Consider the following 57,671-nt stretch of genomic DNA (forward strand, 5'->3'; position numbering starts at 1 on the left):
GACTGTCGAGAACCACCTCGGGGTGGCTATGCTGGAAACGGTAGACGTCGGTCCCGGTCAGCACCACGACCACCGGGCAGGCGAAGGTCTCGCGACAGGCCCGAATGGCCGCATGGCTGCGCCAGGCATGCAGGGCGAACAGCAAATCCGGCGGCCGGCCCCCGGGGCACCAGGTGGACGGCGCGTCCTCCGGTACCGCCAGGTGCACCCGGCAGCCCAGTTCGCGCAAGCGTCGCGCCCAACGGGTCGCCGTGGTTCGGTTGCCGGCCCGCGACCCGCGCCCGGCCGGGGTTACCAGCGTCACCTTCAACATGTTCCTGCTCCCTGATGAGGCCGGCATGCCCTCCACATCATTCAGCACCCCGCCCACGCCACCTCGAAGCGCCGACGAGCTGGCGGCGATGCTCACCGAGTCCCGTGACCGTAGCCTGGCCCTGATGCGGGATCTTCTCGAGATCCGCGAGCTCGGTCCCTGCCTGGCCATCGTCAACCCGCCGCTGTGGGAGCTCGGGCACCTGGGCTTGTTCCATGACCATTTCGCCCTTCGCAGGCTCCATGGTCTGCCCGAGTACCAGCTCAGCGGGGCCGACCGGCTGTTCGACTCCAGCAGCATCGCCCACGACGACCGTTGGGCGCTACCCCTGCCCTCCCGCGAGGAAACGCTGGACTACCTGGCCCGCGTGCAACAGGCCATGCTCGACCGCCTGCCCGGCGGCCTGGCCGGTGCCGCCCAAAGCTATGTCTACCAGCTCACCACCCTGCACGAGGACATGCACGGCGAGGCCTTCATCTACACCCGCCAGACCTTGGGCGACCCACCGCCCGTGCTGGGCGCGCCTCCCCCGGGGCAGGCCCCGATCGACACGCCAGCCGGCGCGCTGCCCGGCGATGTGACGATTCCCGGCGGGCGGCACTGGCTCGGCTCCGACGCCAACGTACCCTTCCGCTTCGATAACGAGAAGCCGCCCCTGGAGGTCGAGGTCGCCCCCTTCGCCATCGCCCGGGCCCCGGTAACCAACGCCGAGTTCGCCGCCTTCGTCGCCGACGCTGGCTATACCCGACCCGCGCTGTGGAGCTCGGCCGGCTGGCAATGGTGCGAACAGCTGGGCCTCGAGGCTCCCCTGTACTGGCGCCGGGCCACCGCGGGTGGCTGGGAGGAGCGTGCCTTCGATCGCTGGCGACCGCTAGCGCCCCACCAGCCGGTGATGCATGTCAGCTACCACGAGGCCGAGGCCTGGTGTCGCTGGGCCGGACGACGCCTGCCCAGCGAGGCCGAGTGGGACGTCGCCGCCAGCCGAGCGCCGACCCCCGACGGGGCCTCGCTCGCCCCGGGCAAGCGCCGCTACCCCTGGGGCGAGGCGCCGCCCGACGGCCGGTACGCCAACCTAGACGCCTGGCAGCTGGGGCGCCTCGACGTGGCGGCGCTGCCCGAGGGCGACAGCGCCTTCGGCTGCCGCCAGATGCTGGGCAACATCTGGGAATGGACGGCCTCGCCCTTTGGCCCCTTCCCGGGCTTCACTCCCGACCTCTACCGCGACTACTCCGCGCCCTGGTTCGCCGAGGGTCGCCGAGTGCTGCGGGGCGGAGCCTGGGGCACCCGTTCGCGGCTGATCCACAACGGTTATCGCAACTTCTTCACACCCGACCGGCAGGATATCCTGGCCGGCTTTCGCACCTGCGCCCACTGAGGGCTTCCCACGGCAGGATCGGCAAGCTCACGCCTTTTTGGGTAACATGCCGGTCTGCCTATCCCTTCAGGAGAATCTGACCATGCTCGCACGCCTGACCCTCGCCCTACCTCTAGCTCTGACACTGGCTCTGGTGCCCCCCCTGGCCGGCGCCGCGGAGACCTTCGTGTTCACCGCCATCCCCGACGAGGACGAGACGCGTCTGCAGGCGCGCTTCCAGAAGGTCGCCGACTATCTCGAGGAAGAGCTCGAGGTCGAGGTACGCTTCGTGCCGGTGAAGTCCTATGCCGCCGCGGTCAGCGCCTTCCGCAACGACCAGGTGCAGCTGGCCTGGTTCGGCGGCCTCTCCGGCGTCCAGGCCCGCGAGCGGGTGCCGGGCTCCCGGGCGCTGGCCCAGGGCGTCGAGGACGCCGAGTTCCGGACCTACTTCATCGCCCACGAGAGCACCGGCCTGGAGGAAGGCGCGGGGCTCGTCGACGCCATGCGCGGCATGACCTTCACCTTCGGCTCCAAGGGCTCCACCTCCGGACGGCTGATGCCTGAGCACTACCTGCGCGAGGCCTTCGACGAGGCCCCGGAAGAGCTCTTCTCCCGGGTCGGCTTCAGCGGCAACCACAGCCGCACCGCCTCGCTGGTCGCCAGCGGTGCCTACCAGCTCGGGGCCCTCAACTACACCGTCTGGGAGAACGAGGTCGAGGCCGGCAACATCGATACCGACAGCGTCAACGTGGTCTGGAAGACCCCGACCTATCCCGACTACCAGTGGAGCATCCGCGGCGACGTCGACGAGCGCTTCGGCGAGGGCTTCGCCGATCGCGTCCAGGAGGCGCTGCTCGAGATGGACGACCCGGCACTGCTCGAGAGCTTCCCCCGCTCCGGCTTCATCCCCGTAAGTAACGACGACTACGAGGTCATCCGCGAGGTCGGCCGGCAGCTCGACATCCTCGACTGATGAACGCCCTGGCCCTCAACGAGATCGTCGCCGACTACGGCACGCAGCGCGTCCTCGGCCCGCTCAGCATCACCCTGGCCCGCGGCGAACGGGTGGCGCTGGTGGGCCGCAGCGGCACCGGCAAGTCGACGCTGCTCGGCGTCATGCACCAGCACTGGCACCGCCAGGGCGTCGCCCTGATGCCCCAGGAACTGGGCCTGGTGCCCTCGTTGAGCGTGTTCCACAACGTCTTCATGGGTCGGCTCGCCCGGCAGCCCACCTGGTACAACCTGGCGAGCCTGGTGCGGCCCTTTCGCCACGACGTGGCCGCGATCCGGCCGCTGCTGGAGCGGCTGGGCATCGACGACAAGTGCTGGACGGCCACCGGCGAGCTCTCCGGCGGCCAGCGTCAGCGGGTCGCCGCGGCCAGGGCGCTCTACCAGCAGGGCGACCTGCTGCTCGCCGACGAGCCCGTCTCGGCCCTCGACGGTCCGCTGTCGGAGGTGGTGATGACGGCGCTGACCCAGGCCTATCCCACCGCCGTGCTGGCCATGCACGACGTGGAGCTGGCCCTGCGCTTCACCGAGCGGGTGATCGGCATCGCCGACGGTGCCATCGTCATCGATGCTCCGAGCCGCACGCTTCGCGCCCAGGACCTGCTGGTACTCTATTGATGTGGCACTCGGCAACCGTTCGCACCAGCCTGGGCTTCGTGGTGCTCGCCGTCGCCTGTGCCTTCCTGGCCGACTTCCGGATCACCGCCCACGATCCCTGGGGGGAGCTGGGACGCCTCTTCCTGGGCCTGATTCAGCCGGACTTCACCGCCGTGGACTACCTCGGCGAGGCGATCCTGCGCACCCTGGCCTTCGCCTTCGTCGGCGTCAGCCTGGGGGCCCTGGTCGGCATGGGCCTGGCCCTGGTGTTCCACCATCGCACGGTGCGCACTGCCTGTGCCTTCGTGCGCGCCATCCACGAGCTGTTCTGGGCGCTGATCTTCTTGCAGTTCTTCGGGCTGCATCCGCTGACCGGCGTGCTGGCCATCGCCATTCCCTATGCCGGAGTCTTCGCCAAGGTCTACGCCGAGATCCTCGAGGAGAGCGACCCCGAGCCTTCCCGGGTCATCCCGCACGGCACCGGGGTGGTGTCGGCACTGGCCTATACGCGCATCAGCCTGGCCTGGCCCCACCTGGTCAGCTACACCAGCTACCGGCTGGAGTGCGGCCTGCGCTCCAGCGCCGTGCTGGGCTTCGTGGGCATGCCGACGCTGGGCTTCTATCTGGAATCGTCCTTCTCCCAAGGCCACTACGCCACGGTGGGGGCCCTGCTGCTGCTGTTCTACGTGATGATCGCCACGCTCGGGCTCTGGGTCCGCCCTCGCCTGCTGCCCCTCTACCTGATCGCCGCGCCCTTCCTGCTGGGCAGCGGACTGCCGATCCGCTGGCAGAACGTGTCGCGCTTCTTCACCGAGGACATCGTGCCCGCCCCGCTGCGCCAGGGCGAGGGCCTGACCGGGCTGATGACCTGGCTGGGCGAGCTGTTCGCCACCGAGGCGCTGCCGGGTATCTGGAACACCCTGCTGCTGACCCAGGTGGCTCTGGTGGTCACCGGCATTCTGGCCCTGGCGCTCTATCCGCTGATCTCGCGGCACTTCAAGGGCCGCGTGAGCGGCGCACTGGGCCACACGGTGTTGGTCATCCTGCGCTCGACCCCGGAATACCTGCTGGCTTTCATCCTGCTCCAGCTGTGGGGGCCCTCGATGTTGCCGGCGGTGGTGGCGCTGGCCATCCACAATGGCGGTATCATCGGCCACCTGATCGGTCGGCGCAGCAACGAGATCGCCCTGCGTCAGGACGCCCCGCGCGGCCTCGAACGCTATGCCTTCGAGCTTACCCCGCGGCTCTACGGCCCCTTCCTGGCCTTCCTGTTCTACCGCTGGGAGATCATCATGCGCGAGACGGCCATCCTCGGGATTCTCGGCATCGCCACCTTGGGCTTCTACGTCGACAGCGCCATCCAGGAGATCCGCTTCGACCGGGCGCTGGTCTTGATCGTCATCACCGCCTTGCTCAACATCGGCGTCGACATCCTCGCCCGCTGGCTGCGCAGCCGGCTACGGCTGAGACATACCGCCACCAGCGAACCGTGACGGCGCCGGCAGTTGCACTGCCGGTGTTACTCCTCGCGCTGCTCGTACTCCTCGGCGGCGCGGATCGCCTCGGCCTCGGTGTCGTGCTCGGAGACGACGATCTCGTTGCCGGGGTCGGTCTCGTCGATCACGTGCCAGCCGATCACCGGCAGGTTCATGTCCTCGGCCTCGTGGATGGGCTCGACACGGGCTTGCTTGGGTCCTGTCTTCGGCATCTTGCCTCCTGATAAAAAAACGCTCGAATGGAGCGGGTGATTTGTGAGCTCTTCGCGCACCTCCTCGGCGACCGGCGAGCGTTTGCGCTCGGTGCAGGGGTGGTCGGGATGGACATACTCCATGACCTCGCCCCCTCTCCTCCACGCCGAGAGCGACCATTCACCAGGCTAGTTCAAAGGCAACGTGAGTGCTTCCATGCCATCTGCCGCCCATCAGGTGACGGCAGATCGCATCGCTCACGTAGCCTGCCAGCACTCGTCTCCTGACATGGTGCGTCGCATGAAGTCATCGAACAGCGGGACCGTGAAGGCCGTCTGCCCGTGCCCGGGACTCCAGAGCATGCCATCTTCGATGAGCGCGGCACGAATCGGCGCCAGCGCCTGCACTCGCTTGTGCAGCACCGCGGCGATCTCGCCGGAACGATGAGGCCCCGGCCCCAGCTCGGCCATGGCACGCAGATAGCACCTGCCTGCCGGGGTGATGCGATCGAAGCGTACCATGAAGAAGTTGGCATCCAGCGCAGCAGTGACTTCCAGCGTAGCCAACGCGACATCCGCCCTGGTGATCGGACTTTGTGCCGCAATATCCCAGGTATGACTGGCCCACTCCTGCAGGAAATAGGGATAGCCCCGGGAGGCCGTGAGAATGGCCGTGATGGCCTCGGGCTCGAACTCGACGCTCTCTTCTCTGGCGGGATTCACCAGGGCCCGGGTGGCCGACTCATCATCCAACGGGCCAATCTCGGGATAGTCGAAGAGCCGCTCGGCGTAGGACTTCGCCTTTCCCGCCCTGCCCCTCAGCTGGGGCAAGCCGGCGCCCACCAGGCTGATCGGGAGAGCCAGCTGGGAGCATCGGTGCAGGGCACTGATTAGGGCGGCCAGCTGCTCTTCGGCCACGTACTGGAGCTCATCCACGAACATCACCAGGGCTGTGCCGGCTTCCCGCGCTGCCCGGCCCACCTCCTCCAGCAACATGGCCAGGTCCAGTTCGAGGTCGCCGTTGTCGGCCAGCCCGGGCTGCGGCTCGGCATCGAAGCCGACCTCGATATCACGGTACTTGACCTTCAGTGCCCGGGCGAATCCCGCCAAAGCACTCAAGCCGCGCCTGGCCAAGACCTGCGCCTGTTCCGTACGACTCAGCCGCAGCAGTGCCAGGCGCAGCTGAGGGGCCAGCAGCGCCGGCAGGGACCGATGCTCCGGTGCCTCGAGCCTGAGCGTATGGATACCCTCGGCTTCGGCATCCTGACGCATGCGCTCCAGCAGCACCGTCTTTCCCACTCCCCGTAGTCCGATCATCATCAGACTCTTGGCGGAACGGCCACGACGCAGGCGCTGAACGCTGATTCTGAGTCGATCACGCAGTGGATCTCGACCGGCGAGCTCCGGTGGTGGCGAGCCGGCACCCGGCGCATAGGGGTTAGTCACGGGGTCCATAGTATCAATCGAGTTTAGTAAAGTTATCCAATTTAGATAACTTAGCTAAACTCTATTGAAATGCAAAGTCGGTCTCACTCGCCCATGGCACCCACAAACCGGCCTGATGCACCATCGCTTCAAGAAGAGCTACCTCCAGCACGTGCTCGATCATGCCGAATACGACAAGGGACACTGAAAGGAGTCGAGATGACCAGTACCGCTCAACAGGCCGCCGCTCATTGGCGCTTCGTCGCCCCCTGCTCCAGGCCCCCGGGACCTAGGGCGATTACGAGGCCCTCGTCGAGGCCCTGGACGAGTTGCTGGCACTGATCGGCGCTGACCCAGCGCTTCGGCCTGCCTGCCGAGCTGCTCCTGGAGTAAGCCGGTAGCTCAGCGTCCTGCCTTGTCGGGTCTTGTCCACGCGACCAGCAGGCTGACCAAGGTCGAGGCCATCGATACGAAGCGCCGCACCCCGGCACCATAGCAGGCCTCGGCGAACTCGCCGATGCTGCGCCCCTCGGACAGGTGGCTGCACGCTGCAAAGACACCCCTTGTCGCTGGAGGGCAACGGGTCCGCGGCGAGTCGACCGACATGACAAGTTCGATCACCTGATGAAGCTGACGGCTCAGCCCTGCTCCCTCGGCACCCGCCCCATCAGGTAGAACTCCTCGTTGGGTGGGGTGCCGGCCAGGGTGACCAAGCGGTTGGACATGCCGAAGAAGGCGGCGATGGCGCCGATGTCCCAGATGTCATCATGGGTGAAGCCAACTTCGAACAAGCGGACCTGCCATGCCTCGGTGAGCTCGCCCACCTCCAGGCCGCAGTAGAGGGCGAAGTCAAGCATCACTCGATGGCGCTCGCTGAGCCCCGCCACCCGGTGATTGACGGCCACCTGATCGGCGAGCAGCGGGTCCTTGCTGTAGATCCGCACCAGGGCGCCATGCGCCACTACGCAGTAGAGGCAGTGGTTGCGGGCGCTGGTGGCCACCACGATCATCTCTTTCTCGGCCTTGGTCAGAGTATCGGCCTCCCGTTCCATCAGGGCATCGTGATAGGCGAAGAAGGCGCGGAACTCGTCGGGTCGGTGGGCCAGCATCAGGAAGACATTGGGCACGAAGCCGGCCTTCTCCTGCACCGCCAGCATGGCGTCGCGGATGTCGTCGGGCAGGTCGTGGATTGACTCGGGTACGGGGAAACGACTGATCGGCGCGGACATGGAGGCTCCAAGCATTGTGGTTGTTGTCGATGCCACCAATATAGCAGTTAACGTTAACGTCAATAGAGCTGCAAAAGTCGAATCTGTCACGGTCTTCCGCTTTGGCTACGCTGGCGCTATGCCGGCCTCGCCTCTTCGAAGAGTTCTGCGGGCATCGGATGCTCGAGCCCCCAGACCATGGCGATAGGACGATCTCCCTCATAGCGTTTCAGTGCCTTGGCTGGTCCCAAGAAGATGAAGGGTGCTGTCTCGCCCTCGATGCGTTTGGTCAAACGGGCGAAGAAGAGAATCGTATAGCCGCGTTCCTTAAACTCGAGGTAGTTCTGTCCCGTCGAGCTGGCCTGGGTGGTATTCGACTGGCTTTCCCAGTGCAGCAGGGTGCGGCTGATGGGATAGTCTTGATAGCGGGTAGTGGGCGAGAAGTCCCCCTCTTCTTTCTGGAAGGTCACTAGGTGGATGTAGGCACGGATGTCCTTGGCGTGGATGACGCCGAGCCCGGTTGGCCCCGGCTTCTCCAGACTGGCGAGACCCAAGGCCGACTTAATCTCCGCAGTGCCGTAGGCACCATGCAGCAGGAGATCGCAGGCGAACGGTAAGTCATTGAGTTTTTGCAGTGGCACCTGCTGGTGGGCACGACGCCAAGCGGCAATCTCGGCGGCATCGGCCGCCACGCAGGGATTGGCACGCCACTTCTGAAGCGACTGCGCGAGACTCTCGACACCCACCAGGCCGCCCTTTCGTCCCCATAGCAGATAGTGCAGCGCCGTTTGCTGCGCGGTGTCATAGCGCCCCATGGATTCCTGAACGCTGTTATCCTCACGACTAAGGGTTTCGACGGCCGAGAGGAGCGCTGGATCGCTACGCAGGGCAATACGCGGCAGCGCCTTGCGAGCCTGCTCGAGATCCGGGTCCGCAGGGGGCGAGCGACGCTCCGCCAGCGCCTTCCACTCCGACCAGCTGCGGCGTGCCAGCACCGGCACCGGAGATAGCCCCGTCACCTCCAGGAAGCGTCCGAAGGTCAGCGGCTTGCCGACCTCCTCCGGCCAGGTGCGCAGGATTTCGGGAATAAACTGATTCAGCTCGCTGAGCACCATCCGAATCTTGCTCAGCACTCTCTCCCGGGCGACCCGCTCGAGCTGAATACTGCAGCCAGGCGGCAGGCTCGGAAAATCGGCTTCGACTTCGCGGTCCAGGCGTTGCCGCTGCCCTGAGAGCAGCGCAGTGAACTTGGTATCCAGCCGATAGCGCCGGTGGGTCTGCCCCACGAAATCCAATACGGTCAGGCACTCCTTGCCCGGCGCGTGTCGCAGCCCGCGCCCCAGCTGCTGCAGGAAGACCGTCAGGCTCTCGGTGGGACGCAAGAACATCACCAGATTGATATCGGGAACATCCACGCCCTCACTCAGCACATCCACGGTGAACAGGAAGGGCAGCGTGCCTTCGCGAAACGCGCGCAGTCGTGCGGCCCTGAGCTCCGCCGGGGTATCGCCGACCAGCACGGCGGCCCGATAGTCGTCGCCCAGCTGATTAAAACAGTTAGCCATATACTCGGCATGGCGCACACCGGCGCAGAAGCCTACCGCCCGCACTCCATTAAGATCCGGCTGATAGCGCTCCAAGGCCTGCCGAACGGTGTCCACCCGCTGCTTGGCACGAAAGTCGTCACCGCTCAGCAGGTTCTCGAGCTGACGAATGTCGTAGCGGCCGTTCTGCCACAGACGATCGTCACTGAGATCGACACTATCGCTGACCCCGAAGTAATGGAAAGGGCAGAGGAGCTTCTCTTCCAGCGCCTCCGGAAGGCGGATTTCCGCGGCGAAGTCATCGTCGAAGTCCGGCAGGATGCTGCTGCCATCCATGCGCTCGGGTGTGGCCGTCAGCCCCAGCAACACAGCCGGCTTCAGGTCCTCGAGCAACGCCCGGTAGCTGTTAGCGGTTTCGTGGTGGGCCTCATCGATCACCACATAGTGAAAGTGTCCTGACCCGAGGGCTTCCCAAGGACGCTGCCGATTGAGGGTCTGCACCGAGGCAAACAGATGACGATGCTCGGTCGGCGTCTCGCCCGCGACCCAAAGCTCGCCGAAGTTCTGATTACGCAGCACGGTACGGTAACAGGCCTGGGCCTGCTCCAGGATCTCCTTGCGATGGGCGACGAACAGCAGCGGTACGCGACGCCCCTCCCGTTCACACACCCGCCGGTAATCCAGCGCCGAGATCACGGTCTTGCCGGTACCCGTCGCGGCCACCACGAGATTGCGATACGAGCCGCGCTGACGCGCGGCATCGATCGCCTCGAGGATCCTTAGCTGGAAGGGCCGTGGCGTAATCTCGGCAAAGAAGGTCGCCCCACCACGGGAACGCTCCTTGTGCGCGGCAATCGCTTTGCGGAACCGTGTGAAATCCTCCTGGGTGTAGCGCTCAAACTCGTCGCTTTCCCAATAGGCGGCGAACTCCGCCTCGAAGCGGCTCAAGATGTGCGGCATGTCCTGGGCAGTGACCTTGACCGTCCATTCGAGCCCTTGGGTCATTGCCGAGTGGGACATGTTAGCCGAGCCGATATAGGCGGTGGAATAGCCGCTCTCCCGCTGGAAGTGATAGGCCTTGGCATGTAGCCGGGTGCCGCCGGTGTCGTAGGAGACCCGCACGGTAACGTTAGGCTGCCGGGTCAGCCACTCCAACGCCGTGGGATCGCTGGCCCCCATATAACTGGTGGAGATGAGGCGCACCGGAATGCGCCGCTCGGCCAGACGCTCAAAGGCGGGCATCAGCAAACGCAGGCCTGACCACTTGATAAAAGAAACCAGGATATCCACGCCATCCGCCGTCGCCATCTCGGCACGCAGCTCATGCTCCAGCGGCGGATCATGCCCCAGCCCGGTGAGCAATGCGCTGGTGGCAAGCGGCGTATGCGGGCGGGGCAAGAACTCGCCGCCACGCCCAAGTTCGGTGAGTAACGGCTTCTCGGTGCTGAGCAGCCGCTTGCGCGTGAGATAGTCGAGTCCATCGGTGGCCGATACCAGCTCGATGATGCGGTTCAGCAGAGGGAGCCGCTGCTTGGCATCGATGATCCGTAAGGCGCGGTGCAGCAGCTGACCAACAAACTGAGAGTAGGCGTGGGGCGTCGTTTCATCATCGAGTGAGCGAAGCACGGGCTTCAACTCGGGGTGCGCCTCCAGTTGCGCCATCAGCTCTTCATCGAGCAGTCGCTCGTAAAGGCCTTCCGGTAGCCGATCCATGCCTTACTCCATCCCTACCCTTCCAGTGCCATCCAAAGTAACAGCAATCGGCTAACTTTGGGCGACTTCGTCGCCATTCGTCGAGGCGTCGAACCGGCAATAAATTGCGCTCCCACGACTGTCCAGCAGGCGCGCGCAGGCAAGAGCCATCGCGTCTCATTGGCCCGACGAGACGCCAGCAGTCTCGCCTCTCCCGAGACAGACCGCGTCGTGGCTCCCTGAGGCGAACCAGGTAGCGAGTTGGCGCAATCGGAGGATTCATGTCGAAAAAGACGCTCGTTGTGCCTCACCACAGCGCCAGCTAGTATTACGGTATTACCCCATGATGCAGAGGGAAATCACCATGCCCACGGCCACCAGCCGACTGACCAGTAAATACCAGGCCACCATCCCCGGCGCCGTGCGCAAGGCGCTGGACCTGCACGCCGGCGATGCGATCAGCTTCGAGATCGAGGATGGCGAGATTCGCCTGCGCAAGGCCCGTCCTCTCGACCTGGCCTTCACCCATGCCGTGGAGGGGACCCTGAGCGAGTGGGAGTCCGACGCCGACGAGGAAGCCTACCGTGAGCTTTGAAGCCTTCAATGTCGTCGTCGTCCCGTTCCCCTTCACCGACCGCTCGACGGCCAAGCGCCGGCCAGCGCTGGTGCTTTCCTCTATCGAGGCTTTCAACCAGCCAACTGGGCACGTCGTGCTGGCCATGATCACCAGCGCCAGGAATTCCGCCTGGCCACTGGACACCGAGATCCAGGACCTCGACAGCGCTGGCCTGCCCTCCACCTCCATCGTGCGCATGAAGCTGTTTACCCTCGACGAACGCCTGATCATTCGCCAGGCGGGCCACTTGGGGGGTGATGATCGGTCTCGTGTGACCCGGTCCCTGCAAGCTCTGATGCCATCCGAGATAACAACCATGGGCTGAGGCTGGACACCCATGGCGGCATTCGCGCAGCACAGCAGTTGCGCCCACAAGATCAGGAAGCGCTTGAAACAGGTGTCAACTACCTCTCCCTGAAGGGAGAGGCTTGTAAACGCAAGCCAGGTTGACCAGGGAAAGCGGTAAACAACCCGCTACGTTGGCAACAGGTCGCCAAGACCCACCCCACCGTGCTTCCTCAGCGGTGGGCTCTGGAAGGTCAGAATGAAGCTCTTCACCCTCGATGAGCGCCTGATCAGCCCGCTCGCTACAGGAAGCCCGGAGCGCACAGGCGTTGCTTTACGGGTTTTTACGGCTAGACTGATAAATTATCAAATTTTAGATAAACGATGATAAGGCCGTGCTCTACTTTCCCAGACATCAGCTTGCCGCCGACATGGCGGACGCCCTGAGCGGTAAGCTCCTCTTCAGTGACGCCCCCAACGGGCTCTTCCTCGCCGCACTTCGGAGGACCGGCAAGACCACCTTCCTGAAGAACGACCTACTCCCCACGCTGGAGAGGCAGGCCGTCCAGGTGGTCTATGTCGACCTCTGGTCGGATCAACGGCGCGACCCAGCCCAGCTGATCCAGGCCGCGATCCAGGAGGCCATGGCCCAGCACCGTCCCGCCATCGAGAAACTCGCGACACGGCTGGGCATCAGCAAGGTTGGGCTCGGGCAGTGGGTCCAGATTGACGCGAACCCTACTGACGAAGGGGCCGCCTCTCTCCCCGAAGCTCTGCGCCTGCTCATTGAGGCCGGCGGCAAGCCTGTTGCACTGGTCATTGATGAGGCCCAGCAAGCGGTGACCACGGAAGCCGGGAACACTCTCATGGCTGCGCTGAAGTCGGCACGGGACCAGCTCAACACGCCTGACCACATCCAGCTCATGGTCGTCATGTCAGGGTCCGATCGCGACAAGCTTCTCCGGCTGGTCAATGGCCATGCAGCACCCTTCTACGGGTCGCAAGTCCAGCAGATGCCGTTGCTCGGCAAGGCCTTTATCGAGCATATCGCCAACCTGATCGAGCACCAGCAGCCATTCCGTGCTCCCGTGAATACCGACATGCTGTTGGAGGCATTCACCGCCTATGGGCATCGCCCCCAGTTGTTCATAGAGGCTCTCGGCCAAGCTACGAGCCCCCTGGCGACAGAGGATGACCGTTTTGAGGTGCGACTGTTGGCCTACGCTCGGGCGCGACAGCGGGATGTCGAGCGGGACATGGCGAGTCACTATCTGGGTCTGGAACCTCTCCAGCAAGCGGTGCTGTGGCGGATGCTCGAGCTGGGCGAGGCGTTCCGACCGTACAATGCGGAGTCGCGGGCCTTCTATCAGCGCATCATCGGCAAGCCCGTTTCTGCTCAGCAAGCTCAACGGGCTCTGGAGAGTCTGCGGGAACGAACCCCTCCGCTGGCCTGGAAATCGAGCCGGGGCGAATATGCCGTGGAGGATGCGGCGATGACAAAGTGGTTCCGAGCCTTGGTCGACGCTGGCCGCTGGCCACCCGGTGACGACGAGTAATCGGTTTGCGCGAGACGCGGCAGTGAGTTCGACAGCCTTGAACGGGCGGCAGGCTTGCGCCGCCGCCATCACGACCTCCTGGCCCGCAACGCCAGCGGCCCCGCCTCTCTCGAGACGGGGCCGCCTTTATCACCGGATGCTGATCAGTGCAGCGAGATGGTGCTGTTGATGCCGCTGGAGACGTTCTCCGGTTCGAACCAGCGGGCGGTGACGGTCTTGGTCTGGGTCCAGAAGGCGATCGCCTGCTTGCCGTTGGGGCCCAGGTCGCCGAGCTTGGAGCCGCGCGAGCCGGTGAAGCTGAAGTAGGCCACCGGCACCGGGATCGGCACGTTGATGCCCACCTGGCCGACGTCGATGTCGGTCTCGAAGCGGCGCGCCACCCAGCCGGAGTTGGTGAAGATCGAGGTGCCGTTGCCGTTGGGATTGGCGTTGATGAACTCGATCGCCTCGTCCAGGGTGTCGACGCTGACCACGCAGAGCACCGGGCCGAAGACCTCCTCGCGATAGATGGTCATGTCGGCCGTGACGTCGGCGAACAGGGTCGGGCCGACGAAGTTGCCGTCCGGGTAGCCCTCCACCTGACAGCCACGACCGTCCACCACCAGCCTGGCGCCCTCCTTCTCACCGACGGCGATCAGGCGCTCCACGCGTTCCTTCGCCTGGGGCGAGACCAGCGGGCCGAGGTCGGCATCCTGCTGGGTGCCGGGCCCTACCGTCATGTTGCGGGCGCCCTCGGCGATGTCATCGAGCCACTCGCGGGCCTCGCCCACCAGCACCACCACGGAGTTGGCCATGCAGCGCTGGCCGGCGGCACCGAAGGCCGAGCCCAGCAGGTTGTTGATGGCCTGACTACGGTTGGCGTCGGGCATCACCACGCAGTGATTCTTGGCGCCCATCATCGCCTGCATGCGCTTGCCGGCCTCGGCGGCGCGGTTGTAGAGCAGCGAGCCCACGTGGGTGGAGCCGATGAAGGAGAGGGCCTTGATGTCGGTGTGGTCGGCGATCTGGTTGGCCACGTCCGGGCCACCGTGCACCACGTTAAGCACACCAGCGGGGATGCCCGCCTCGTGGGCCAGCTCAACCAGGCGGATGGTGGAGCTCGGGTCCTGCTCGGAGGGCTTGAGCACGAAGGTGTTGCCGGTGGCGATGGCCAGCGGGAACATGAAGCAGGGCAGCATGATCGGGAAATTGAAGGCCGTGATGCCGGCACCCACGCCTAGCGGCTGGTTGAGGGTGTAGACATCCACTTCGTTGGCGGCATTCTCGGCCAGCTCGCCCAGTTGCAGCGAGGTGATCGAGCAGGCGTGCTCCACCACCTCGAGGCCACGGCCCACCTCGCCGGCGGCATCGGGCAGGGTCTTGCCATGCTCCTCGGTGATCAGCGCGGCTAGTTCGTCGGTGTGCTCGCGGATCAGCGCCTGGAGCTTGAGCATGATGCGCTGTCGCTTGGCCAGCGGCACCTTGCGCCAGGTCTTGAAGGCTGCCTTGGCACTGGCCACGGCCGTCTCGACCTCCTCGGCGGTGCAGAACGGTACCCGGGCGACCACTTCCTGGGTGGCCGGGTTGATGACGTCGCGCCATTCCTGGCTCTTCGACTGGACGGCCTGGCCGTCGATGTACATGGGAATCTCGCGAACGGACATGGTGGCGTGCTCCTCTGTATGGGCTGCCTTACCCCTGGCGATAACCTGGCCTTGTGGTTGTGAATTACCGTCGTGAATCGCCGGGCATTAGACTTTATGTGTATCAATACACGAAGCGTATTGGCAACGAGTCTAGCCAGACGTCGGATGGCGTGACAACGGGCACTCGGGCACATTGTTTGTGCACTCATGCACAAAAACCCTGAAGGGAGACACCCATGCTGGACTGGCAGGACATCCAGATCTTTCTGGAGGTAGCGCGCAGCGAGCGACTCACCGATGCCGCCCGACGCCTGGGGCTCGACCATTCTACCCTCTCGCGGCGCACCCGGCGCTTCGAGCAGAGGCTCAACACCCAGCTCTTCGAGCGTAGCACGCATGGCTACCACCTCACCGAGGCGGGCCAGCAGCTGCTCGCTCATGCCGAGGAAATGGCCCGCCACGCCGTCGAGGCGAGCGAGAGCCTCAGCGACAAGAACCACCAGGTCAGCGGCCAGATCCGCCTGGGCGTCACCGAGGGCTTCGGTACCTGGGTGATCGCCCCGCTGCTCTCGGCCTTCTGCACGCGCCACCCGGGCGTGACCCTGGACCTGCTCGCCCTGCCCCGGGTGGTCAATCTGAGTCGCCACGAGGCGGATCTGGCCATCACCGTCGAGCGTCCGGTGAGCCCGGGGCTGGTCATCTCGCGGCTATGTGACTACCGGCTGCGCCTCTACGGCAGCCACGGGTATCTCACCCGCCATGGCACCCCGTCGCGGCTGGCCGGACTCGGCGAGCATCGACTGATCGGCTACGTGGACGACCTGATCTTCAGCGAGCAGCTCAGCTACCTGGAGCCGTTGCTCGACCCGGCGGTGGTCGGCCAGCCGGGGCCGCACTTCGCCATGCGCAGCACCAGCGTGACCACCCAGCACGCGGCCTGTCGGCACGGCGCGGGACTCGCCGTGCTGCCCTGCTTCATGGCGGAAGCCAGCGAGACACTCGAGAGCGTGCTGGAAGACGAGGTGGCGATCGTGCGCCAGTTCTGGATCACGGCCCGCCAGGAGCAGCGCCGCCTGGCCCGGGTACGGCTGCTGTGGGACTTTTTGCGCGAGGCCCTGGACGCCAACCGCGCCTTCCTGATGGGCGAGACCGGGGACATGGTGGTCCCCGAGGGCAGCTCTCCTTGACGGCACACCGGACGGGCGGCTTGCCCCGAGGCGAACCCGCCCGACCGGGACTATAGTGAGATAGCCGGTGGAGAACCTCCTGGCCGGCCGTCGACAGGCGCGCCCGGTGTAGGCTCCCCACGACGGCCACCCCGTAGCCGACTGCCACCCCGTGTGGAAGGAGGACAACATGTATCCACATCACGCTGCCATGGGCGCCGCCTCGGCCCTGGTCGCCGCCCTCGCGCTTCTGCCCCTGTCCGCCGCGGGCGAGACGACTCAGGTCCTGAAGTCGACGCTTCAGGGTCAGGAGGACATGGAGGCGAACATCGTGCGCTTCGATGTGGACGAAAACTGGGTCACCGACCGTCATATCCATCCGGGCCACGTCTTCGTCTACGTGACCGAGGGCAGCATCGAGGTCGATGTCGAGGGGGAAGACCCCAGAACCATATCGGCCGGTGAGGCCTTTTACGAACCCCCCGATCGCCCGATGGTCGCCCAGACCATAAGCAGCGACGGCGCCAGTTTCATCGTCTTCCAGGTGGGGACCCAAGGGCGAGCCCATCATGGTATCCCAGCCCGAATGAGCTGATGCCCTGAACACAGAGGGACCATCGGAGACATGGCATGCCCCGGTTGGTCCCTTTCCTCTGGCCGCCGTGCGCGTTTCATGGCAAACGACCGCCACCTCCTCGTCTCGCATCGCGCCGGCGCGGTCCTCGATAAATAATCGCTATCAAGCCAGTCATGAAAGGCATTTAGGGTCCTGGGGACAGCACGGTCTATGTTGAACAGGGAGAGGGAGAGCCCACGCGACCTGCCACCAGGCCGGAAAGCGCCCTTCCTGGAGGGCTTCTGTCGCGATTCATGGGCAACGACTCCATCATCACAGCATTGACCATTACAGCAATAACCGGAGAGAGACATGGGCGAACAGCAGAACCTCCAGGGGGCAGGCAAGTGCCCGGTAATGCACGGTGCAAATACCGCCAGCAGTCAGAGTGTCACCGGTTGGTGGCCAGAAACGCTCAACCTCGACATCCTTCACCAGCATGATCGCAAGACCAATCCGATGGATGAGGGCTTCGACTACCGGGAAGAGGTCCGCAAGCTCGATGTCGAGGCGCTCAAGAAGGACCTGCACGCCCTGATGACCGACAGCCAGGAGTGGTGGCCGGCTGACTGGGGCCACTACGGTGGCTTCATGATCCGCATGGCCTGGCACGCTGCCGGCACCTACCGCATCGCCGATGGCCGTGGCGGCGGTGGAAGCGGCAATCAGCGCTTCGCCCCAATTGCCTCCTGGCCAGACAACGCCAGCCTCGACAAGGCTCGCCGCCTGCTGTGGCCGGTCAAGAAGAAGTACGGCAACAAGCTCAGCTGGGCGGATCTGATCATCCTGGCCGGCAATGTGGCCTATGAGTCCATGGGGCTCAAGACCTTCGGCTTCTCATTCGGCCGGGAAGATATCTGGCATCCCGAGAAGGACATCTACTGGGGCGCCGAGAAGGAGTGGCTGGCACCGTCCGACGAGCGCTTCGAGGACGTAGGCAAGCCTGACACCATGGAAAACCCGCTGGCCGCGGTGCAGATGGGTCTGATCTACGTGAACCCGGAGGGCGTCAACGGCAAACCTGATCCGATGAAGACCGCCGCCCAGGTACGCGAAACCTTCGCCCGGATGGCCATGAACGATGAAGAAACTGCGGCCCTGACAGCCGGTGGTCATACCGTCGGCAAGTGTCACGGTAACGGTGACCCCGGCGCGCTCGGTGCGGAACCGGAAGGCTCTGATATCGTCGGCCAGGGCCTGGGCTGGGATAACCCCAACATGCAGGGCAGGGCGTCCAACGCCATCACGTCCGGCCTGGAGGGTGCCTGGACCACCCACCCCACCAAGTTCGACATGGGCTACTTCGACATGCTGCTGGACCATGAGTGGGAGCTCACCAAGAGCCCCGCCGGCGCGAACCAGTGGCAGCCCGTCGACATCAAGGAGGAAGACAAGCCGGTCGACGCCAGCGACCCCTCCCAGCGGCGCATGCCGATGATGACCGATGCCGACATGGGGATGAAGATGGACCCCATCTATCGGGAGTACATGGAGGCGTTCCGCAAGGACCCCGAGTACTTCCAGGATTGTTTCGCCCGCGCTTGGTTCAAGCTGATCCACCGCGATCTGGGGCCGAAATCCCGCTACATCGGGCCGGAAGTGCCTGAGGAAGATCTGATCTGGCAGGATCCGGTTCCCCAGGGCGAGACCCACTACGTCGAAGAGGTGGTCAAGGAGAAGATCGCCGAGGCCGGCCTGTCCATCAGCGACATGGTCAGCACCGCCTGGGACAGCGCCCGGACCTTCCGCGGCTCCGACCTGCGCGGCGGGGCCAACGGCGCGCGCATCCGCCTGGCTCCCCAGAAGGACTGGGCAGGCAACGAGCCGGAACGTCTGGCCAGGGTGCTGAAGGTCTATGAGCAGCTTTCTGCCGATACCGGCGCCAGCGTGGCCGATATCATCGTGCTGGGCGGCAGCGTGGGCATCGAGAAAGCCGCCAAGGCCGCCGGCTACGAAGTCCACGTGCCGTTCCTGAAAGGTCGCGGTGATGCCACCGACGAGATGACCGACGCCGAGTCTTTCGAGCCGATGGAGCCGACGGCCGATGGGTTCCGCAACTGGCAGAAGGAAAACTACGTGGTCAAGCCGGAGGAGCTGCTGCTGGATCGTGCCCAGCTGATGGGGCTGACCGCCGCGCAGATGACCGTGCTGATCGGTGGCATGCGGGTACTGAGTACCAACCACGGTGGCACCAAGCACGGTGTATTCACCGACCGGGAAGGCCAGCTGACGAATGACTTCTTCGTCAACCTGACCGACATGGCCTACAGCTGGAAGTCGGTGGGCGAGAATCTCTACGAGGTTCGCGACCGCAAGACAGACCAGAAGAAGTGGACCGCTACCCGGGTGGACCTGGTATTCGGCTCTCACTCCATCCTGCGCTCCTATGCCGAGGTGTACGCCCAGGACGACAACCAGGAGAAGTTCGTGAAGGACTTCGTCAAAGCGTGGGCCAAGGTGATGAACGCCGACCGCTTCGATGCGGAGAAGCTCCAGGCGTGACGGCGCCATAGGCTGGAACCCATGGCAGGAGTACCGGCCACGGCCAAAGCGAGACGCCCGGGTTATCACCCGGGCGTCTTTTTTTTATGGATCATCGCAATTTACCGTGAAACGGCCTATTCGTAGGGTGGATAAGCGATAGCGCATCCACCATGACATCGTCGAGGACGCCCCGTTGGATGCGCTCGCAGGCTCGCTTATCCAACCTACGCGGAATGTTTCACGCTGATCTGCGATGAACCTTTTTATCTATCTGCCGAGTGGTGCCGCTCAGGTCCCGCAGAAGGTCCGCAGCACCCGCTCCGTCGGCTCGGCCGGGCGGGCGTACGCCTCGCGGCCGGGCTGTTCGGTGAAGGGGTCGGCCAACACCTCGCGCAGCACCTCGAAGGGGGCGAAGTCGCCCTCGTTCGCCGCGCTGAGGGCCTCCTCCACCTTGTGGTTGCGGGGGATGTACAGCGGGTTCACCGCCCGCAGCCGATCGGCGATCTCCGCCATGGAGACGCCTTCCGCCTGCAGCCGCTCGCGCCAGCGAGGCAGCCAGGCCTCGATACCCTCGCGGTTCTCGAAGAGCGACAGCAGCGCCGTCTCGTCCTCCCCCGGCGCGACGGCCTCGGCCAGCCGGCGGAAGGTCAGGGTGAAGTCGGCACGCCCCCGCTGCATGGCCGCCAGCAAGTCATCGGCCAGGGCGGCATCGTCCTTTTGCTCCGTCGCCAGGCCCAGCTTGGCGCGGCGTATCGCCAGCCACGCGGTCTCGTGGCGCGCCTCGATGCCATCGATCACCGCGGTGGCGCGCTCGATGGCGCGATCCGTCTCGTCGTCGATCAGTGGCAGCAGCGTCTCGGCGAAGCGCGCCAGGTTCCACTGGACGAGGAGCGGCTGGTTGCCCCAGGCGTAACGCCCCCGCTCGTCGATGGAGCTGAACACGGTGCGCGGATCGTAGGCCTCCATGAAGGCGCAGGGGCCATAGTCGATCGTCTCGCCGGAGAGGGCACAGTTGTCGGTGTTCATCACCCCATGGATGAAGCCCACGCCCAGCCACTGCGCCACCAGCGACGCCTGACGACCCGCCACGGCCTCCAGCAACGCCAGGTAGCGCTCCCCTTCCGGCTGCGCGGCGAGCTCGGGCTCCAGCAGCTGTGGATAGTGGCGCTCGATGGCCTCGTCGGCCAGCAGGCGCACGGCCTCCACATCGCCGCGGGCAGCGAAGTACTGGAAGGTGCCCACCCGCAGATGGCTGGCGGCCACCCGAGTGAGCACGCCACCGGGTTCCATCCCCCGGCGGAACACCCGCTCGCCGGTGGTCACCGCCGCCAGCGCCCGGGTGGTGGGAATGCCCAGCACGTGCATCGCCTCGCTGACCAGATATTCGCGAAGTACCGGGCCCAGCGGCGCGCGACCATCGCCGCCCCGAGAAAAGGGGGTGCAACCGGCTCCCTTGAGCTGGATATCGCGCAGCTGCCCCCGACCATCGGTCACCTCGCCCAGCAGCACGGCGCGGCCGTCGCCCAGACGCGGCACGAAGATGCCGAACTGGTGACCGGCATAGGCCTGGGCCAGCGGCTCGGCTCCTGGCGGCACGGCATTGCCGGAAAACCACTCCGTGGTCTGCTGCTCATCGAAGGCCGACAGGTCGAAGCCGAGCTCCTCGGCCAGTGGTCGGTTGAAGGCCACCAGCCGCGGCGCTTCCACGGGCACCGGGTCGAAACGCTCAAAGAAGCGTGCCGGCAGGCGAGCATAGCGCAGGGTGAACTCGGGAAACATGGCGGCTCCGACTGGGGTCAGGGAACAGGAAACGACAAGCGCACCTACACCATGGTGAGACAGGCAAGGGCCGTCAACATTCGCCGCGACGACCAGGCTCTTCTTGTCCCCTGGCACCCGGCTTTGCGAAACCGTCGGTTCGATGCCATACCCAGAACAATCCGGTCTGTTCACAAGGAGCAGCATGTTGCCCCCACCCGGTCCGGCCCGCCTCGTCTTCGCCATCGCGCTTGTCGTGGCGGTCACCACCTTCGCCATTGCCGCCGGCCTGGCCCGGGTGGACCATAGTGCCCGCACGGAGACCACCCAGAACTGGCTGTCAGGCATCCGGGCGGAAGCCACGGTGGCCGCCGAGTCGCTGAGCGGCGACATGCGCCATCTCTCCGACCTGGCCGATGCGCTCGTCGCCGAGCTAGAGAGCGGGACCCTGCCGACCGACCGCATCGAGTCCCGGCTCCAGGCCATGGTAGGGGCCCATCCCTATGTGTTCGGTGTCGGAGTGATGTTCCGGCCCCATGCCTATGCCGCGGACCGACGGCTGTATGCGCCCTATATCGTCAAGCGCAATGGCCAGCACCGCCTGGTATGGGTCGATGAGGTCTACGACTATACCCACCCCGAGCACGCCTGGTATCACCAGGGAACCACCCACGCGGGCTGGCTCGAGCCCTTCTTCGGCCAGGCCAGCCAGGCGATGCTCGCCCTCTACTGCGCCCCCTTCCGGCTTCCGGAACCACAGCGGCGACGCCCCGAGCTCGAGACCGACGGCACCGTCTGCATCGACTACTCGATCGAGGATGTGTGGGCACTGGTCGGCGCCCTGGACCTGGGCGATACCGGCTATGCCATGGTCGTCACCGACCAGGGCACCTTCGTGTCACACCCGCGGCGAGACTACGTGCGCCAGGGGCTGACCCTCCTGGATCTGGCCGAGCGGCTGGACGACCCCAGCCTGCGGCAGCTGGCCGAGCAAGCCAGCGATGAGCAGCGCGGGACCATCGCCCACACCAGCGAGCTCACCGGCCAGGCGTCGTGGATCTTCCACGACCCCATCGCAGCATCGGACTGGACCCTGGCCGTGGTGGCCTTCATCGACGAGATCCCCCTCGATCGGGCCCGGCACAAGTATCGCCAGATCCTGATCACCATTGCCCTGGTCGTCGGGGCGAGCGGCCTGGTGGTCCTCCTCGTCGCCTATCGGCTGGGCTCCGAGCCCGTACTGTGGAGCGGGAGTCTCGCCATCGCCGTGTTGTTCCTGCTCGGCGTGGTGAATATCTGGGCGCTGGAGTTCGCCGAGGTGGGTCGCGATCCACCGGGGGCCGTCATGCTGGTGGACCGAGCTGGCATCGCGAGCTATCTGGATGACTATGTCGAAGAAAGCCGCCTGCAGCGACTGGGCGACCCGCTCCGCGTACCGACCGGGATCTACCTCGAGTCGATCCGCTTCGAGACGCCCCACGACTTCGTCGTTACCGGCTTCGCCTGGCAGCGCTATCGCCGGCCGGACCAGGATCACCTGACGCGCGGGATCTTCTTTCCGGATTCGGTCCCCGAGCAGGATGTCCGCGAGGAGCTTTACCGCTTCCGCGACGGCGATCACGAGGTGGTCGGCTGGTTCTTCAAGACCACCCTGCACCAACCCTCCGATCACTCGCGTTTTCCGATCGACGTCAAGACCCTGCGGCTACGAATCTGGCATCCGGACATGACCCGCAACGCCGTGCTGGTGCCGGAGCTTTCGGCCTACCGGCTGATCCATCCCACGGCACTGCCGGGGATGAAGCCCGGCTTCCGTCTGCCGGGGTGGCAGCTGGAGCGTAGCTTCTTCGCCTATCGCTTCCACGACTATCGCAGCGACTTCGGCATCCGCGGCAACGCCCTGATGGGCGGCTTTCCGGAGCTGACCTACCATCTCACCCTGCGGCGCAACATCACCGACGCCTTCATCTCCAACCAGATCCCGCTGTTCGTTGCCGCGATCATGCTGTTCGCGATGCTGATGATCGATACCCGAGAGCAGGCCCGGGCCTCCCTTCACGGCTTCAACACCGCCACGGTGCTGGCGACGGCCGCCGCCATCTTCTTCATCATCCTGCTCGCGCACATCGATATCCGCAGTCGTTACGCCACCGAGCAGATCATGTACCTGGAGTACTTCTACTTCATCACCTACTTCACCATCGTGGCCATTTCCATCAACGCCTTCATGCTGACGGCGAGCAACGATCTCCCCTTCTTCCACTACCGCGATAACCTCATCCCCAAGCTACTGTTCTGGCCCCTGCTGCACGGCGCCTTCTTCGTGGTGACGGTGTATGTCTTCCTGTGACGCCTGGTCGTGCTCGTTGGTGGCCCCGCCATCCGGCTAGCCGGTCGTCAGGCTGCGCCGGGCCGACTCGAGCGCCGGGGTCAGCTCTGCCACGGCCTGACGCAGCGCCTCGAGGACCGGACCGGCCCGGTCCAGCTCGCCGGCCTTGGCCAGGGTCTCGAGACGCTCAGCGGCCTTCCCCGCGGCCTGCCCGCCCACCACCCGGGCCGATCCCTTGAGGGTATGGGCGTGGCGGCGCAGCGCCTTGGCATCGCCCTTGTCCAGGGCGGTCTCCATCGCCTGCATCAGCTGGGGGCATTCCTCGAGGAAGATCTCGACCATCTCGACCAGCAGGGCCGTGTTGCCGTCGAGGTTGTCCAGGGCGGCCTGCCAGTCCAGCCGCTCCGGCGAGTCTTGCGGGGAGGATGGGGCGGCGCCGGGGAGCGCCTCGCCTGGCAGCGGGCTGTGGCGCTCATCGTCCTCGACAGCCGCATAGAGTTCGGCGGCGCGAAACGGCTTGGTCACGAAGCCATCCATGCCCGCGGCCAGGCAGCGCTCGCGGTCCTCCTTGGTGGCACTCGCCGTCATCGCCACGATCGGCACATGGCCCCTGCCGTCCCGTTCAAGCTCGCGGATCGCCCGAGAGGCCGCCAGGCCATCCATCACCGGCATGTGGATATCCATCAGCACCACGTCGAAGCCGTGGCGCTGGACGGCCTCGAGCGCCTCGCGACCGTTCTCGGCCAGCTCGACATGGTGGCCACGCTGGCACAGCAGGTCCATCGCCACCCGCTGGTTGGTGATCCCGTCCTCGACCAGCAGGACCCGACGCGCGTCCTGCACCGCCGGGCGTTCCTGGCGCTGCGGGACGGCCTCACGACCGCTGGTGCCGATCTCCAGCGCCTCACCGACCGCATCGAGCAGCGCCGACTGCTTGACCGGCTTGAATAGCAGGCGGGTGATGTGCAGCCGGCGGCGCAGCTCGGCATCGCCGGAACGCCCGCTCGAGGAGAGCATCAGGATCGGCATGCCGGCATGGGCCGGGTGCTCGCGGATGCGTTCGGCCAGCTCCAGACCACTCATCCTCGGCATCATGACGTCGAACAGCGCCAGCGGAAAGGTCTCGCCCTGGGCCTCCAGCGCCTCGAGGGCGGCAAGGGCCTCGGCGCCGCTCGCCACCACGGTAGGGCGCATGTGCCAGCTCAGCAGGATCTCCTCGAGGATGCGACGGTTGGTGGCATTGTCATCGACCACCAGCACCCGCCGTCCGTGCAACCCGGACGGATGCGTGGGCAGCTCCACCTGCCGGTCCGGCAGACCGAAGTCGATCGAGAACACGAAGCGGCTGCCCCGCCCCCCGGGGCCACTGTCGACCTCGATGTGTCCGCCCATCATGCTGACCAGCTGGGCGGCGATGGACAGGCCCAGTCCGGTACCGCCGCTTTGCCGGGTGGTGGAGGTGTCGGCCTGGCTGAAGGCCTCGAAGATCTGGCGACGCTTGGCCTCGGGGATCCCCACGCCGGTGTCGAGGATCTCGAAACCGAGGCGCAGCCGGCCGTCGTCCAGGGACTCGATGCCCAGGTCGACCACGATTTCGCCGGCCTCGGTGAACTTGATGGCATTGCCGACCAGGTTGACGATCACCTGGCGCAGGCGTATCGGGTCGCCGAGCACCCGGTCGGGCACCTCCGGGGGGATATGCACCGCCAGCTCCAGCCCCTTGTCGTCGGCCTGCAGGGACAGGGTCTGCAGGGTGTCGCTCAGGGTGTCACGCAGCGCGAAGTCGGTCGTTTCCAGCTCGAGACGGCCCGCCTCGATCTTGGAGAAGTCGAGGATGTTGTTGATCAGCCCCAGCAGGGTGTCGGCGGACTTCTGGATGATCGCCACGTAGCCGGCCTGCTGTTCGGTGAGCTCGGTGCGTTCCAGCAGCTCGGCGATGCCGATCACGCCGTTCATCGGCGTGCGGATCTCGTGGCTCATGTTGGCCAGGAACTCGCTCTTGGCCAGGCTGGCCTGCTCCGCCTGGTCCCGAGCGCGGCGCAGCTCGATCTGGGAAGCACGCAGCGCCTCCGCGGTCGCCTGCAGGGCCGCGGTGCGCTCGGCGACCCTCTCCTCCAGGCGCTGGCGATGATGCTCGAGCTCGGTGATATCCGAGTAGACGCCGACATGCTCGCCGTCCCGGGTGAGATGCTCGCTGATCTGGACGCAGATGCCGTCGCTGCGGGTGAATTGGTAGGGGCCGGCCGGGTGACGGTGCTGTTCGAGACGCTCGTCGATCCAATCCTGGCCGGAGACATAGCCCGGCGGCGTGTTACCCCGCTCGACCACCGCCCGCAGCAGATCCTCGAAGCGCAGGCCCAGCTCGACCACGTCGCCGGGGGTGACGAAATGCTCCTTGAAGCGGGTATTGAACAGCACCAGGCGATCCTCGGCATCGAACACCGCGAAGCCCTCGGCGATCGACTCCAGGGCTTCGGTGAGCTGATCGCGGGCCGCCTCGGCTCGCGCCTGCGCCTCCTCGGTCAGGCGGACCTGTGCCTCGAGATGGGCACGCTGCTCCTCCAGCTCGGTGATATCGGTGTAGATGGCCACCATGCCGCCATCGCGGGTGCGCCGCTCGCTGATCCGCAACTGCAGGCCGTCGGCCCGCTTGAGCTTGAAGGGGGGGCCGGGGTCACGGCGCCGGGCCAGCCGCCAGGCGACCCAGTCGTCCGTCGACATGGCGCCGGCCTGGATGACGTCCTGCTCGGCCACGGTGCGGATCAGGTCCTCGAAGCGCATCCCCACCTCGATCATCTCGGGCACGCCTGAATACTCGTCGCGGAAGTGGCTGTTGAACGCCACCAGACGGTCCTCAGCGTCGTAGAGGGTGAATCCTTCGGAGATCGCCTCGAGGGCCTCGGTCAGTTGATGATGCGCGGCCTCGGCGCGGACCCGCTCGGCCTGGGTCGCGGCGACCTGGGCACGCAACGCACGGTCGGCGCGCTCGCGTTCGACGACCCGTCCCAGCTGGGTGCCGGTCTGGGCCATCACCTCGAGCAGGGCGGCGTCGGGCTCCATGATCCGGTCGGCAAAGAACTCCAGTACCGCGACCACCTCGCGTCCCACCAGCACCGGGAAGGCGGCGCCGGCCCGTACGCCACTGGCGTCGGCCTCCCGCGAACGTTGGAAGTCGGGGTCGCGGCTGACGTCGCGGATCCACACCGGCTCGCCAGCGGCCTGGACCCGCTCGGGCAGGCCGCGGGTCGACTGCCACCGGCTAGATTCGGTGGCCCGCCGGAAACCCGCGAAGGCAGTCTCGTCGTCGAGGTGCCAGAACCGCGACGAGTACAGCTCGCCCGTCGCGTCGTCGGCCAGGCACCAGGCGTGGCCGACCTGCCAACCGGTGCGCGCGCAGACCTCGTCGAGGGCGATCTGCAGCGCCTCGTCGAGGCTGCGTGCCTCGTTAGCCGCGCGGGTGATCGCCTGGTTGAGGCGCAGGAAGTCGCCCGGCTCGCGAGGTTCGTGTGCCACGGGGGCGTCACGACCTACATCACCGCTCATGGCCTCTCCTCGGTCGTTCAGGGGGTCGTTCAGGGAAAGACGCCGCGCAGCAGCTTGGCCTCGGTGACCCGGGTGATGCCCTCGATCAGGGCGGCCGTGCGCATGTCGAGATGGCTCTCCTTGGCCCGCCTCAGGGTGCGCTCGAAGGCGTCCAGCAGGATCGCCTTTTGCTGGCGGTTGATCTCCTCGTGGGTCCACATCAGGTTCTGCATGCCCTGCACCCACTCGAAATAGGACACCGTCACCCCCCCGGCGTTGCCGAGGATATCGGGCAGCACGAAGACATCATTGTCGTGGAGGATATCGTCCGCCTCGAGGGTGGTGGGTCCGTTGGCCCCCTCGGCCAGCAGCCGGCAGTCGATGCGTGCGGCATTCTCGACCGTCACCTGGTGCTGCAGGGCGGCCAGCACCAGCACATCGCAGGGCAGCTCGAGCAGTTCGGCGTTGCTGATCGCCTCCGCCTCCGGGTACCCCGCCAGCACCCGGTGCTCGGCCACATGGTCGAGCAGCGCCTCCATCGACAGGCCATCGCGGGCATAGAGGCCGGTGGAGGCGTCACTGACGCCGATGATCCTGACCCCCAGCTCGGCAAGAAATCGCGCCGTGTAGCTCCCCACGTTGCCGAAGCCCTGCACCACCGCCGTGGCTCCGGAAAGCTCGACACCCAGGTGCGCCGCCGAGGCCTCGATCAGGTACACCAGGCCACGCCCGGTGGCCGCCTTGCGTCCCGGGGAGCCGCCCAGCACTACCGGCTTGCCGGTGACCACGGTCGGCACCGCATGGCCGACCTGCTGGCTGTAGGTGTCCATCAGCCAGGCCATGACCCGCTCGTCGGTACCCAGGTCCGGCGCCGGAATGTCCTTGTCGGGACCGATGATATCGATGATCTCGGTGGTGTAGCGGCGTGTCAGGCGCTGCAGCTCGGCATCGCTCAAGGTGGTGGGATCGATCCGCACGCCGCCCTTGGCGCCGCCGAAGGGCAGCCTCATCAGCGCACACTTCCAGGTCATCCACATCGCCAGGGCGGCGACCTCGCCCAGGTCCACGTCCTCGTGGTAGCGGATCCCGCCCTTGGTCGGGCCCATGGAGAGCAGGTGCTGCACTCGGTAGCCGAACACGATCTCCCCTTGGGAGCGATCATCGCGAAAGAAGGGGAAGCTGACCATCTGGGTGCGCTGGGGGAACAGCAGGCGCTGGCGAATGTTGTCGTCCAGGCCCATGTACTGGGCGGCCTTGAGGAACTGCTGCTGGGCGAGGCGAAACATCGGCGAGTCCCACTCGCTGCCCCGGGCTCGCGCCCGGGACAGGATGTAGCGGATCGCCCGGCCCAAGGCCACGCCCTTGAGGTGCGTCTTGACCAGATAATCGTAGGCGCCGGATTCCACCGCCCGGGCGGCCAGCTTGACGTCATCGAGGCTGGTCAGCACCACCACCGGCACCTGAGGCGCCACCAGGCGCACACGAAACAGGGTCTCCAACTCCTCGCTGTCGGGCAGCACAAGGTCCAACAGCACTAGATCCACGCCGCCCTTGACCAGCCGCGTGAGGCCGTCGGCCAGGTTGTCCACGGCCTCGACATCACAGTCGAGTTGGGTATCGGCCGCGAGCAGCCGCTGGATCAGCTTGCTGTGAAGCGGGTTATCTTCGACCAGCAAGAGATGAATAGGGGAATCCTGCATGGCGGCTGCCTCGCCCTCGTCGCTACGCGAAGGCGGTCTGCCCTCGCCGCCGGCCTCGCGGGCACCCTCCCGCCGGCCGGCTTCATCTCTCAGCGTAGGCCAAGCGCCCTGTCCGGAACATAGCCAACGATCGCCTCCGCGTGAGGACGCACACCGGCAGCCGACTCACGGCGCCATGGACGCCCCCTGTCGCTCCAGGGCCTTGACGCTGGACACGAAATCGCTAAAGCGCTCGCCCTGGATCAGCACATGCTCTCGCAGGATACGCTCGGCCTGTTCCGTCTGCCCCCCCTCGATGGCGGCCAGGATCTCGCGATGCTCAGCCAGCGAGCTGTGCATGCGGCGACGGACCTGCAGCTGCAGGCGACGGTAAGGATTGAGGCGCTGCTTGAGCTGGCGCGCCTCGTCGGCCAGGAAGCCATTGTGGCTGGCCATATAGATAGCGTCGTGGAAGGCCTCGTTCTCATAGTAGTACTCGTCGGTGTTACCGGCCTCGGCGGCCGCCTCACAGCGCGCCAGGGCCCCGCGCAGGACGGCCAGCTCCGCTTCGCTGATGCGACGCGCGGCGAGCCGGCCGCACATCCCCTCGAGTTCCGCCATCACCTCGAACATCTCGATCAGCTGGTCGAGGCCGACCCGGGCCACGAAGGTGCCCTTCTTCGGCATGACCGTCACCAGGCCGCTGGCCACTAGCTGCTGGATCGCCTCGCGCACCGGGGTACGCGATACCGCGAACTCCTCGCACAGGGCTTCCGGGTCGAGGCGCTCACCGGGAGGCCGGCGCCCATTGATGATGTCATCCTCCAAGGCATCGCGAAGCCGCTGCACATTGGACCGTTTCACGCTGTTCACTGACCACCTCCCTGACGACGACGCTGTCGCTCATGGCTGTCGACCTCATGCTGATCGCCACCATCGTCTAACCTTCGAAAATTGACAGTAACATGTCACAGCATCTATAGAAGTATACATCAGCTCGTCTGATACATGCTTTACAAGAACAATAGACCACAGGAGAGTCCAGATCATGCAATTCAAGCTCACTCCCATCGCCGCCTCGGCCGCCATGACGCTCGTCCTCGCTTCCTCCGCCAGCGCCGAGACCGTGCTGCGTGCCTCCCACCAGTTCCCTGGTGGCCAGGGCGACGTGCGCGACGAGATGGTGCAGATGATGGCCGACAAGGTCGCCGAGGCCGACGTCGGCCTGGAGATCCAGGTCTATCCCGGCCAGTCGCTGTTCAAGGCCGACGAGCAGTGGGGCGCCCTGGTTCGCGGACGCCTGGACATCACCGCGCTGCCACTGGACTACGCCAGCGGTCGACATCCCGAGTTCTCGTCCACGCTGATGCCGGGGCTGGTGCGCAACCACGAACACGCCCAGCGCCTCAACGACTCCGAGTTCATGGACATGATCAAGGCAGTCATCCAGGAAGGCGGCGCCCGGGTACTGGCCGATGCCTGGCTCTCGGGGGCCTTCGCGTCCAGCCAGAACTGCATCACCTCGCCAGAGACCGTGGAAGGCCAGAACTTTCGCGCCGCCGGGCCCGCCTTCGAGCAGATGCTGGAGGCCGCCGGGGCCTCGATCGCCTCGATGCCCTCCTCCGAGATCTACACCGCCATGCAGACCGGCGTGCTGGACGCCGCCAACACCTCCTCTATGTCCTTCATCTCCTACCGCCTCTACGAGCAGGTGGACTGCCTGACCGAACCCGGCGAGCACGCCCTGTGGTTCATGTACGAGCCGATCCTGATCTCCGAGCAGGTCTGGCAAGGGCTCGATGAGGCGCAGCAACAGGCCCTGATGTCGGCTAGCCAGGAGGCCGAGGAGTTCTTCGCTGCCGAAGCCGCCGCCATCGACCAGCAGATGGTCGAGGTGTTCGAGGAGAACGGCGTCGAGGTCGTCAGCATGAGCGAGGAGGACTACAACGCCTGGCTGGAGATCGCCAAGCAGAGCTCCTACAAGAACTTCGCCGATAATGTCGAGAACGGTCAGGCCCTGATCGACGCCGCCCTCGCGGTGGAATGACGCCGACGTTGCGATCCACTCGGACCCGACCGGCCGCCCTGTGAGGGCGGCCATCCCGTCATATCGGAGGGCCTCATGGAACACTCTCACACCGACGCCACGACGCCCAGCGGGCTCGTCGGCGGCTATATACGCCTGATGGACAGACTCTCTGGCGCCACCGCCTATCTCGCCGCGGCACTGTTCGTCGCCGGGGTGGTCGTCGTGTGCCAGATGGTGTTCGTGCGCTACATCCTTGGCCAGAGTACCAGTTGGCAGACCGAGTTCACGGTCTTTTCCGTGACCGCCGCGATGCTGATGGGCAGTCCCTATGTGCTGATGACCGGCGGCCATGTCGCCGTCACCGTGCTGCCCGACATGCTGTCCGGCTGGCCGCGCCGCCTCATGCGACTGGCGGCCTCCTTGGTCGGCCTTGGCTTCTGTGCCGCCCTGGCCTACGCCTCATGGATCTATGTCGCCGAGGCCTGGCACGGCAACTGGACCACCGGTTCCGTATGGAACCCGCCCCTGTGGCCGGCCCTGCTGCCCATGGCCGTCGGCATCACCTTGCTGACGCTGCAGTACGTCGCTGAAATCCTGCGTGGGGAGGAGTGAGCATGGATCCTGTAACTGCCGGCATTCTCGTCGCCATCGGCCTGATCGTGCTGATGGCCATCGGCACGCCGATCGCCTTCGCCCTGGGCGCCATTTCCTTGATCGCCCTGGTCGCCGACCGCGGCCTGGTCGAGCTGACCTATTTCGGCGAGACCTTCTTCGATCGCATTGCCGAATTCGGCTTCGTGGCCATCCCCATGTTCATCATGATGGGCGCGGCCGTGGCGTCATCGCCCACCGGACGCGACCTCTATCGCTCGCTGGACCTGTGGCTCGGCAAGCTGCCCGGCGGCCTGGCGATCTCCAACATTGGCGCCTGCACGATCTTCTCTGCACTCTCCGGCTCATCACCCGCCACCTGCGCGGCCATCGGCAAGATGGGCATCCCCGAGATGCGCAAGCGCGGCTATCCCGACGGCGTCGCCGCCGGCTGTATCGCCGCGGGCGGCACCCTGGGCATCCTGATCCCGCCCTCGGTGACCATGATCATCTACGGCATCTCCACCGAGACCTCGATCGGGCGCCTGTTCATCGCCGGCGTGATCCCCGGCTTCATGCTCGCCGGGCTGTTCATGATCTGGACGCTGATCGCCTGCAAGCTGGCTGGCGGCTACGGCAACCCCATGGCCATCGCCACCGAGAAGATCAAACAGACGGTCCGCGAGAATGTCGATGCCAACCTCAAGGCCCTGGTCAGGGTGCTGCCCTTCCTGGCCGTGGTGCTCGGCATCCTCTTTGCCCTCTACGGCGGCGTGGCCACGCCCTCGGAAGCCGCCGGGGTGGGCGCCTTCCTGTGCCTGGCGCTGGCCATCATCATCTACCGCATGTGGCAGGTGAAGCCCATCAAGCTGATCATGCGCGATTCGCTGCGCGAGAGCGTGATGATCATGCTGATCATCGCCGCCGCCGAGGTGTTCGCCTACGCGCTGTCGTCACTGTTCATCACCCAGACCGTGGCCGGTGCCATCGCCGACCTGGAGGTCAACCGCTGGGTACTGATGGGGATCATCAATGTCTTCCTGCTGGTGGCCGGCTTCTTCCTGCCCCCGGTGGCGGTGATCGTGATGACCGCACCGATCCTGCTGCCGATCATCCTGTCGGCCAACTTCGATCCCTACTGGTTCGCGGTGGTGCTGACCATCAACCTGGAGATCGGCCTGATCACCCCGCCGGTGGGGCTCAATCTCTTCATCATCAACAGCATTGCACCGGATATCTCGCTGCGTAACGTGCTGACGGGCAGCCTGCCCTATGCGCTGTGCATGGTGCTCGGGATCCTCTTGCTCTGCCTGTTCCCGGGACTGGCCCTGTGGCTGCCCGACCTGCTCATGGGCTGAAGGAGAAGACGACATCATGAACATGACTTTCCTGCAGGAGCTGTTCAACAACATCACCCAGCGTGATGCCCTGCTGAGGCGCCGCCAGGGCGATGGGTCGACCCCCGACCATGCCCAACTGATCCGCGCCTGCCGGACCCTGCTGGCCAGCGACGGCGAGGCCTCGAGCATCGCCATGGCCAGTCGCGCCCTGGCCATGTACGCCCGCCTGGGCGACGACGAGAAGCGCCGGTTCTTCGAGCGCCTGGCGGAGGAGTTCTCCGCCGACCCGACGGCGATCGATACCGCCTATGCCCGCTACCGGGAGGCTCGCGACAACCGCAGCCTGCAGACCCTGTTCGATACCTGCGAGCCGCGCCGCCAGGAGCTGCTGCGCCGCCTCAACCTGCCCAGCGACGGCACCCTGGCGCTGGTGCGCATGCGCGAGGACCTGCTGCGCATGCTTCGCGACAATCCCGGCTTCGCGGCCATCGATGCCGACTTCGCGCACCTCTTCGGCTCCTGGTTCAATCGGGGCTTCCTGGTCCTCAAGCGCATCGACTGGAACACCCCGGCCTCGATCCTGGAGAAGATCATCCGCTACGAGGCGGTCCACGAGATCCAGGACTGGGACGACCTGCGCCGCCGTCTGGATGCCCGCGACCGCCGCTGCTTCGCCTTCTTCCATCCGGCGATCGGCGACGAGCCGCTGATCTTTGTCGAGGTCGCGCTGCACAAGGGGCTCCCCGACCGCATCCAGCCGATCCTCAAGGGGGAGCGCCACGCGGTCGACGACCCCGACATGGCCGATGCCGCGGCCTTCTTCGGCATCAGCAACTGCCAGACCGGGCTGCGCGGCATCTCCTTCGGCAACTTCCTGATCAAGCAGGTGGTCCAGGAGCTCAAGCAGGAGCTTCCTCAGCTCAAGCACTTCGTGACGCTCTCGCCGGTGCCCGGTTTCGCCCAGTGGCTGGCCGAGCTTCGCAACGACGCGACCCTGCCGCCTGCGCTGCTCGAGTCCCTCGCCGAGCTCGACGCCCCCGACTGGCACCGCGACCCGGAGCGCAGCGAGCGGCTCAAGGCGGTGGTCAAGCCGCTGGCTGCCCGTTACCTGGTCGACGAGAAGAATGCCCGGGGCCTGCCCCTCAACCCGGTCGCGCGGTTCCACCTGGGCAACGGCGCCGAACTGCACCGTATCAACTGGCTGGGGGATGTCTCGCCCAAGGGACTCAAGCAGGCTCATGGCCTGATGGTCAACTACCTCTACGTGCTCGACGACATCGAGCGCAACCACGAGAACTACACCGCCAACGCCACCGTGGCCCGTTCGAGCGAGGTGCGTGACCTCGCCCGCAAGGCCAGGAAGCTGGCCAAGGGAGAGACTGCAAAATGAACCAGAACCTGTTCGCCACTTTCGCCACGCGCATGCAGGAGCGCGACGCTGCCGCCTTCATCACTACCCGGGAGGGACGTGGCTACTCCTACCGCGAGGCGCTGACCGCCACCGAACGCCTGGCCGGGGCCCTGACCGAGTTGGGGGTGACCCCGGGCGACCGGGTTGCGGTGCAGGTCGACAAGAGCCCCGAGGCGATCCTGCTCTACCTGGCCACCCTGCGCGTCGGCGGCGTCTATCTGCCGCTCAATACCGGCTATACCGGCGAGGAGATCCACTACTTCCTGAGCGACGCCGAGCCGGCCCTGTTCGTGTGTCGTCCCGTGAACCTCGACGATGCCCGCAGCCTCGCCGCGGACACCGGTTGTCCGCAGGTCGCCACCCTGGGCACGGCGGCCGACGGCAGCCTGATGGAGGCGGCGGCACAGGCCACGCCCCGCGACGACATCGTCGAGCGCGATGACAACGACCTGGCCGCTATCCTCTACACCTCGGGCACCACTGGGCGCTCCAAGGGGGCGATGCTCACCCACCTCAATCTGGGCTCCAACGCGGCCACCCTGGCCGAAGCCTGGCGCTTCACGGAGCACGACCGGCTGATCCACGCGCTGCCCATCTTCCATACCCATGGCCTCTTCGTGGCCTGCAACGTCAGCCTGCTGGCCGGCGCCAGCATGCTGTTTTTGCCCAAGTTCGACATCGACGTGATCCTCGAGGAGCTGCCCCGCGGCACGGTGATGATGGGGGTGCCGACCTTCTATACGCGGCTGGTGGCCGACGACCGCCTGACGCCGGAAGTCACCGCCAATATGCGCCTGTTCACCTCCGGCTCGGCACCGCTGACCGCCGAGACCCACCAGGCCTTCGAGGAGAAGACCGGCCACGCCATCCTCGAGCGCTACGGCATGACCGAGACCAACATGAACACCTCCAACCCCTACGACGGCGAGCGCATCGCCGGCACCGTGGGCCTGCCGCTACCCGGCGTGGAGATCCGTATCACCGACCGCGAGACCCACGAGCCGGTGCCGAGAGGCGAGATCGGCATGCTCGAGGTCTGTGGTCCCAACGTCTTCATCGGCTACTGGCGAATGCCCGAGAAGACCCGCGAGGAACTGCTGGATGACGGCTTCTTCGTCACCGGCGACCTGGCGATGCTCGACGAGCGCGGCTATGTGCATATCGTCGGCCGCGACAAGGACCTGGTGATCTCCGGCGGCTACAACGTCTATCCCAAGGAGGTCGAGCAGGTCATCGATGAGCTCGACGGCGTGGTCGAGTCGGCGGTGATCGGCCTGCCCCATCCCGACTTCGGCGAGGGCGTCACCGCCGTGGTCGTCCCGCAGCCGGACGCCGACCTGGACGAGGCCGGGGTGCTCGACTTCCTGCAGGGGCGGCTGGCGAAATACAAGCAGCCCAAGCGGGTGTTCTTCGTCGACAGCCTGCCGCGCAACACCATGGGCAAGGTGCAGAAGAATCAGCTACGTGAGCGGTTCCAGGACAGCTACCGCTGAGTCGCACGTCCCCGCTCGGCCTCGACGAAGGTGCGGTAGTCCTGGCCCACGCAGTCGGCATAGCTGACCGCCAGCGTGGTTATCATCGCCACACAGTGGTCGCGCCGGCCCTCGACACGTGCGCCGACGGCCCGGGCGAAGCGGGATGGGTCGTCGTGGTGCAGGGCCTGCGCGCCCCGCAGGTGCTCGCGGGCCAGGATCCTCCCCCACTGCCGGACCAGTTGGCGGTAAGGCTTGGCCCCGTCGAGCCTGTGGGTCGGGAAGTCCTCCTTGAAGGGCGAGCGTTCGCGCACCGAGAACACCGTCTCGCCGAGGTGCAGCCAGCCAAGGTAGAGATCCGGGTGCTCGGCGATGGCGGTGAAGGCGGCCGCATGCCGTGCGCCTTCATGGGGAAAGGCGGCTCGCCAGGCGCGCTTCTCGGCGGCGTCCATCAGCCGCCAGCCCTCCGGCGGGGTCTGCTGCTTGACGTCGAGGATGACGTCGTCGTGCTCGTGGTCGCGTCCGCCCTCGATCAATACATAGAAGCGATCAAGCCCTAGCGAGCCGGTACCCGCGCCGAGCCGCCGCGCCAGGTCCTTGACCCGGAAGTGCTCCGCCTCGGCCTCGACCCGACTACCCCTCAGGGTCTGGCGGTACTCCTCTTCGATGGCCTTGCGCAGCTGGCTGGCCAAGGGCGCCGGCAGGGCGGCCATCTTGTCGGGACGTTCGGCGAAGCGGCGCCCATCGTCATGCAGGGTGGTCCACTTCTCGAGCATCTTCGCCCGGCTCTTCTTCTTCGCCACCTTCTCCAGGAAGGGCGCCAGCGGTCCCTCGGCGGTCGCCAGCGTCACCGCCCCCGGCACCTCGCCCTCCCGATGGTCGGCCAGCTCGTCATGGTAGCTCGTCACCAGTGCCTTGAGCGCCTTGTGGATCCTCTTGCCCGAGAGCCCGACGTTCTCGCGGGCGTCCAGTACCAGACTGATGGCCAGGCGCCACAGGTCATACTGGTAGTCGCCGATCAGCGCATCGTCGAAGTCGTCCATGCCGTAGCGCACGGCATCGTCATGATGGCCATAGGCCCCGAAGTTGTAGGCGTGGGCATCGCCCTGCAGCCAGGTCTGAGTCTCGGGCAGTCCTCCGAACAGCGCGAAGCGCCAGTCGTGCCAAACATCCCCCCAGTAGAGGTGGTTGGTGCCGCGGAAGAAGCGATACGGCGACTCGGCCAGCTTGGCGTACTTGGCCGCCCGATCCTCGTCGGAGAGCCGGGCATTGACCGCGGCGATGGCGTCGAGCACCTGACGCGTGCGGTTGTGGCGGGTCAGCGGTTGGGGCATTCCATGGCTCCAGTGGGTGGCGGGACGATCTGCCAGTCAAGCAGGACACCGCGGGAGAGGCAAGCGGCAGGCCCGGACCCCTCGACGCTTTTCCGGGAACTGGGGGCAATTAGCTCCCGTGTCGTGACAGATTGGACATTTTCTTATCAGGCCAGTAGAGTGTCGCTCCCGGGAAAGAACCATCACAATACGTCTCGACGTCCCGACAGGCGCCCGCACGGGACGGCCTGGTTTTGCTGCCTCCATTCCGGTGGCGCCATCTTCGAAACTGTCTTCGTGTCTTCGAACCTACCGACGGGCTGCCGGAAAGCCATGCTTGCGGGGACGATGCGAGACTCGAGGGACAGGAGTTGACTCGCCACCACCAACGGCCCGCTCGGGGCCTCGTGGCGATCGCCTGATCAGTTGCCTCGAGCCATCATCGATATCGTCGATGAAGCAGGCCTCCTCTTCGTGTCAGGAAGAGGAGCCGTCAACGATAGAGAAGGAAGTCATGTCGCCTCATTACGCAGAACAGGGCCGCTGCATGCCGCGCCGCCCGCCACCAGATCGCCCTACCACGGGATAGCGTCGCCCCGCTGACGCCCCCGTCATCGCGGCCCCCAGGCCGACAACGTGCTGTTCGCTCTCGGCCCGCCCTGTCAGGCCGAGCGGCACGTTCGCGTCGTCTGCCTCCCATATACGGTCGCGCTGTATGTCACTGCGCCCGACACCCCGGCACGCGCCGGCGTGTACCGGCGTTTCCGATCAACCCACCGAGGGACTGCCCTTGAATAACGCATCGCTATATCAATTCTCGACTCTCACGGTCATCCTGCTGATGCTCGCCTTCTACGGCGGCACCTATCTGCTCACGCTCGGCATCCGCAAGAAAAAGGAAGACGCCGACGCCTTCATGGTCTCCAACCATCGCGTCGGCTTCGGCATCGGGGCCGCCAGCATGACCGCCACCTGGATCTGGGCCGCCTCCTTCTATGCCGCGGCCTCCTCCGGCTACACCTATGGCGTCTCGGGCCCCATCCACTATGGGCTGTGGGGCGCGTTGATGATCCTGTTCATCTATCCGTTCGGGCGCCGCTTCCGCAAGCTGGCCCCTAATGCCCATACCCTGGGGGAACTGATCCACGCCCGTCATGGCTCCTCCAGCCAGCTGATCCTGGCCATCTCCAACGTGCTCGGCAGCATCATCAGCCTGATGGTCAACTTCACCGCGGCCGGCGCGCTGGTCTCGGTGCTCTCGCCGCTCTCCTTCCAGGCCGGGGTGATCATCGCCGGCGTCGGTGTGCTGCTCTACACCCTGTGGTCGGGCTTTCGCGCCTCGGTAATGACCGACTTCGCCCAGCTGGTGGCGCTGATGGCCATCGCCGTGGTGATCATTCCCGCCGTGTTCTTCGCCATGGGCGGCCCGACTGAGCTGGTCGCCGGGCTCGACAACCTGACGCCTGAACAGGCCAACTTCTTCTCCGTCGATGCCATCCTCAACCAGGGCGCACCCTTCTTCGTCGCCGTGCTGGCCTATGCCATCGGCAACCAGACCATTTCCCAGCGCCTCTTCGCGGTCAACGAGGATCACATCAAGCCAACCTTCCTCACCGCCACGGTGGGCTACGGCGCCATCGTCATCGGCCTGGGCATGATCGGCCTGATGGCGCTGACGCTGGGCATCGAACCGATGAATGGCGACATGAACAACCTGATCCCGCAGATGGTGTCCGGCTACCTGCCGCCGCTGTTCATCGCCCTGTTCTTCATCCTGGTGATCGGCTCGCTCTCCTCTACCGCCGACTCCGACCTCTCGGCGCTGTCGGCGATCATGATGGCCGACGTCTATGGCAAGAACATCGCCCGCGGCAAGGCCGATCCGCAACGCATGCTGCTGGTGGGGCGCCTGACCATGATCACCGCCACCGCGATCGGTATCGTCTTCGCCAGCTTCTCGCTGGATATCCTGGTGATGCTGGTCTTCGTCGGTGCGCTGTGGGGCGCCATCGTCTTCCCGGTCATCGCCAGCTGCTTCTGGGATCGCATCACCAATGCGGCCTTCACCACCTCGGTGGTCGTGGCCATGGTGATGTTCTGCCTGGCCCGCTTCGAGTGGCTGCCGCTGGCCGGCGCGACCGGCCTGCTCTTCGAGGTTCTGGCCAGCATCGGCGGCGGCATCATCATCGGTCTGATGGTGTTCGGCTTCCTCGGCTGCACCGCCGGCTTCATCGCCGGGCTGCTGGCGCTGGTGGCGATGCTGGTCTTCGCCACCGGCTTCCTGCGCGACTACACGGTGCTGCTGGCCTCGTTGACCGCCTATGGCACCAGCACCCTGGTGTGTGTGGTGATGAGCCTGGCCAGCCGTCAGGAGCGCTTCGACTTCGACACCATCGGCGAGCGCGTGGGTAACTACCACGACGTGACCCCGGCCGACGATCGCAAGTCGACCAAACCCAAGACCGAGACGGGTGGCCTGGCCACCGGCACCCTTGCCGGCCAGCGCTGATCCGCCCTGTTTTCCACTCTATCCCCGCGGCGCCGGTCCCCGGCGCCGCCTAGAGGAAACCGATCATGACAACACTCTTTGGCTTCTATGTCCTCGTCTGGCCCGCCCTCACCCTGGGCGTGCTGATCCTGATCTGCCGCGCCGTGCTGCGTGACCGCCGCGACGCCAAGCGCGACAATCGCGAGCTGGTCTGACCTGACCTCCGCCCCCACGGGGGCGGAGCCTTCTCTCCTTTCTCTCCTTTCTCTTTCCTTCTATCCCTTCAGATGCCCGGCAGCGAGTCGTCCTGGTGGCCGTTTCAGTCCTCCCTGTCCAGACGCCGGATCAGCCTGTCCCGGTAATCGCCTCGTTCCAGCAGCAGGCTCGGCTCTCGTCCTCTAGACCGCAACCGGCTGTGCAAGAGGTTAAGCCGGGCGCAGGCCCGCTTGCGCTCCTCGCCATGGTCCAGTCGCGCGATCAAGCTTTCTACCTCGCGGATCTCGCGCACCAGCTCCAGCTCCGGCGGCAGGAAGCCGGCGTTCTTCAGCAGCCGATAGCCGGCCCGCAGCGCCTCCGGGACCATGCTGTCGTCATCCAGCTCCAGCGGCCGGCCGCGACCCGGCAAGCGATCCAGCTCGCCACTGTCTAGCGCCCGACGGATATGGGCTTCCGCCAGTCGATCGACCAGGGTCATGCCTTCCCTCCCCCACGGCTGGGCTCGAGGCCTTCTTCCCTGAGCCTAACACCATGACGGGGCATTGCGGCCGAGACGCGCAGGACCATCGCCATGGCCGTTCCTCCCCAGGGTGTCGAGGCCTCAGATCAGCGCCAGGGTCAGCCAGGGCTGCCAGGCCAGCAATACCAGCGCCAGCAGGCTCATCAGCAGGAAGGGCCAGAGCGCGCAGAAGATCTTGAGCGGCGGCACCCCGGTCATCGACGAGCCGATGAACAGTCCCGCCCCCACCGGTGGCGTGAGCAGCCCCAGCACCAGGGTCAGGCACACCACCACGCCGAACTGGTAGGCGGTAATATCGAACTGGTTCTGGGCGATGGGCAGCAGGATCGGCACCACCAGGATCAGGGCGGCGATGCCGTCGACGATCATGCCCACCAGCAGCAGGATGCCCACTACCAGCATCAGGAAGGTGAAGGGGTCCTCGGTCAGCCCGGCGATCCAGGCCGCGGCCATCTGCGGCAGCTCCTCGTAGACGATCACCCAACCGAAGACGCCGGCGGCGGCGATCAGCATGATCACCATCCCGGCATTGAAGGCGGTGCGCCTAAGGATTTCCGGCAGCCGGGCGAAGGTCAGATCGCGGTAGACGTAGCGGCCGATCAGCAGGGCGACGAGCGAGGCCAGGGCCGCGGACTCGGTGGGCGTCGCCAGGCCTGCCAGGATGCCGCCGATGATGATCAGCGGGATGGTCATCGCCGGCAGGCCCATCACCAAAAAGCGCTTGGCCTGGTCGCGGCTCGGCCACTGGCCGACCGGGTATTGCTGCACCAGGCCCACCGCGGCGATGGCCAGGAAGAAGAGCCCGCCCATCAAGAGCCCCGGCAGGATGCCGGCGATGAACATGTCGGCGATGGGCACCTGGGCCATCACCCCGTAGAGCACGAACAGCATCGACGGCGGGATGATCGGCGACAGCAGCCCGCCGGCGGCGGTGATGGCCGCGGCGAACGGCTTGTCGTAGCCGTCCTGTTCCATGGCCGGGACCATGGCCCGGGACATGATGGCGATCTGCGAGGCCGCCGAGCCGACGATGGCCGCCATCATCATGTTGGCCACCAGGTTGATATAGACCAGGCCGCCACGGAAGCCGCCGACCAGTATCCGCGCCAGGTCGATCAGTCGCCGGGTCAGTCCACCCTCGTTCATCAGCTCGCCGGCGAGCATAAAGAGCGGGATTGCGAGTAACCCATAATTTTCGATGGCCCCGTAGAGCTGCTGGGGGTAGGAGGCAAACAGCAGGGTGTTGCCCGAATCGGCGATGTACCAGGCGGCGGTGAAGGCCAGCACCAAGGCGATGGGCACCGCGCCCAGCAGCAGGAAGGCGAAGACGACGAGAGTCATGCGAGTCTCCTTTCCGCGCCCACCAGCCCCTTCAGGCCGTCGATTAGGTTGACCACGGCATGCAGGGCGAGCGAGACGGCGAAGATGGGCAGGCACAGCCAGACCCAGAACTTAGGAACACCCAGCGTGCGCGAGGTTTCGGAATACATGAAGTTGAAAGTCTCCCCCTGAAAGGCCTGGATATCGAAGCCGGTGGCCCAGAGGGTCGCCGGGTCGTACCAGCGCCAGCACAGCACGGCCAGGAAGAGCGCGAAGAACAGCACCATGGCGTCGACGAAGAAGTGCAGTCCCTGGCGGATGCCGCTAGGCAGGGCATCGACCAGCAGGGTCACCGCGACGCCCTCGCGACGCTTGAGCACCGCCGAGGTGGTGAAGAAGGTCATCCAGATCATGGCATGGATGGCCAGTTCGTCGGTCCAGTAGAGGGCATGGCCCATCGAGCGGGTGGCGATGTTGAGCAGGATCAGCAGGCTGATCACCGCCGCCAGCCCAGCGGCGATGGCCCCCTCACAGCGGGCGATGCCGGCAGAGAGACGTTTGAACATGTCGACCTCCTGGGCCCCGGCACCGGGCCGGGGCGTGACACGGAACGGCGAAGGGTTACTCGGCGAGTTCGGCGGCCGTCTCGCGCAGGGTGACCAAGGACGGCGCCTTGGGCGCCCAGGTCGACTCCCACGCTTCGGTGGCCTCGGCGAAGAACTCGGGCCCGGCCTCGGTGACAGTGATCTGCTGCTGGCGCAGCTCCTCGCCCCAGGCAGCGTGGTTCTCCTGGAAGCGGGCCAGGACGGCGTCGGCATGCTCGGCCATGGCGGTGCGGATCAACTCGCGATCCTCGCCATCGAGCTGAACCCAGACACGCCCGGAGATCACCGCCACCATGGGGAAGATCATGTGGTTGGAGATCACCAGGTGTTCGGCCTGCTCGTAGAATTTGAGCAGCCGGATGGCATCGTAGTCCATGTCGATGGCGTCGACCTGGCCGTTGGCCAGGGCATCGTAGACGGCAGGCAGCGGCAGCGGCGTGGGGGCGGCCCCGACGGCCGTATAGAAGTCGCGGATCGGGTCGAAGGGCGTAATGCGCACCTTGAGGCCGTGGAGATCCCCAGCGGACTCGATGGGCTCGCGGCTGAGGATCTGACGCATGCCGGCCATGCCGTAGCCCACCCCCACCAGCCCGGCCTGGGCCGGCATCTTGTCGAGCAGGCCCTCGGCCGTGTCCGAGCGCAGCAGTGCCGCGGCATGATCGATGTCTTCCACCAGGAAGGGCGCGTACAGGGCGCCGAAGTCCGGGATGCGGTTGGAGACCTCGGCCAGGGTCAGGAAGGCCATGTCCAGGGAGCCCGCCTGGAGCTGCTGGACCATCTGCGCCTCGTTACCCAGCTGCTGGGCCGGGAAGATGCTGACGCTGTGCTCGCCATCGGAGCGCTCGGCCAAGGTCTCGGCGAAGCCCTCCGCCTCCTGGGTCCAGATATGCGGCTGGGGAGTGATCAGGCCGAGGCGGAAGTCGCGGGCCTGGGCGGAAACAGCGGACAGGGCGAGCGTGGCCGCCGCCGCGGCCATCATCAGGGTCTTGAGCTTGTTCATGGGGTTGGTCTCTCTTGTTGTAGTCGTGGCTGATTGCGTCGGCCCCGAACGGCCAGCTTTCAGGCCTCTTCCAGGGCCCGCGGGCGCTTGTGGCGGCTCTGCCGCTCGGCGTCGTCGGTCCGGGTCAGTTCCACGTCGAACACCACCTCGGTAAAGGGGCCCTCCAGGCCACGCTTGTCGGCCTCGGCGGCGACCTCGATGCGCTGGGCGTTGACCACCAGTTCCACGCGGGTGGCGAAGGCGAAGTCATCGAAGGTGTAGGGATCACCGGCCAGGTTGATCTGGGTGGTCAGGTGCTGGTGCCCCGGCGCCGAGATGAAGAAATGGATATGCGCCGGCCTCCGGCCGTTGGCGGATCAGCTCGAGACGAACTTCTCGAAGAACACCCGGTGCTCGCCGACCTCTCGCGCCTCGAGCCACTGCTTCGAGGCCTCGATCATCGGCGGCGGACCGCACAGGTAGGCATCGAAGGGTTGGGCCAGGAAGTCGGGGTCGAAGAGGTCGCAGACCACGCCCCGCTTGCCCGTCCAGTCGTCGGAGGCATCCATGACGATGGTCTCGAAGGCAAAGTCCGGCAGTGTCTCGGTAAACCGCTCCAGGCGCTCCAGTTCACTCAGATCGGCCTCCCGGGTCACGCCGTAGCACAGCCGGATCGGCTGCTCGCACTCGCCGGCCTCCTCGAGCCGCTCGAGCATGCCGAGGAAGGCCGAAAGCCCGGTGCCGCCGGCCACCATCAGCAGCGGGCGCGCCACCTCACGCAGGTAGAAGGCCCCCAGTGGGGCCTCCAGGGCGATGGCATCGCCCGGCGCCCAGCGCTCGCGCAGGTAATCGCTCATCACTCCGCTGGGCAGCAGGCGAATCAGAAAGCGCAGGCGGCCCTCCTTCACCGAGGCCGTGGCGAAGGAGTAGGCCCGCCAGGCGTCGGTGCCCGGCACCCGCAAGCGGGCATACTGCCCGGGCAGGTACTGCATTACCTGGGCCGGGTCGTCGAGGGTAACCTCGAGAATGGCGGCGGCGTCGGAAACCCGCTGGACGTCGCCTACGGTGGCCGTGAAGACCTCGGTGGCCACGCTGCACAGGCTGGAGTCCACGTCGAAGTAGAACGAGCCCGGGGTCTGCAACCGGGCCTGGCAGGCCAGGACATGGCCAGCCTCCAGCTCCTCCTCGGTGAGCGCCTCCTCGTCGACATACTCGAGATCGACCTCGCCCGCCTCGCGCAGGCAGCGGCAGGTCCCGCAGACCCCTTCCCGGCAGTCCACCGGCAGATTGACCCCGTGACGCCGGGCGGCGTCCATCAGCAGTTCGTTATCGGCGACGGTAACGAAGCGCGTGATGCCGTCGCGAAAGACGATAGCGGCAGTGTTAGGCATGACTCGCCCTCCCGCGAAATCAGACGTGGTAGAAATCCAGCACGGAATCGATCCTGTCGTTGAGCAGCACCGTGTGCTTGCGCAGGATCTTCCAGCTATCGCCGTCGACACGCAGGGTGTAGTCGGCGGTACCGAAAAAGTGCCCGCTCTCGCCGAAGCGATGGAAGTGGGTCACCCAATTGACCTTCACCTGAACGCGGCCGTCTTCCTGTTCGGCGTGACGGACGTTGTTGATCAAGTGCAGGGTCCGCGGCATCGGCGTGGAGGCCGCGGACTTGCCGGTGCGCAGGCGGAAGACACGATCCTCGAGACCGGTGCGATCGGCGTAGTACATCAGCGACATCTCGCGCTTGGGATCGACGGTGACCTCGGACTCGCTTTTCCACTGGGGAATATGGAACTCGCATCCCGGGTCGAACTGGTCGAGATAGCTGTCCCAGTCCTGGGCATCGCAGAGCTCGGCCAGGCGGTACATGAACTGCTCGATGGATTGCTGAAGACTCATGAGTTACACCTCCTGGAGCTTGAGTGCTTTCTTCTCGAGGCCCTCGAGCAGCAGCCGCTGCCAGGTGCCGTGCTGGTTGACATAGAGCCCTTCGTGGGTGAACTCGGTGCCGGTGATCACCGGCCGGATACCGAGCACCTGGCTGTTGTGAGTCTCGCCGTACTGCCAGTCCTGATGCCCCCGGGAGATGTCGCTCCAGCGGGAGGCACGCGCCTCGAAGCCGCGCTGCTGCTCGCGAAACTCGACCAGGTCATCGGGGGTGCCCATGCCGGAGACGTTGAAGAAGTCCTCGAACTGGCGGATGCGGTTCTCGCGGTCGGCGTCGGATTCGCCCTTCACGCCCAGGCACAGGCTGATCACCTCGGTCTTGTTCCAGGCCACCGGGCGCACGATGCGCAGCTGGGAGCTGATCTGGTCCATGAAGAACAGGCTCGGGTAGATGTTCAGGTTGCGCAGTCGGTGCATGGTCCATTCCGCACGCTCCCGGGGGTGGATCTCGAGCATGCGCGGCATCACCGTGGCGTAGCCGGGACGCACCTGGGGGTTGGGCATGTCGCTGAATAGCAGGCTGTGGCCGTTGGCGAAGGAGAACCAACCGTCGTCGGTGTCTTTGTCGCCAGCCCCCAGCTTGCTGTAGTCGAGGGTATCGCCACCGCCGTGCTGCTGCGCCTCGAGTTCGCGGCGATGCTGCACCGTGGAGACATAGTTGTAGTGCACGGTACTGACGTGATAGCCGTCCAGGCCGTTCTCGTTCTGCAGCTTCCAGTTGCCGTTGAAGGTGTAGGTGGACTTGCCCGGCAGCACCTCCAGCTCACCGTCCTCGGCCTGCTCGACCATCATGTCGAAGAACAGCCGGGTGTCGCCGAGGAAGTCCTCGAGGCTCTCGGTGCCCTCGGCGTCGAGGCTGATGAACACGAAGCCGCGATAGCTCTCGATACGGGCCTGCCGGAGGCCGCGGCTCGCCTTGTCGAAGTCGGCCGGATACTCGCTCGGCGCCTTGACCTTGACCAGGCGGCCATCGGACTTGTAGCACCAGGCGTGGAAGGGACAGGTGTAGGTGGACTGGTTGCCGCACTCGGTGCGCACCAGGGTCGCGCCGCGGTGCTGGCAGGTGTTGGCCAGGGCCCGCAGCTGGCCCTTGGCGTCGCGAGCGATGATCATCGGCTGGCGACCGGCCTGCATGGTGATGAAGTCGTTGTTGTTGGGGATCTGACTCTCGTGGCAGGCGAAGATCCACTGCTTCTCGAAGATCAGTTCCATCTCCAGATCAAACAGCGCCTCGTCGGTGAACATCTCCCGGGCCATCTGATAGACGCCGTCATCAGGGCGGAAATCGAGGCAGTTCTCGACGAATTGCTGCCACTCAGCGATAGAGCGTTGTGCGGTCATGGGTCTCACCGTGATGTTGCTTGTCGTGGTGTGACCCAACATAGGGAGGCCCTCGCCTCGCCACTATTCGCTTCTTCAGCCAAGGCTATGCACTTTTTCTCCCGCCCCGACGAATCGGACCTCCAGGCGGATGCCATGCCGCTAGACTTTGGTCGCAACCCGGGCGAAAAGCCGTTATGGCCTTGGCCCACGCCAAGGGAGATGTGGCATAAGGGTGCTATAATCCGCACAATAAAGTTCGCAGTGCGTACAGAAAGACTGACTAGCGAACAAGAAGCCTCTGGCGACGGGTCTCGACGACCCCGCAAGAAGCCGTAACCAGCGGCCGGCCCCAAGAGGCGAGGAGACCGCATGACACTCGTGCCCCAGGCGTCGACGCGCCAGCAAATCGCCACCCTCATCCATACCCCTGAGGACGCCTGTCGCTGGATGCGCGGCATCAATGGCCCCCATCGGCTCGAAGTGCCTCGGCCCCGCGACCTGGCCTTCCGCCATGAGGGTACGGCACTTGGCAACGTGTCCATCGGCATCATCGAGTACTCGACCCGCGTTACCATCAAGGTCGATGACCTGGCCCAGAGCTACAGCATCAGCCTGCCGCTGTCCGGCGACCAGCACATCGAATATGGCCGCCGTGAATTTGCCTCGGATGCTCGAGTGGGGGCGATCATCTCCCCCCACCAGCCGCTGCACCTGAACATCGGCGAGGACTGCCGCAAGCAGTTGGTGCGCCTGTCCCGCGAGGCCGTGCATCACCGCCTCGGCCAACTGCTCGGGCGCAAGGTGACGTCACCGGTGATCTTCGACCCGCGGATGCCACTCGAGGGCCACCTCGGCGACTGGTGGAAGACCGTCGCCCACCTGCAGGAGTTGCTCGGCGCCGAGGGCTCGCTGTGTGACCTGCCCGAGGTGTGGGGCAATTTCGAGAACAGCCTGATCACCAGCCTGCTCTACGCCCAGCCCCACAACTATTCGGGCGAGCTGCTCGGCCGCCAGCAGGCGCGTCCGGGCTACCTCGACCAGCTCGTCGCCATGATGCGCGAATCCCTGGACCAGCCGCTCACCCTGGATGATCTGGAGAGGGCCTCCGGGGTCTCGCGGGAGCGCCTCTACCAGGACTTCCATGCCCACTTCGGCGCCGCCCCCATCGCCCACTTCCGCAACCTGCGCTTCGACTGGGTAAAGCGTCGCCTGGAGCACGCCGGCCCGCGGGAAAGCGTCTCCAGCATCGCCATGGACTGCGGCTTCCTGCAGCTTGGCCGCTTCTCCAGGGACTACCAGAAGCGTTTCGGCGAGCGCCCCTCCCAGGCGCTTGGCCGCCACCGCCAGGACGGCATCGTGCGCCACTGACCGGGGCTGAGCTAGACGTCCGATTCCGGCGAGTCTTGTTCGCCAGGCGCGATACACTGATCCGTGTAGAGCCGGAATCGAGGAGCGCCGCCATGCTGGATCCCGCCCAGTGCCGTCAGGCCCGCCTGGCCCGGGATGCCCGTTTCGACGGCCGCTTCGTCGTCGGTGTGACGACCACCGGCATCTACTGCCGACCGATCTGCCCGGCGCCCCCGTCCCATGAGCACCACGTGCGCTACTTCGATAGTGCCGTGGCCGCCGCCGAGGCGGGTTTCAGGCCCTGCCTGCGCTGCCGGCCCGACAGCGCCCCGGACTCCCCCGCTTGGCGCGGCACCCACACGACCCTGGAGCGCGCCCTGCACCTGATCGACGAGGGCGCCCTGCAGGAGGCGGCACTGCCTGACCTTTGCGAGCGGCTGGGCATCGGCGAGCGCTACCTGCGCCGGCTGTTTCGGCAGCGCCTGGGCGTCTCGCCCAAGACCTATGCCCAGCACCGCCAGTGCCTGTTCGCCAAGCAGCTGCTCCACCAGACCACGCTGTCGGTCACCGACATCGCCTACGCCAGCGGCTTTCGCAGCCTGCGCCGCTTCAACGACGCCTTTCGCCGCCGCATCGGGATTGCCCCTCGGGAGCTGCGCCGCCACGCGGGGAAGGCGACCGAGGGACTGACGCTGCATCTGGCCTACCGCCCGCCCTATGCCTGGACGACACTGCGCGATTTCTACGCCGAACGGGCCATCGCGGGCCTGGAGTGGGTCGGGGAGGCGCACTACGGGCGCTGTCTCCAGTGGGGCCAGGCGAAGGGCCACTTCACTGCCGAACATGTCCCGGCCCGCCACGCCTTCCGGGTGCACCTTGAGCTCGATGACCTACGCGCCCTGTCGCCCGTGGTGCGGCGCATTCGCCGGCTGCTCGACCTGGACGCCGACACCCTGACCATCGAGGCCCACTTGGCCTGCGCCCTGCCCGGCCTCAGGCTGATCGAGGGGCTGCGCCTGCCCGGTGTCGGGTCGCCCTTCGAGGCCGGTGTGCGGGCCATCCTCGGCCAGCAGGTCACCCTCGGCGCCGCGCGGCGGCTCGTCACCCGCCTGGTGGCGGAACTCGGTGAGCCGGCCAGCGGCGAGCGTCGCCACTTCCCGACCGCCGAGGCCGTTGCCGGCAGCGACCTGACCTTCCTCGGCATGCCGGCCAGCCGCCGTGCGACACTGATACGTTTCGCGGCCGGGTACGCGGCCGGTGAGATGAGCGACGACCCGCGTGACTGGACGGTGCTCAAGGGCATCGGTCCCTGGAGCGCAAACTATGCGGCCCTGCGTGGTACGGGGCACCCGGATATCTGGCTGGCGGGGGACGCCGGCGTGCGCCGCGCCCTGTCCCGGCTCGACGGCGTCGATCCCGCGGCTGCGGCGCCCTGGCGCAGCTACCTGACCCTGCAACTCTGGTCTCAAGCACTCCAATCGCAAGAACCAAGGAGCCAAGTCGATGACTGATGACGCCCTGGATTACTATCGGCCGCCGGAAAGCGAGGCCCTGGGCCTGATTCGCCTGCGCGCCAACGGCGAGGGCCTGACCGAGATCGCCTTCGTCATGTCGCGTGACGAGCCCGCCCGCCCCAGCGAGGTGACCGATCGTGCCCGTGTCCAGCTCACCGAGTACTTCGCCGGCACCCGCCGAAGCTTCGATCTGCCGCTGGCGCCTGCGGGCACCGACTTCCAGCGTCGGGTCTGGCAGGCACTCGCGGCCATTCCCTATGGCGAAACCCGCGACTACGGCGAGATCGCCGAACAGCTTGGCCAACGCCACAGCCAGCGCGCCGTGGGCGCGGCCAACGGCAAGAACCCCATCGCCATCGTGGTGCCCTGCCACCGGGTGATCGGCCGCGACGGCCGCCTCACCGGCTACGCGGGCGGCCTGGGCCGCAAGCAGTGGCTGCTGGCCCATGAGGCCGGCGAGGTGCCCTTCGCGCTGGGGTGAGTCACATAGCTCGGATGCCGGTGCTGGCTCCAGGTGGCCCGCGGGGCCGTCGCCATTGAGTTCTGCCCAAACGCGCTTCACCATAACGGATTCGATCGCCCCGCGAAGGAACCGCCATGCCCCGCAGCATCGCCCAGGGACCTGTGCTCGCCCCCGGCTTCATGGTGATCCACGGCAACCGCCTGGAGGCCCTGCGCAGCCTGGCGGTGGAGTGGATGCGCCGCCACCCCCTGGGGCCGTTGGAGAACGAGACGATCCTGGTGCAGAGCAACGGCATCAGCCAGTGGCTGAAGCTGGCGCTCGCCGAGGACGAGGCCCACGGCGGGGCCGGCATCGCCGCCGCCCTGGACGTCACCCTGCCGGCACGCTTCCTGTGGCAGGCCTACCGGGCGGTGCTGGGCGAAAGCGAGGTCCCCCCTGTCTCGCCTTTCGACAAGCCGCGGTTGATGTGGCGGCTGATGCGCTTGCTACCTGCCCTGCTGGCGCGCCCCGACTTCGCGCCTCTGGCGCGCTTTTTGGCCGAGGACGGCGACCTGCGCAAGCGCCACCAGCTGGCCGAGCGCCTGGCCGATCTGTTCGACCAGTACCAGGTCTACCGCGCCGACTGGCTGGCTGCCTGGGCGGCCGGCGAGGACGTGCTGATCACCGCACGCGGCGAGCGCCGCGAACTGGCCCCGGAGCAGCGCTGGCAGGCGGAGCTGTGGCGTATCCTGCGCGACGACATTCGACACACCCAGGGCGCCGAAGGCCTGGCCTCCAGCCGCGCCGCGGTGCACGACCGCTTCCTCGTGGCGTGCCGGGACCTGACGCCCGGGTGTCCTGAAAAGAGCCGCCCGCCAGGCCTGCCCCGCCGGGTGCTGGTATTCGGCATCTCCTCGCTGCCCGCCCAGACCCTCGAGGCCCTGGCCGCCATGGCCCGGGTCAGCCAGGTGCTGCTGTGCGTGCACAACCCCTGCCGCCACTACTGGGCCGATATCATCGAGCACAAGGATCTCTTGAGGGCAGAGAGACGCCGCCAGCGACGCCGCCCCGGCATGCCGGCGGACCTGGCCGACACCGAGCTGCACCTGCATGCCCAGCCGCTGCTGGCCGCGTGGGGCAAGCAGGGTCGCGACTACCTGCGCCTGCTCGACGAGTTCGACGAGGCCCGCGCCTACCGGGGGCTATTCGAGGCCGAGGCGCTGCGTATCGACCTGTTCGACTCGCCCATGGAGAGCGTCGCGACGCAGGACGCCCCCCTGAGCCTGCTCAAACAACTCCAAGACGACATCCTCGAGCTGCGTCCGCTCCACGAGACTCGCGAGACCTGGCCCGCCGTGGACCCGGCCCGGGATCGCTCGCTGCGCTTCCAGGTGGCCCATAGCGCCCTGCGTGAGGTGGAGATCCTCCACGACCAGCTGCTCGCCGCCTTCAGCGAGGACCCGACCCTGAGGCCCCGCGACATCCTGGTGATGGTGCCCGACGTGGACCAGTACGCCGCCGCCGTACAGGCGGTGTTCGGGCGCCTCGACCCGGATGACCCGCGCTATATTCCCTTCACCCTCTCCGACCAGGCCAGCCGCCACCGTCTGCCACTGCTGATCGGCCTCGAGACCCTGTTGCGCCTGCCGGAGCTGCGCCTCTCGGTGAGCGACCTGCTCGACCTGCTGGAGGTGCCGGCGCTGCGCGCGCGCTTCGGCATCGCGGAATCGGCACTGCCCACTCTGCGGCGCTGGATCGAGGGGGCCGGTATCCGCTGGGGGCTCGACGCCCGCCAACGCCAGAGCCTCGACCTACCCGACGGCCTGTCCGCTAACACCTGGGCCTTCGGCCTGCGCCGGCTGCTGCTCGGCTATGCGGTGGGGGATGCCGCCGAGGGGCCCTGGCAGGGGGTGGAGCCCTTCGATGATATCGGGGGCCTGGAAGCCGCCCTGGTCGGCCCACTGGTGGCGTTGCTCGATACCCTCGAGGCCCAGTGGCGTCAGCTCGGCGAACCCGCCGACGTGGCCACCTGGGGCGAGCGGCTGCGCGGCCTGCTGGAAGCCTGCTTCCTGGCCGAGTCGGACCAGGATCTGCTGGTGATGACGAAACTCGAACAGGCGCTGGAGGCCTGGCAGGAGAGTGCCGAGGAGGCCCGGCTCAGCGAGCCTTTGCCGCTGTCGGTGGTGCGCGAGCACTGGCTCGCCCAGGTCGACGAGACGAGCCTCTCCCAGCGCTTCCTGGCCGGTGCGGTGAACATCGCCACCCTGATGCCGATGCGCGCCATTCCCTTCCGGCATGTCTGCCTGCTGGGCATGAACGACGCCGACTACCCGCGCACCCAGCGCCCGCTGGACATCGACCTGATGGGCCAGGATTACCGCCCAGGCGATCGTTCTCGCCGCGAGGACGACCGCTACCTCTTCCTCGAGGCGCTGCTCTCGGCCCGCGAGCGGCTGACCATCAGCTGGGTGGGCAGAAGCATCCACGACAACTCGGAGCAGCCCCCCTCGGTGCTGCTCGGCCAGCTGCGCGACCATGTCGCCGCCGGCTGGGTCCTGTCGGGTGAAGAGCAGGCCGGCCACGAGGACGATCGCGATGACAAGGCGCTACTGAAGTCACTCACCACCGAGCATCCGCTGCAGCCCTTCAGCATCGACTACTTCCGCGAAGGGTCACCGCTTGCCACCTATGCCCATGAATGGCGTGAGCTGCACCGTGACGAGCCCGGGGCGTCGGACGCCCCGGGCGAGGCGGCGTCGCTCACGCCGTTCCGGCAGGAGAGCCCGCTGACGCTGGCCCAGCTGGGTGCCTTCCTGAAGGCCCCGGTGATGGCCTTCTACAACACCCGGCTCAAGGTCTTTCTCGAGCTTGATGCCATGGCGCGCCTCGACCAGGAGCCCTTCGCCCTGGATGGCCTCGCCCACTGGCAACTGCAGCATGCGCTGATCGAGGCGAGTCGCCGCGCCGTGGAGGCCGGCGAGCCCCATGAGCCGGCCATGCTGGCCACTCTGGAGCGTCTGAAACGCCAGGGTCGCCTGGCCATGGGCGGCTTCGCCGAACGCATGCGCGACGAGCTGGTGGCCCCCATGGAAGGTCTGTTCGCGGAGTATCGCCAGGCGCTGGATGCCTGGCCCCATGCCGTGGCGGAGCCGCTGCCCATCTCGCTGACCCTGGGCCGGGACACGGCGGATGCGGCGGCAGGCGGGATCGCCTTGGAGGACTGGCTGGGCGAGCTTCGCGAGAACGATGCCGGCGAGCGCTGCCGGCTGCTACTGACCACCAGCAGCCTGATCCACAAGGGCAAGTATCACTGGAAGCACTGGCTCGGCCCTTGGGTGGCCCACCTGGCCGGCCAGCTCGAGGGCCCCATGACCACCCGGCTGCTCTCCCGGGCTGGCGGCGGCACCCTGGCGCCGCTGCCCGCCGAAAAGGCCCGGGACCACCTCGAGACCATCGCCACCGCCTGGCGGCTCGGCATGACCACTCCCCTGCCGCTCGCCCGGGACGCTGCCTTCGCCTGGCTGGAGAAGGGCGGCTCGCCACAGGCCTTGACCCGGCTGAGGCACCAGGCGGCCGACGAAGAGGCCGAAAAGGCCTGGCAAGCCATGGAGAAGGCCTGGTACGGCAGCGGCTTCAACCATGATCATGGCGAACACGGTCGCGACGCCTACCTGGCCCGCCAGTGGCCGGACCTCGAGACCCTGGGCCGCTGTCGCGAGGGGGGCGGCTTCGCGGTGCTGGCCGAGCGGCTTTACGCCCCGCTGCTGCGGGCCGTGAAGAAACCCAAGGGGAAGAAGGACGGCAAGGGAGGCCGCCCATGAACCACGCCACGCCACCGCCCCTGGACCCGATCCAGCTACCGCTGACCGGCAGCCGGCTGATCGAGGCCAGCGCCGGCACCGGCAAGACCTTCACCATCGCCTTGCTTTACGTGCGCCTGGTGCTGGGTCCCCGCGACGAAGCCGATGCCGAGAGCTTCCCCCGCGCCCTTACTCCCCCCGAGATCCTGGTGGTGACCTTCACCAACGCCGCCACCCGGGAGCTGCGCGACCGTATCCGCGCCCGGCTGGTGGAAGCCGCCGAGGCGTTTGGGAGGACGGAATCGGGGGAATCGGGGACAGACCCCCATTCCGAAGGCGAGACCGGTGACCTCTTCGCCGAATCGGGAATGGGGGTCTGTCCCCGATTCCCTCCCCCCAGCGGCGACCCGCTGCTCACCCTGCGCGACAGCTATCCCCGCGAGCGCTGGCCGGCCTGCGCGCGGCGCCTGCAGCTGGCCGCCGAGTGGATGGACGAGGCGGCGGTCTCCACCATCCACGCCTGGTGCCACCGCATGCTGCGCGAGCACGCCTTCGAGAGCGGCAGCCTGTTCTCCCTGGAGATGAGCCTCGACCAGTCGAAGCTCGAGTTGGAGGTGGCCCGGGACTACTGGCGCAGCTTCTACTACGCCCTGGACGGCGAGGCCCTTTCAATGGTCACCCGTTACTGGCAGACCCCGGACGCGCTGGCCGAGGATATCCGCGACCTGCAGAAGGAGCGGGCCTACCTGCCCGACGTTCCGCCCCCTGCCGAGGCCCTGGCCACCCTGCAGGCCGAGCGCGCCCGGGTGCTGACCGAGCTCAAGGCCCCCTGGCCGGCCTGGTTGGACGAGCTGACCATACTCTTCGATGAAGGCCAGCAGACCAAGGCCTTCAACGCCAGCAAGCTGCGCCGGGATCACCGCAGCAACTGGCTGACGAAGATTCACGAGTGGGCGACCACCGACCTGACCTGGCCGGATCTGGACCGCAAGGCCACTGTCTGGCATCGCCTGACACCGGAAGGCATCGCCGAGATCTGGAAGGAGGCGCCTCCGACACACCCGGCCTTCACGGCGTTCCGAGACCTTCCCGCGGCCCTCGAGGCGCTCCCCGATGCCCATGCCGACCTGCTGACCCATGCCGTGCACTGGACGGCCGCGCGCCGCGAGCAGGTGCAGCAGCGCCGCGCCGAGCTCGGCCCCGACGACCTGCTCGAGCGGCTCGACCGCGCCTTCGAAGGCCCTTCCGGTGAGGGGCTGGCCGAGCGCATCCGCACCCAGTTCCCGGTGGCCCTGGTGGACGAGTTCCAGGACACCGACCCGGTGCAGTATCGGCTCTTCGACCGGGTCTACCACCTGAACGAGGCCGCTCCTTCACCAGGGCAGGACAGTGCGGTGCTGCTGATCGGCGATCCCAAGCAGGCGATCTATGCCTTTCGTGGTGCCGACATCCACACCTACCTGCAGGCACGGCGCGACACCGCGGGCCGTCACGTCACGCTTGACACCAACTTCCGCTCGGCGAGGGGCATGGTGGCAGCGGTCAACCGGCTGTTCCACCATGCCGAGGGCCATCCCGCCGGCCGCGGCGCCTTCCTGTTTCGCAGTGCCGACGGCGACAACCCGGTGCCCTTCATCGAGGTGAAGGCCAGGGGCAGGAAGGAGGCGCTGACCCGGGACGGTACTGCCCAGCCGGCCATGACGCTTTGGCACCTCTCCTACGGCGAGCCACTCGCCAAGGGGGTCTACCTGGACGAGATGGCTGCACGCTGCGCCAGTCACATGGCCGAGCTACTGATCGAAGGCCGCGAAGGCCGTACTGGGTTCACCGAGGGTGAGGGGGAGGAGCAGGCGTTCCGGGCGCTGGCGCCCTCGGATCTCGCCGTGCTGGTCAACAACGCCGGCGAGGCCAAGGCGATCCGCCGCGCGCTGGTCGCGCGCGGCATCAGAAGCGTCTACCTCTCCGACAAGGAGGGCGTCTTCGAAGCCCCGGCGGCCCTGGAGCTGGAGGTGTGGCTCGCCGCCTGCGCCGAGCCGGAGAGCGAGCGGCGCCTGCACGCGGCGCTGGCCACGCCGAGTCTGGGGCTCAGCCTGGCCGAACTCGATGCCCTGCAGCATGACGAGCTGGCCTGGGAGGCACGGGTACTGCAGTTTCGCGACTACCAGCGCCAGTGGCAGGGCCGCGGGGTGCTGCCCATGCTGCACCGCCTGCTCGCCGATTTCGCGGTTCCCACCCGGCTGCTCAAGAGTACCCGCGGGGAACGCCACCTCACTGATTTACTGCATCTGGGTGAGCTACTGCAGCAGGCCTGTACCGAACTCGACGGCGAGCACGCCCTGCTGCGCTACCTCGGCGAGGCCCGTGCCCAGCCTCCGGAACAGGCCGATACCCATCGCCTGCGTCTGGAGAGCGACGCCGACCTGGTGCAGGTCATCACCATCCACAAGGCTAAGGGACTGGAGTACCCGCTGGTCTTTCTGCCCTTCATCTGCGCCTTCCGCGAGAAGCAGGCCAGCGACCTGCCGCTCACCTGGCACGACGCGGTTGGACGTCGTCACGTCAGCCTCACCCCGGACGAGACCGCCCTGGCCCAGGCCGACGACGAGCGTCTGGGGGAGGATTTGCGCAAGCTCTATGTGGCCCTGACCCGGGCACGCCACGCCACCTGGCTGGGCCTCGCCCCCCTCAAGGCCCTGGAGCGCAGCGCCATCGGCCAGCTGCTTACCGCCGGGGCACCGATCGCTCCGGGCGAGCTGGGTGAGGCCCTGGCGCCTCTCGCCGCGGACGACGATACCCTGGTGGTCAAGCCGGCCCCCGAGGCCGGTGATATCCGCGTGCCGGCCGAGGCGCATGGCGAGGCCCTGCGCGAAGCGCGCGTCCCGCGCCGCCGCGCCCGGGAGCACTGGTGGATCGCCAGCTACTCGGCGCTACGCTACTCGTCGGTGCCTCCCGGCAGCGGTCGCGCCGAGGCGCCGGACGGAGCCGAGGCACGGCGCGCCCATACCGAATCCACCACGGCGTTCCTTGCGGAGCCCGAGACGGCCCTATTGACCGAGCCCGAAACCGCGCTATTTACAGAGCCCGAAACCGTGCTATTTACAGAGCCCGAAACCGCTCTGGAGGCCACCGCCCGGGAAGTCAGCGACGAGCCCAGCGACCCTGCCCAGCAGCCCCTGGCCGTGACGCGTGAGGCCTCGCTGCACCGCTTCCCCCGCGGCCCGGCGGCCGGCACCTTCCTGCATGGCCTGCTGGAGTGGGCCGGACGCGAAGGCTTCGCGCGACTGGCCGCCGAGCCCGAACGCCTCGACGACGCCTTGGCGCGGCGTGCCAACCTGCGCGGTTGGCGCGAGCGTATCCCGGCGCTGCAGACCTGGCTGCGCGAACTGCTGGCAAGCGAGCTGCCGGTACCCGATGTCCCCGAGGGCCCGGTGGCACCGCTGCGCCTGGACCGCCTGGAGAGCGCTCACTGCCAGGTGGAGCTGGAGTTCTGGTTTGCCGCCCACCGGGTCGACACTCGCCGGCTGGATGCCCTGGTCAGCGCCCATACCCTGGGCGGTGCCGAGCGGCCCGCCCTGGAGCCGGAGCGGCTCAACGGCATGCTCAAGGGCTTCATCGACCTGGTGGTAGAGCACGAGGGGCGCTTCTACGTGCTCGACTGGAAATCCAACCACCTAGGTCGCGACGACAGCGCCTACTCGGAGGCCGCCATGGCCGAGGCGGTGCGCGAGAAGCGCTACGATCTGCAGTACTGTCTGTACCTGCTGGCCCTGCACCGACTGCTCAAGGCACGCCTGCCGGACTATGATATCGACCGCCACCTGGGCGGGGTGCTCTACGTCTTCCTGCGCGGTCAGGGAGCCCCCTCCCGCGGGGTGCACCGCGAACGCCCGCCCCGTGCGCTGATCGAGCGGCTCGATGTCCTGTTCCGCGCCTCCACCGACACCACTGCTAGGGAGGCCGAGGCATGACGCTGGACGACAATGCACCGAGTGAACATGGCCCGACCGAGCGCGGCCCGACCGAACGCGGCCCGATCGAACGCGGCCCGACCGAGCGGGCGCTCGACGACCCCTCGGCCCTCTTCGTGCTGCTGGATCGCTGGGTCGAGCGCGGCTGGCTGCGCGTCCTGGACCACACCTTCGCCGCCTTCCTGGCCCGGGAGGTGCCCGATGCCCCGGCCCCGCTGCTGCTCGCCGCGGCGCTGGCCAGTCACCAGCTCGGCCGCGGCCATGTCTGCCTGGACCTCGAGCGCACCCTGGCCGAGCCGGACCTGGCCCTGTCGCTGCCGCCGGAGGGCGACAGCCTGGACGACCCACCGCCGCGGCCCAGCACGTTGCTCGATACCCTCGCCCTCGCCGACTGGCAGGCCGCCCTCGCCCACCCCGCGCTGGTGGACGACGGCCCCGGCTGTACTCCCCTGGTGCTCGAGGGCCCCCGCCTCTATCTGCGCCGCTACTGGCACCACGAGCGCTCGATCCAGCAACACATCACCGCCAGACTGGGGCAGGCAGCCTCTGGAAGACCGGAACAGGCAGCCGGTGGGAGCGCACTTC

At 66.6% G+C, this 57,671-nt stretch carries 44 protein-coding genes (2 of these 44 cut by a window edge); 25 read left to right on the plus strand and 19 right to left on the minus strand.

The window, feature by feature from the left end; genetic code table 11:
* Positions 1-313: the 5' portion of a selenoneine biosynthesis selenosugar synthase SenB gene (gene senB, locus FHR94_RS08885; RefSeq protein WP_221188430.1), read on the minus strand. It extends 677 nt beyond the left edge of the window; the window shows 313 of its 990 coding nt (coding positions 1-313); the start codon lies at positions 311-313; its stop codon lies beyond the left edge, outside the window.
* Between the two features lie 25 nt (positions 314-338).
* Between senB and senA the strand changes: the two genes are divergently transcribed.
* From senA to FHR94_RS08905, 4 genes are all read left to right on the plus strand, one after another.
* Positions 339-1,688 (plus strand): selenoneine synthase SenA, encoded by a 1,350-nt coding sequence (gene senA / locus FHR94_RS08890; protein WP_183325289.1) that lies wholly within the window; start codon positions 339-341, stop codon positions 1,686-1,688.
* A gap of 82 nt (positions 1,689-1,770) precedes the next feature.
* Complete coding sequence (locus FHR94_RS08895; RefSeq protein WP_183325290.1) at positions 1,771-2,640, plus strand: putative selenate ABC transporter substrate-binding protein; 870 nt, start codon at positions 1,771-1,773, stop codon at positions 2,638-2,640.
* A complete protein-coding gene (locus FHR94_RS08900; RefSeq protein WP_183325291.1) occupies positions 2,640-3,293 on the plus strand; it encodes an ATP-binding cassette domain-containing protein in 654 nt (217 codons plus the stop codon). Before FHR94_RS08895 ends, FHR94_RS08900 begins: the two co-directional genes overlap by 1 nt.
* A complete protein-coding gene (locus FHR94_RS08905) occupies positions 3,293-4,765 on the plus strand; it encodes a PhnE/PtxC family ABC transporter permease (RefSeq protein ID WP_183325292.1) in 1,473 nt (490 codons plus the stop codon). Before FHR94_RS08900 ends, FHR94_RS08905 begins: the two co-directional genes overlap by 1 nt.
* A gap of 26 nt (positions 4,766-4,791) precedes the next feature.
* Here FHR94_RS08905 and FHR94_RS08910 read toward each other — a convergent pair whose 3' ends face one another.
* The 4 genes from FHR94_RS08910 to FHR94_RS08925 form a co-directional block, all read right to left on the minus strand.
* Positions 4,792-4,980 (minus strand): hypothetical protein, encoded by a 189-nt coding sequence (locus tag FHR94_RS08910; RefSeq protein ID WP_183325293.1) that lies wholly within the window; start codon positions 4,978-4,980, stop codon positions 4,792-4,794.
* Positions 4,981-5,217: 237 nt separating this feature from the next.
* Positions 5,218-6,414 (minus strand): ATP-binding protein, encoded by a 1,197-nt coding sequence (locus FHR94_RS08915; RefSeq protein ID WP_183325294.1) that lies wholly within the window; start codon positions 6,412-6,414, stop codon positions 5,218-5,220.
* A gap of 608 nt (positions 6,415-7,022) precedes the next feature.
* The gene (locus FHR94_RS08920; protein ID WP_183325295.1) at positions 7,023-7,613 is read right to left on the minus strand and encodes a peroxidase-related enzyme; all 591 of its coding nucleotides are present in this window, start codon (positions 7,611-7,613) and stop codon (positions 7,023-7,025) included.
* Between the two features lie 116 nt (positions 7,614-7,729).
* Positions 7,730-10,849 (minus strand): DEAD/DEAH box helicase, encoded by a 3,120-nt coding sequence (locus FHR94_RS08925; RefSeq protein WP_183325296.1) that lies wholly within the window; start codon positions 10,847-10,849, stop codon positions 7,730-7,732.
* 343 nt (positions 10,850-11,192) lie between these two features.
* Between FHR94_RS08925 and FHR94_RS08930 the strand changes: the two genes are divergently transcribed.
* The 4 genes from FHR94_RS08930 (at position 11,193) to FHR94_RS08940 (ending at position 13,285) form a co-directional block, all read left to right on the plus strand.
* Positions 11,193-11,423, plus strand: a complete 231-nt coding sequence (locus FHR94_RS08930) for an AbrB/MazE/SpoVT family DNA-binding domain-containing protein (protein WP_183325297.1) — start codon at positions 11,193-11,195, stop codon at positions 11,421-11,423.
* Positions 11,413-11,769 (plus strand): type II toxin-antitoxin system PemK/MazF family toxin, encoded by a 357-nt coding sequence (locus tag FHR94_RS08935; protein WP_183325298.1) that lies wholly within the window; start codon positions 11,413-11,415, stop codon positions 11,767-11,769. The genes FHR94_RS08930 and FHR94_RS08935 overlap by 11 nt, the downstream gene beginning before the upstream one ends.
* Before the next feature lie 219 nt (positions 11,770-11,988).
* Positions 11,989-12,117, plus strand: a complete 129-nt coding sequence (locus tag FHR94_RS19840) for a hypothetical protein (protein ID WP_281375969.1) — start codon at positions 11,989-11,991, stop codon at positions 12,115-12,117.
* Between the two features lie 7 nt (positions 12,118-12,124).
* Complete coding sequence (locus tag FHR94_RS08940) at positions 12,125-13,285, plus strand: AAA family ATPase (protein WP_183325299.1); 1,161 nt, start codon at positions 12,125-12,127, stop codon at positions 13,283-13,285.
* A 143-nt stretch (positions 13,286-13,428) separates the two neighbouring features.
* Here the strand turns inward: FHR94_RS08940 and FHR94_RS08945 are convergent, their stop codons facing one another.
* A complete protein-coding gene (locus tag FHR94_RS08945; protein WP_183325300.1) occupies positions 13,429-14,928 on the minus strand; it encodes a CoA-acylating methylmalonate-semialdehyde dehydrogenase in 1,500 nt (499 codons plus the stop codon).
* A 218-nt stretch (positions 14,929-15,146) separates the two neighbouring features.
* Here FHR94_RS08945 and FHR94_RS08950 point away from each other — a divergent pair, with 218 nt between their 5' ends.
* The 3 genes from FHR94_RS08950 to katG all read left to right on the plus strand — a co-directional run bounded on the left by FHR94_RS08950 (position 15,147) and on the right by katG (position 19,194).
* Entirely contained in the window at positions 15,147-16,097 is a 951-nt protein-coding gene (locus FHR94_RS08950) for a LysR family transcriptional regulator (protein ID WP_183325301.1), read from the plus strand.
* A gap of 169 nt (positions 16,098-16,266) precedes the next feature.
* The gene (locus tag FHR94_RS08955; protein WP_183325302.1) at positions 16,267-16,671 is read left to right on the plus strand and encodes a cupin domain-containing protein; all 405 of its coding nucleotides are present in this window, start codon (positions 16,267-16,269) and stop codon (positions 16,669-16,671) included.
* A gap of 333 nt (positions 16,672-17,004) precedes the next feature.
* Positions 17,005-19,194 carry a catalase/peroxidase HPI gene (katG, locus tag FHR94_RS08960; RefSeq protein WP_183325303.1) on the plus strand — a complete coding sequence of 730 codons (2,190 nt, stop codon included), beginning with the start codon at positions 17,005-17,007 and terminating at the stop codon, positions 19,192-19,194.
* 270 nt (positions 19,195-19,464) lie between these two features.
* On the opposite strand, the gene FHR94_RS08965 is transcribed toward katG, so the two are convergent.
* Positions 19,465-20,955: a protein adenylyltransferase SelO gene (locus FHR94_RS08965; RefSeq protein WP_183325304.1), complete on the minus strand. Its 1,491-nt coding sequence runs from the start codon at positions 20,953-20,955 to the stop codon at positions 19,465-19,467.
* 184 nt (positions 20,956-21,139) lie between these two features.
* On the opposite strand from FHR94_RS08965, the gene FHR94_RS08970 reads away from it, so the two are divergent.
* The gene (locus FHR94_RS08970) at positions 21,140-23,284 is read left to right on the plus strand and encodes a PDC sensor domain-containing protein (RefSeq protein ID WP_183325305.1); all 2,145 of its coding nucleotides are present in this window, start codon (positions 21,140-21,142) and stop codon (positions 23,282-23,284) included.
* A 36-nt stretch (positions 23,285-23,320) separates the two neighbouring features.
* On the opposite strand, the gene FHR94_RS08975 is transcribed toward FHR94_RS08970, so the two are convergent.
* The 3 genes from FHR94_RS08975 to FHR94_RS08985 all read right to left on the minus strand — a co-directional run bounded on the left by FHR94_RS08975 (position 23,321) and on the right by FHR94_RS08985 (position 29,337).
* Positions 23,321-26,806, minus strand: coding sequence for a response regulator (locus FHR94_RS08975; protein WP_183325306.1), 3,486 nt, complete (start codon positions 26,804-26,806; stop codon positions 23,321-23,323).
* 29 nt (positions 26,807-26,835) lie between these two features.
* The gene (locus FHR94_RS08980) at positions 26,836-28,485 is read right to left on the minus strand and encodes a Glu/Leu/Phe/Val dehydrogenase dimerization domain-containing protein (RefSeq protein WP_183325307.1); all 1,650 of its coding nucleotides are present in this window, start codon (positions 28,483-28,485) and stop codon (positions 26,836-26,838) included.
* Positions 28,486-28,650: 165 nt separating this feature from the next.
* On the minus strand, positions 28,651-29,337 hold the full coding sequence (locus tag FHR94_RS08985; protein WP_343064651.1) for a GntR family transcriptional regulator: 687 nt from the start codon (positions 29,335-29,337) through the stop codon (positions 28,651-28,653).
* A gap of 175 nt (positions 29,338-29,512) precedes the next feature.
* Between FHR94_RS08985 and dctP the strand changes: the two genes are divergently transcribed.
* From dctP to FHR94_RS09010, 5 genes are all read left to right on the plus strand, one after another.
* On the plus strand, positions 29,513-30,511 hold the full coding sequence (gene dctP / locus FHR94_RS08990) for a TRAP transporter substrate-binding protein DctP (RefSeq protein ID WP_183325308.1): 999 nt from the start codon (positions 29,513-29,515) through the stop codon (positions 30,509-30,511).
* A gap of 75 nt (positions 30,512-30,586) precedes the next feature.
* A complete protein-coding gene (locus tag FHR94_RS08995; RefSeq protein ID WP_221188431.1) occupies positions 30,587-31,105 on the plus strand; it encodes a TRAP transporter small permease subunit in 519 nt (172 codons plus the stop codon).
* A 2-nt stretch (positions 31,106-31,107) separates the two neighbouring features.
* On the plus strand, positions 31,108-32,442 hold the full coding sequence (locus FHR94_RS09000) for a TRAP transporter large permease (RefSeq protein ID WP_183325309.1): 1,335 nt from the start codon (positions 31,108-31,110) through the stop codon (positions 32,440-32,442).
* A gap of 16 nt (positions 32,443-32,458) precedes the next feature.
* Positions 32,459-33,814, plus strand: coding sequence for a malonyl-CoA decarboxylase (locus FHR94_RS09005; RefSeq protein ID WP_183325310.1), 1,356 nt, complete (start codon positions 32,459-32,461; stop codon positions 33,812-33,814).
* On the plus strand, positions 33,811-35,328 hold the full coding sequence (locus FHR94_RS09010) for a malonate--CoA ligase (protein ID WP_183325311.1): 1,518 nt from the start codon (positions 33,811-33,813) through the stop codon (positions 35,326-35,328). The genes FHR94_RS09005 and FHR94_RS09010 overlap by 4 nt, the downstream gene beginning before the upstream one ends.
* Here the strand turns inward: FHR94_RS09010 and FHR94_RS09015 are convergent.
* On the minus strand, positions 35,319-36,641 hold the full coding sequence (locus FHR94_RS09015; RefSeq protein WP_183325312.1) for a DUF2252 domain-containing protein: 1,323 nt from the start codon (positions 36,639-36,641) through the stop codon (positions 35,319-35,321). The genes FHR94_RS09010 and FHR94_RS09015 overlap by 10 nt on opposite strands.
* A 769-nt stretch (positions 36,642-37,410) precedes the next feature.
* On the opposite strand from FHR94_RS09015, the gene FHR94_RS09020 reads away from it, so the two are divergent.
* A complete protein-coding gene (locus FHR94_RS09020) occupies positions 37,411-39,129 on the plus strand; it encodes a sodium:solute symporter family protein (protein ID WP_246389876.1) in 1,719 nt (572 codons plus the stop codon).
* A 65-nt stretch (positions 39,130-39,194) separates the two neighbouring features.
* Positions 39,195-39,323 (plus strand): putative transporter small subunit, encoded by a 129-nt coding sequence (locus tag FHR94_RS19470; protein WP_221188432.1) that lies wholly within the window; start codon positions 39,195-39,197, stop codon positions 39,321-39,323.
* A 104-nt stretch (positions 39,324-39,427) separates the two neighbouring features.
* Here the strand turns inward: FHR94_RS19470 and FHR94_RS09025 are convergent, their stop codons facing one another.
* The 8 genes from FHR94_RS09025 to antA form a co-directional block, all read right to left on the minus strand.
* The gene (locus tag FHR94_RS09025; RefSeq protein ID WP_183325313.1) at positions 39,428-39,802 is read right to left on the minus strand and encodes a DnaJ family domain-containing protein; all 375 of its coding nucleotides are present in this window, start codon (positions 39,800-39,802) and stop codon (positions 39,428-39,430) included.
* 123 nt (positions 39,803-39,925) lie between these two features.
* Positions 39,926-41,185 carry a TRAP transporter large permease gene (locus tag FHR94_RS09030; protein ID WP_183325314.1) on the minus strand — a complete coding sequence of 420 codons (1,260 nt, stop codon included), beginning with the start codon at positions 41,183-41,185 and terminating at the stop codon, positions 39,926-39,928.
* Entirely contained in the window at positions 41,182-41,730 is a 549-nt protein-coding gene (locus tag FHR94_RS09035) for a TRAP transporter small permease (protein ID WP_183325315.1), read from the minus strand. Before FHR94_RS09035 ends, FHR94_RS09030 begins: the two co-directional genes overlap by 4 nt.
* A 55-nt stretch (positions 41,731-41,785) precedes the next feature.
* Positions 41,786-42,769: a TRAP transporter substrate-binding protein gene (locus tag FHR94_RS09040; RefSeq protein WP_183325316.1), complete on the minus strand. Its 984-nt coding sequence runs from the start codon at positions 42,767-42,769 to the stop codon at positions 41,786-41,788.
* A gap of 59 nt (positions 42,770-42,828) precedes the next feature.
* The gene (locus FHR94_RS09045; protein WP_425485364.1) at positions 42,829-43,098 is read right to left on the minus strand and encodes a dioxygenase family protein; all 270 of its coding nucleotides are present in this window, start codon (positions 43,096-43,098) and stop codon (positions 42,829-42,831) included.
* A gap of 27 nt (positions 43,099-43,125) precedes the next feature.
* Complete coding sequence (gene antC, locus FHR94_RS09050) at positions 43,126-44,139, minus strand: anthranilate 1,2-dioxygenase electron transfer component AntC (RefSeq protein ID WP_183325317.1); 1,014 nt, start codon at positions 44,137-44,139, stop codon at positions 43,126-43,128.
* Between the two features lie 19 nt (positions 44,140-44,158).
* Entirely contained in the window at positions 44,159-44,644 is a 486-nt protein-coding gene (gene antB / locus FHR94_RS09055; protein WP_183325318.1) for an anthranilate 1,2-dioxygenase small subunit, read from the minus strand.
* A gap of 3 nt (positions 44,645-44,647) precedes the next feature.
* On the minus strand, positions 44,648-46,033 hold the full coding sequence (gene antA, locus FHR94_RS09060; protein WP_183325319.1) for an anthranilate 1,2-dioxygenase large subunit: 1,386 nt from the start codon (positions 46,031-46,033) through the stop codon (positions 44,648-44,650).
* Positions 46,034-46,384: 351 nt separating this feature from the next.
* On the opposite strand from antA, the gene FHR94_RS09065 reads away from it, so the two are divergent.
* The 6 genes from FHR94_RS09065 to recD all read left to right on the plus strand — a co-directional run.
* Complete coding sequence (locus FHR94_RS09065) at positions 46,385-47,383, plus strand: AraC family transcriptional regulator (RefSeq protein ID WP_183325320.1); 999 nt, start codon at positions 46,385-46,387, stop codon at positions 47,381-47,383.
* A gap of 92 nt (positions 47,384-47,475) precedes the next feature.
* Positions 47,476-48,873, plus strand: coding sequence for a DNA-3-methyladenine glycosylase 2 family protein (locus FHR94_RS09070; protein ID WP_183325321.1), 1,398 nt, complete (start codon positions 47,476-47,478; stop codon positions 48,871-48,873).
* Entirely contained in the window at positions 48,866-49,357 is a 492-nt protein-coding gene (locus FHR94_RS09075) for a methylated-DNA--[protein]-cysteine S-methyltransferase (protein WP_183325322.1), read from the plus strand. Before FHR94_RS09070 ends, FHR94_RS09075 begins: the two co-directional genes overlap by 8 nt.
* A 116-nt stretch (positions 49,358-49,473) precedes the next feature.
* Positions 49,474-53,139, plus strand: coding sequence for an exodeoxyribonuclease V subunit gamma (gene recC / locus FHR94_RS09080; protein WP_183325323.1), 3,666 nt, complete (start codon positions 49,474-49,476; stop codon positions 53,137-53,139).
* The gene (gene recB / locus FHR94_RS09085) at positions 53,136-57,086 is read left to right on the plus strand and encodes an exodeoxyribonuclease V subunit beta (RefSeq protein ID WP_183325325.1); all 3,951 of its coding nucleotides are present in this window, start codon (positions 53,136-53,138) and stop codon (positions 57,084-57,086) included. The genes recC and recB overlap by 4 nt, the downstream gene beginning before the upstream one ends.
* Positions 57,083-57,671 carry the beginning of an exodeoxyribonuclease V subunit alpha gene (gene recD / locus FHR94_RS09090; RefSeq protein WP_183325327.1) on the plus strand. It continues 1,718 nt past the right edge of the window, so 589 of the gene's 2,307 nt are visible here — the first part of the coding sequence; its start codon is at positions 57,083-57,085; its stop codon lies off the right edge, out of view. Before recB ends, recD begins: the two co-directional genes overlap by 4 nt.

Origin of the sequence: Halomonas cerina, assembly GCF_014192215.1 — a bacterium.
In the GTDB taxonomy this organism is placed as follows: domain Bacteria; phylum Pseudomonadota; class Gammaproteobacteria; order Pseudomonadales; family Halomonadaceae; genus Halomonas; species Halomonas cerina.

Bases quoted from the DNA above. Each gene is read 5' to 3' on its own strand.
- senA (WP_183325289.1), top strand. From the start codon at position 339: ATGCCCTCCACATCATTCAGCACCCCGCCCACGCCACCTCGAAGCGCC.
- FHR94_RS08895 (WP_183325290.1), top strand. From the start codon at position 1,771: ATGCTCGCACGCCTGACCCTCGCCCTACCTCTAGCTCTGACACTGGCT.
- FHR94_RS08900 (WP_183325291.1), top strand. From the start codon at position 2,640: ATGAACGCCCTGGCCCTCAACGAGATCGTCGCCGACTACGGCACGCAG.
- FHR94_RS08905 (WP_183325292.1), top strand. From the start codon at position 3,293: ATGTGGCACTCGGCAACCGTTCGCACCAGCCTGGGCTTCGTGGTGCTC.
- FHR94_RS08910 (WP_183325293.1), bottom strand. From the start codon at position 4,980: ATGCCGAAGACAGGACCCAAGCAAGCCCGTGTCGAGCCCATCCACGAG.
- FHR94_RS08915 (WP_183325294.1), bottom strand. From the start codon at position 6,414: ATGGACCCCGTGACTAACCCCTATGCGCCGGGTGCCGGCTCGCCACCA.
- FHR94_RS08920 (WP_183325295.1), bottom strand. From the start codon at position 7,613: ATGTCCGCGCCGATCAGTCGTTTCCCCGTACCCGAGTCAATCCACGAC.
- FHR94_RS08925 (WP_183325296.1), bottom strand. From the start codon at position 10,849: ATGGATCGGCTACCGGAAGGCCTTTACGAGCGACTGCTCGATGAAGAG.
- FHR94_RS08930 (WP_183325297.1), top strand. From the start codon at position 11,193: ATGCCCACGGCCACCAGCCGACTGACCAGTAAATACCAGGCCACCATC.
- FHR94_RS19840 (WP_281375969.1), top strand. From the start codon at position 11,989: ATGAAGCTCTTCACCCTCGATGAGCGCCTGATCAGCCCGCTCGCTACA.
- FHR94_RS08945 (WP_183325300.1), bottom strand. From the start codon at position 14,928: ATGTCCGTTCGCGAGATTCCCATGTACATCGACGGCCAGGCCGTCCAG.
- FHR94_RS08950 (WP_183325301.1), top strand. From the start codon at position 15,147: ATGCTGGACTGGCAGGACATCCAGATCTTTCTGGAGGTAGCGCGCAGC.
- FHR94_RS08955 (WP_183325302.1), top strand. From the start codon at position 16,267: ATGTATCCACATCACGCTGCCATGGGCGCCGCCTCGGCCCTGGTCGCC.
- katG (WP_183325303.1), top strand. From the start codon at position 17,005: ATGGGCGAACAGCAGAACCTCCAGGGGGCAGGCAAGTGCCCGGTAATG.
- FHR94_RS08965 (WP_183325304.1), bottom strand. From the start codon at position 20,955: ATGTTTCCCGAGTTCACCCTGCGCTATGCTCGCCTGCCGGCACGCTTC.
- FHR94_RS08970 (WP_183325305.1), top strand. From the start codon at position 21,140: ATGTTGCCCCCACCCGGTCCGGCCCGCCTCGTCTTCGCCATCGCGCTT.
- FHR94_RS08975 (WP_183325306.1), bottom strand. From the start codon at position 26,806: ATGAGCGGTGATGTAGGTCGTGACGCCCCCGTGGCACACGAACCTCGC.
- FHR94_RS08980 (WP_183325307.1), bottom strand. From the start codon at position 28,485: ATGCAGGATTCCCCTATTCATCTCTTGCTGGTCGAAGATAACCCGCTT.
- dctP (WP_183325308.1), top strand. From the start codon at position 29,513: ATGCAATTCAAGCTCACTCCCATCGCCGCCTCGGCCGCCATGACGCTC.
- FHR94_RS08995 (WP_221188431.1), top strand. From the start codon at position 30,587: ATGGAACACTCTCACACCGACGCCACGACGCCCAGCGGGCTCGTCGGC.
- FHR94_RS09000 (WP_183325309.1), top strand. From the start codon at position 31,108: ATGGATCCTGTAACTGCCGGCATTCTCGTCGCCATCGGCCTGATCGTG.
- FHR94_RS09005 (WP_183325310.1), top strand. From the start codon at position 32,459: ATGAACATGACTTTCCTGCAGGAGCTGTTCAACAACATCACCCAGCGT.
- FHR94_RS09010 (WP_183325311.1), top strand. From the start codon at position 33,811: ATGAACCAGAACCTGTTCGCCACTTTCGCCACGCGCATGCAGGAGCGC.
- FHR94_RS09015 (WP_183325312.1), bottom strand. From the start codon at position 36,641: ATGCCCCAACCGCTGACCCGCCACAACCGCACGCGTCAGGTGCTCGAC.
- FHR94_RS19470 (WP_221188432.1), top strand. From the start codon at position 39,195: ATGACAACACTCTTTGGCTTCTATGTCCTCGTCTGGCCCGCCCTCACC.
- FHR94_RS09025 (WP_183325313.1), bottom strand. From the start codon at position 39,802: ATGACCCTGGTCGATCGACTGGCGGAAGCCCATATCCGTCGGGCGCTA.
- FHR94_RS09030 (WP_183325314.1), bottom strand. From the start codon at position 41,185: ATGACTCTCGTCGTCTTCGCCTTCCTGCTGCTGGGCGCGGTGCCCATC.
- FHR94_RS09035 (WP_183325315.1), bottom strand. From the start codon at position 41,730: ATGTTCAAACGTCTCTCTGCCGGCATCGCCCGCTGTGAGGGGGCCATC.
- FHR94_RS09040 (WP_183325316.1), bottom strand. From the start codon at position 42,769: ATGAACAAGCTCAAGACCCTGATGATGGCCGCGGCGGCGGCCACGCTC.
- antC (WP_183325317.1), bottom strand. From the start codon at position 44,139: ATGCCTAACACTGCCGCTATCGTCTTTCGCGACGGCATCACGCGCTTC.
- antB (WP_183325318.1), bottom strand. From the start codon at position 44,644: ATGAGTCTTCAGCAATCCATCGAGCAGTTCATGTACCGCCTGGCCGAG.
- antA (WP_183325319.1), bottom strand. From the start codon at position 46,033: ATGACCGCACAACGCTCTATCGCTGAGTGGCAGCAATTCGTCGAGAAC.
- FHR94_RS09065 (WP_183325320.1), top strand. From the start codon at position 46,385: ATGACACTCGTGCCCCAGGCGTCGACGCGCCAGCAAATCGCCACCCTC.
- FHR94_RS09070 (WP_183325321.1), top strand. From the start codon at position 47,476: ATGCTGGATCCCGCCCAGTGCCGTCAGGCCCGCCTGGCCCGGGATGCC.
- FHR94_RS09075 (WP_183325322.1), top strand. From the start codon at position 48,866: ATGACTGATGACGCCCTGGATTACTATCGGCCGCCGGAAAGCGAGGCC.
- recC (WP_183325323.1), top strand. From the start codon at position 49,474: ATGCCCCGCAGCATCGCCCAGGGACCTGTGCTCGCCCCCGGCTTCATG.
- recB (WP_183325325.1), top strand. From the start codon at position 53,136: ATGAACCACGCCACGCCACCGCCCCTGGACCCGATCCAGCTACCGCTG.